The 57671-nt window shown below is 56.5% G+C and carries 50 protein-coding genes (2 of these 50 running past the window's edge); 16 read left to right on the forward strand and 34 right to left on the reverse strand.

Annotation, left to right across the window (positions count from 1 at the left end; translation table 11 throughout):
- Nucleotides 1-46, reverse strand: partial view of an FAD-dependent oxidoreductase gene (locus QT231_RS06480; protein WP_308336097.1) — the beginning only. Its footprint begins 1094 nt before the window's first position; only the first 46 of its 1140 coding nucleotides appear in the window; the start codon lies at nucleotides 44-46; the stop codon falls past the left edge of the window.
- A 32-nt stretch (nucleotides 47-78) separates the two neighbouring features.
- Nucleotides 79-1476: a GGDEF domain-containing protein gene (locus QT231_RS06485; protein ID WP_308336098.1), complete on the reverse strand. Its 1398-nt coding sequence runs from the start codon at nucleotides 1474-1476 to the stop codon at nucleotides 79-81.
- Between the two features lie 99 nt (nucleotides 1477-1575).
- On the opposite strand from QT231_RS06485, the gene QT231_RS06490 reads away from it, so the two are divergent.
- On the forward strand, nucleotides 1576-2034 hold the full coding sequence (locus QT231_RS06490) for a transcriptional regulator (RefSeq protein WP_308336099.1): 459 nt from the start codon (nucleotides 1576-1578) through the stop codon (nucleotides 2032-2034).
- Nucleotides 2035-2072: 38 nt separating this feature from the next.
- Here the strand turns inward: QT231_RS06490 and QT231_RS06495 are convergent, their stop codons facing one another.
- The 7 genes from QT231_RS06495 to QT231_RS06525 form a co-directional block, all read right to left on the reverse strand.
- Nucleotides 2073-4250, reverse strand: a complete 2178-nt coding sequence (locus QT231_RS06495) for an FAD-dependent oxidoreductase (protein ID WP_308336100.1) — start codon at nucleotides 4248-4250, stop codon at nucleotides 2073-2075.
- A gap of 66 nt (nucleotides 4251-4316) precedes the next feature.
- The gene (locus tag QT231_RS06500; RefSeq protein ID WP_308336101.1) at nucleotides 4317-4931 is read right to left on the reverse strand and encodes a TIGR04282 family arsenosugar biosynthesis glycosyltransferase; all 615 of its coding nucleotides are present in this window, start codon (nucleotides 4929-4931) and stop codon (nucleotides 4317-4319) included.
- Complete coding sequence (locus tag QT231_RS06505; RefSeq protein WP_308336102.1) at nucleotides 4921-5631, reverse strand: TIGR04283 family arsenosugar biosynthesis glycosyltransferase; 711 nt, start codon at nucleotides 5629-5631, stop codon at nucleotides 4921-4923. The genes QT231_RS06500 and QT231_RS06505 overlap by 11 nt, the downstream gene beginning before the upstream one ends.
- Complete coding sequence (locus tag QT231_RS06510; RefSeq protein ID WP_308336103.1) at nucleotides 5618-6280, reverse strand: ATP-binding cassette domain-containing protein; 663 nt, start codon at nucleotides 6278-6280, stop codon at nucleotides 5618-5620. Before QT231_RS06510 ends, QT231_RS06505 begins: the two co-directional genes overlap by 14 nt.
- Nucleotides 6277-7959, reverse strand: a complete 1683-nt coding sequence (locus QT231_RS06515) for an ABC transporter permease subunit (RefSeq protein ID WP_308336104.1) — start codon at nucleotides 7957-7959, stop codon at nucleotides 6277-6279. Before QT231_RS06515 ends, QT231_RS06510 begins: the two co-directional genes overlap by 4 nt.
- A 3-nt stretch (nucleotides 7960-7962) precedes the next feature.
- Nucleotides 7963-9180: an ABC transporter substrate-binding protein gene (locus QT231_RS06520; RefSeq protein WP_308336105.1), complete on the reverse strand. Its 1218-nt coding sequence runs from the start codon at nucleotides 9178-9180 to the stop codon at nucleotides 7963-7965.
- A gap of 31 nt (nucleotides 9181-9211) precedes the next feature.
- Nucleotides 9212-10255 carry an aminoglycoside phosphotransferase family protein gene (locus QT231_RS06525; protein WP_308336106.1) on the reverse strand — a complete coding sequence of 348 codons (1044 nt, stop codon included), beginning with the start codon at nucleotides 10253-10255 and terminating at the stop codon, nucleotides 9212-9214.
- 333 nt (nucleotides 10256-10588) lie between these two features.
- Between QT231_RS06525 and QT231_RS06530 the strand changes: the two genes are divergently transcribed.
- Entirely contained in the window at nucleotides 10589-11188 is a 600-nt protein-coding gene (locus QT231_RS06530) for a pyridoxamine 5'-phosphate oxidase family protein (protein ID WP_308336107.1), read from the forward strand.
- A gap of 41 nt (nucleotides 11189-11229) precedes the next feature.
- Nucleotides 11230-11745 carry a GNAT family N-acetyltransferase gene (locus tag QT231_RS24305; RefSeq protein WP_374694381.1) on the forward strand — a complete coding sequence of 172 codons (516 nt, stop codon included), beginning with the start codon at nucleotides 11230-11232 and terminating at the stop codon, nucleotides 11743-11745.
- A gap of 110 nt (nucleotides 11746-11855) precedes the next feature.
- Here the strand turns inward: QT231_RS24305 and QT231_RS06535 are convergent, their stop codons facing one another.
- From QT231_RS06535 to QT231_RS06585, 11 genes are all read right to left on the reverse strand, one after another.
- Nucleotides 11856-12248, reverse strand: coding sequence for a VOC family protein (locus tag QT231_RS06535; protein ID WP_308336108.1), 393 nt, complete (start codon nucleotides 12246-12248; stop codon nucleotides 11856-11858).
- A gap of 114 nt (nucleotides 12249-12362) precedes the next feature.
- Nucleotides 12363-12632 carry a type II toxin-antitoxin system YafQ family toxin gene (locus QT231_RS06540; protein WP_308336109.1) on the reverse strand — a complete coding sequence of 90 codons (270 nt, stop codon included), beginning with the start codon at nucleotides 12630-12632 and terminating at the stop codon, nucleotides 12363-12365.
- Complete coding sequence (locus tag QT231_RS06545; protein WP_308336110.1) at nucleotides 12625-12903, reverse strand: type II toxin-antitoxin system RelB/DinJ family antitoxin; 279 nt, start codon at nucleotides 12901-12903, stop codon at nucleotides 12625-12627. Before QT231_RS06545 ends, QT231_RS06540 begins: the two co-directional genes overlap by 8 nt.
- Nucleotides 12904-13114: 211 nt before the next feature.
- Nucleotides 13115-15961: a valine--tRNA ligase gene (locus QT231_RS06550; protein WP_308336111.1), complete on the reverse strand. Its 2847-nt coding sequence runs from the start codon at nucleotides 15959-15961 to the stop codon at nucleotides 13115-13117.
- Between the two features lie 121 nt (nucleotides 15962-16082).
- A complete protein-coding gene (locus QT231_RS06555; protein WP_308336112.1) occupies nucleotides 16083-17285 on the reverse strand; it encodes an MFS transporter in 1203 nt (400 codons plus the stop codon).
- A gap of 100 nt (nucleotides 17286-17385) precedes the next feature.
- The gene (locus QT231_RS06560) at nucleotides 17386-18846 is read right to left on the reverse strand and encodes a Fic family protein (RefSeq protein ID WP_308336113.1); all 1461 of its coding nucleotides are present in this window, start codon (nucleotides 18844-18846) and stop codon (nucleotides 17386-17388) included.
- Nucleotides 18847-18898: 52 nt separating this feature from the next.
- A complete protein-coding gene (locus QT231_RS06565; protein ID WP_308336114.1) occupies nucleotides 18899-21262 on the reverse strand; it encodes a DUF262 domain-containing protein in 2364 nt (787 codons plus the stop codon).
- Nucleotides 21262-23043 (reverse strand): DUF262 domain-containing protein, encoded by a 1782-nt coding sequence (locus QT231_RS06570; protein ID WP_308336115.1) that lies wholly within the window; start codon nucleotides 23041-23043, stop codon nucleotides 21262-21264. Before QT231_RS06570 ends, QT231_RS06565 begins: the two co-directional genes overlap by 1 nt.
- A gap of 294 nt (nucleotides 23044-23337) precedes the next feature.
- Complete coding sequence (locus QT231_RS06575) at nucleotides 23338-23769, reverse strand: DNA polymerase III subunit chi (protein WP_064235953.1); 432 nt, start codon at nucleotides 23767-23769, stop codon at nucleotides 23338-23340.
- Nucleotides 23770-23857: 88 nt separating this feature from the next.
- Nucleotides 23858-24955, reverse strand: coding sequence for a branched-chain amino acid aminotransferase (locus tag QT231_RS06580; protein ID WP_308336116.1), 1098 nt, complete (start codon nucleotides 24953-24955; stop codon nucleotides 23858-23860).
- Between the two features lie 166 nt (nucleotides 24956-25121).
- Nucleotides 25122-26642 (reverse strand): leucyl aminopeptidase, encoded by a 1521-nt coding sequence (locus tag QT231_RS06585; protein ID WP_308336117.1) that lies wholly within the window; start codon nucleotides 26640-26642, stop codon nucleotides 25122-25124.
- Nucleotides 26643-26788: 146 nt separating this feature from the next.
- Between QT231_RS06585 and lptF the strand changes: the two genes are divergently transcribed.
- From lptF to QT231_RS06615, 6 genes are all read left to right on the forward strand, one after another.
- Nucleotides 26789-27868: an LPS export ABC transporter permease LptF gene (gene lptF / locus QT231_RS06590; RefSeq protein ID WP_308336118.1), complete on the forward strand. Its 1080-nt coding sequence runs from the start codon at nucleotides 26789-26791 to the stop codon at nucleotides 27866-27868.
- A complete protein-coding gene (lptG, locus tag QT231_RS06595; protein WP_308336119.1) occupies nucleotides 27868-28932 on the forward strand; it encodes an LPS export ABC transporter permease LptG in 1065 nt (354 codons plus the stop codon). The genes lptF and lptG overlap by 1 nt, the downstream gene beginning before the upstream one ends.
- 68 nt (nucleotides 28933-29000) lie before the next feature.
- Nucleotides 29001-29477, forward strand: coding sequence for an RDD family protein (locus QT231_RS06600; protein ID WP_215119389.1), 477 nt, complete (start codon nucleotides 29001-29003; stop codon nucleotides 29475-29477).
- 168 nt (nucleotides 29478-29645) lie between these two features.
- Nucleotides 29646-29852 carry a (2Fe-2S)-binding protein gene (locus QT231_RS06605; RefSeq protein WP_040479399.1) on the forward strand — a complete coding sequence of 69 codons (207 nt, stop codon included), beginning with the start codon at nucleotides 29646-29648 and terminating at the stop codon, nucleotides 29850-29852.
- 191 nt (nucleotides 29853-30043) lie between these two features.
- Nucleotides 30044-30526 carry a bacterioferritin gene (bfr, locus tag QT231_RS06610; protein WP_009288515.1) on the forward strand — a complete coding sequence of 161 codons (483 nt, stop codon included), beginning with the start codon at nucleotides 30044-30046 and terminating at the stop codon, nucleotides 30524-30526.
- 273 nt (nucleotides 30527-30799) lie between these two features.
- Nucleotides 30800-32971, forward strand: a complete 2172-nt coding sequence (locus QT231_RS06615) for an esterase-like activity of phytase family protein (RefSeq protein ID WP_308336120.1) — start codon at nucleotides 30800-30802, stop codon at nucleotides 32969-32971.
- Between the two features lie 99 nt (nucleotides 32972-33070).
- Here the strand turns inward: QT231_RS06615 and QT231_RS06620 are convergent, their stop codons facing one another.
- The 13 genes from QT231_RS06620 to QT231_RS06680 form a co-directional block, all read right to left on the reverse strand.
- Nucleotides 33071-34834, reverse strand: a complete 1764-nt coding sequence (locus QT231_RS06620; RefSeq protein ID WP_308336121.1) for an ABC transporter permease subunit — start codon at nucleotides 34832-34834, stop codon at nucleotides 33071-33073.
- 13 nt (nucleotides 34835-34847) lie between these two features.
- Nucleotides 34848-36362, reverse strand: coding sequence for an ABC transporter substrate-binding protein (locus QT231_RS06625; protein ID WP_308336122.1), 1515 nt, complete (start codon nucleotides 36360-36362; stop codon nucleotides 34848-34850).
- Nucleotides 36363-36489: 127 nt separating this feature from the next.
- A complete protein-coding gene (locus QT231_RS06630; RefSeq protein ID WP_308336123.1) occupies nucleotides 36490-37407 on the reverse strand; it encodes a dipeptide/oligopeptide/nickel ABC transporter ATP-binding protein in 918 nt (305 codons plus the stop codon).
- Nucleotides 37408-38247, reverse strand: coding sequence for an ABC transporter ATP-binding protein (locus tag QT231_RS06635; protein ID WP_308336124.1), 840 nt, complete (start codon nucleotides 38245-38247; stop codon nucleotides 37408-37410).
- Nucleotides 38248-38451: 204 nt separating this feature from the next.
- Nucleotides 38452-39921, reverse strand: coding sequence for a carbon starvation protein A (locus tag QT231_RS06640; RefSeq protein WP_308336125.1), 1470 nt, complete (start codon nucleotides 39919-39921; stop codon nucleotides 38452-38454).
- 189 nt (nucleotides 39922-40110) lie between these two features.
- Nucleotides 40111-40647 carry a superoxide dismutase [Cu-Zn] SodC gene (gene sodC / locus QT231_RS06645; RefSeq protein WP_308336126.1) on the reverse strand — a complete coding sequence of 179 codons (537 nt, stop codon included), beginning with the start codon at nucleotides 40645-40647 and terminating at the stop codon, nucleotides 40111-40113.
- A gap of 80 nt (nucleotides 40648-40727) precedes the next feature.
- Nucleotides 40728-41900: a M20 family metallopeptidase gene (locus QT231_RS06650; protein WP_308336127.1), complete on the reverse strand. Its 1173-nt coding sequence runs from the start codon at nucleotides 41898-41900 to the stop codon at nucleotides 40728-40730.
- On the reverse strand, nucleotides 41885-43306 hold the full coding sequence (locus tag QT231_RS06655; protein WP_308336128.1) for a M20 family metallopeptidase: 1422 nt from the start codon (nucleotides 43304-43306) through the stop codon (nucleotides 41885-41887). The genes QT231_RS06650 and QT231_RS06655 overlap by 16 nt, the downstream gene beginning before the upstream one ends.
- A gap of 38 nt (nucleotides 43307-43344) precedes the next feature.
- Entirely contained in the window at nucleotides 43345-44349 is a 1005-nt protein-coding gene (locus tag QT231_RS06660) for an oligopeptide/dipeptide ABC transporter ATP-binding protein (RefSeq protein WP_308336129.1), read from the reverse strand.
- Nucleotides 44346-45356, reverse strand: a complete 1011-nt coding sequence (locus QT231_RS06665; RefSeq protein ID WP_308336130.1) for an ABC transporter ATP-binding protein — start codon at nucleotides 45354-45356, stop codon at nucleotides 44346-44348. Before QT231_RS06665 ends, QT231_RS06660 begins: the two co-directional genes overlap by 4 nt.
- Nucleotides 45349-46257 carry an ABC transporter permease gene (locus QT231_RS06670; RefSeq protein WP_308336131.1) on the reverse strand — a complete coding sequence of 303 codons (909 nt, stop codon included), beginning with the start codon at nucleotides 46255-46257 and terminating at the stop codon, nucleotides 45349-45351. The genes QT231_RS06665 and QT231_RS06670 overlap by 8 nt, the downstream gene beginning before the upstream one ends.
- Nucleotides 46258-46268: 11 nt before the next feature.
- Nucleotides 46269-47186 (reverse strand): ABC transporter permease, encoded by a 918-nt coding sequence (locus QT231_RS06675; protein WP_308336132.1) that lies wholly within the window; start codon nucleotides 47184-47186, stop codon nucleotides 46269-46271.
- 72 nt (nucleotides 47187-47258) lie between these two features.
- Nucleotides 47259-48776: an ABC transporter substrate-binding protein gene (locus QT231_RS06680; protein WP_308336133.1), complete on the reverse strand. Its 1518-nt coding sequence runs from the start codon at nucleotides 48774-48776 to the stop codon at nucleotides 47259-47261.
- A 194-nt stretch (nucleotides 48777-48970) separates the two neighbouring features.
- Between QT231_RS06680 and QT231_RS06685 the strand changes: the two genes are divergently transcribed.
- The 4 genes from QT231_RS06685 to QT231_RS06700 all read left to right on the forward strand — a co-directional run bounded on the left by QT231_RS06685 (nucleotide 48971) and on the right by QT231_RS06700 (nucleotide 51923).
- Complete coding sequence (locus QT231_RS06685) at nucleotides 48971-49933, forward strand: LysR family transcriptional regulator (RefSeq protein ID WP_308336134.1); 963 nt, start codon at nucleotides 48971-48973, stop codon at nucleotides 49931-49933.
- 99 nt (nucleotides 49934-50032) lie between these two features.
- On the forward strand, nucleotides 50033-50806 hold the full coding sequence (locus QT231_RS06690) for a pseudouridine synthase (RefSeq protein ID WP_308336135.1): 774 nt from the start codon (nucleotides 50033-50035) through the stop codon (nucleotides 50804-50806).
- 11 nt (nucleotides 50807-50817) lie between these two features.
- Nucleotides 50818-51708, forward strand: a complete 891-nt coding sequence (gene tcdA / locus QT231_RS06695) for a tRNA cyclic N6-threonylcarbamoyladenosine(37) synthase TcdA (protein ID WP_308336136.1) — start codon at nucleotides 50818-50820, stop codon at nucleotides 51706-51708.
- Nucleotides 51705-51923, forward strand: coding sequence for a DUF1653 domain-containing protein (locus QT231_RS06700; RefSeq protein WP_308336137.1), 219 nt, complete (start codon nucleotides 51705-51707; stop codon nucleotides 51921-51923). Before tcdA ends, QT231_RS06700 begins: the two co-directional genes overlap by 4 nt.
- A 32-nt stretch (nucleotides 51924-51955) precedes the next feature.
- Here the strand turns inward: QT231_RS06700 and QT231_RS06705 are convergent, their stop codons facing one another.
- Nucleotides 51956-52837: a LysR family transcriptional regulator gene (locus QT231_RS06705; protein ID WP_308336138.1), complete on the reverse strand. Its 882-nt coding sequence runs from the start codon at nucleotides 52835-52837 to the stop codon at nucleotides 51956-51958.
- 96 nt (nucleotides 52838-52933) lie between these two features.
- Between QT231_RS06705 and QT231_RS06710 the strand changes: the two genes are divergently transcribed.
- The 3 genes from QT231_RS06710 to QT231_RS06720 form a co-directional block, all read left to right on the forward strand.
- On the forward strand, nucleotides 52934-54466 hold the full coding sequence (locus QT231_RS06710; protein ID WP_308336139.1) for a carboxylesterase family protein: 1533 nt from the start codon (nucleotides 52934-52936) through the stop codon (nucleotides 54464-54466).
- 18 nt (nucleotides 54467-54484) lie between these two features.
- Complete coding sequence (locus QT231_RS06715; RefSeq protein ID WP_308336140.1) at nucleotides 54485-55660, forward strand: quercetin 2,3-dioxygenase; 1176 nt, start codon at nucleotides 54485-54487, stop codon at nucleotides 55658-55660.
- A gap of 98 nt (nucleotides 55661-55758) precedes the next feature.
- Nucleotides 55759-57671 carry the 5' portion of a RecQ family ATP-dependent DNA helicase gene (locus QT231_RS06720; RefSeq protein ID WP_308336141.1) on the forward strand. 94 nt of this gene lie beyond the right edge of the window, so 1913 of the gene's 2007 nt are visible here — the first part of the coding sequence; it begins with the start codon at nucleotides 55759-55761; its stop codon lies off the right edge, out of view.

Genomic DNA, 57671 nt, shown 5'->3' on the forward strand with positions numbered 1-57671 from the left:
CGTGGGCATGGCCCGCACCAATCAGTAATAATTGCTGCATGGGCATCGCCTATAGGGGAGCAAGTTGCTATTGGATATTTAGCAGATAAAGACTTGGTTTTTACCCGCCATTTTGGCCAGATACATGCCTTGATCCGCCCTTTCAAATAGCTGGCGAGGCTGGTCGCCGGGCTGTAATAGGGTGAGTCCGATACTAACCGTTAAATGACCGGCGATGGGGAAGGTGTGTTGCTCCACGCTGCGGCAGAGCCGGTTAGCCAGCTTCAAGCTGGCGTCTTGGCCAAGCTCCTTGGATATGATGACGAACTCTTCGCCTCCCCAGCGACCAAGGTGGTCATCAGCTCTCAGCGTCTCCTGCACTAACTGCGCTATATCACACAAGATATCATCCCCGACGGCATGGCCATAGGTGTCGTTAATATTTTTAAAATCATCAATATCAAACATCAACATGGCGAAACTGACGGAGGAGAGGATTAAATCCTCGATCACCAGCTCTGTATAGTAGCGGTTCCAGCATTTTGTTAAGGGATCGGTATGGGCCAGACCCTCAAGGCGTTGATTTGTTTTGGTTAACTGGCGATTTAGGTGAACGACCTCATGGGCCGTTATGGCCACTGCTATATCGTCAGCCAGTTCTATGATCATGGAAGCTTCCAGAGGCATCCAATAGCTTAAGGCGTCTTTAAACTTTGTATCAGCCACTAGCGCAGGGAGAAGCGGCTGCTGGCGAAACAGTAGCAACCAGCCTAGGGAGGCATTCGCGACACTAAGAGGGGCAGCCAAGCCGCCTTGGCAACTGCCATCCAGCTCGGCAATTTCGTCATGGGCGTTCTGCTGGTTCAACTGCTGTAATTGATGAAATAGCCGGGGCTTGGAGGGGCATTCGCCAAAGCAGTGGAGATCGCCCTGATAAGCCAGCGCTATGCCTTTGGCCTGAAAAATATCGCACCAGCTGGCGCCATGATGCTGCAAAATATCGTCGATGGAAGTGAGTCGTTTAATATCCCGGGAGAGCAGTCTGCGGCGAGACTTTAAACTTGATTGGCGAGCGGCCATGCGCTCTGCTTTTAACAGGCGTAAACGTTGGGATGCGATGTCGACGAGTAGCTGGATCCACTCGCTAGGCCCAGCGTGAACCGCAGGTGGATGACCAATGTACCCCCACACCTCATGTTCGCCCTTTAGCTCATAAAGTTGCAGGTCTGAAGCAGCTAGGTCGTCGTAACAGCGAATGGTGAGCAGTTCGTGATGGGAGGCCAGCGTACTTTCCAGCGGGTAACAGTATGCCAACCTGAGATCGTCTGTGCTTAAGCGGCGATAGAGTGCCACTGGTTGACCCTGAGTAAGCGCGTGGAGCGTTTTAGCCAGCAGTTCAAAAAGCTCCAGAGGCGTAGCCGAGCCGCATAGTAGCGCCAGCTTTTGACACAGGTTGTCGAGATTTTGCACCGATGGAGATAGTGTGCCACTCATCATGAATGACTCCTCAAGCGCCGCGCTTCAGCGTTTAGCATAGCCACTCGCCCGGAACTGCTAAGCGAAAACTCGAAATTGAATTAATGATTCAATCAAAAGGTGAACCGTTATTCAACTATTATTGAACAATCGCTTCACATTGGCGGCATGAATGAAAAAATCATGTTCGCCGAGCGTTTGAAAGCGGCACTAGAAGCAGCCGGGTACGAAGCGCGGCCTTCAGTGCTTGAGCGGGAATTTAACCTTCGCTATTGGGGAAAGCCAATTACGTTTCAGGCCGTAAGGCGTTGGCTGCGCGGTGACTCAATCCCCAGTCAGGATAAGCTCCAGGTGTTGTCCCGCTGGTTGTTAGTCGATCCGCACCACCTCCGCTATGGCGGTAGCAACGCTTATAATGTCAGTGAACCTCCCGCCAACTGGGACATGTCATCGACCAATGAAGAGCGCCAGTTGCTGTCGCTCTACCGTGGGCTGCCTGCTGCTCAGCGAAAAGTGGTGCGCGATATCCTGGAGACCTTCGCCAAGGCACATCCGCCGGTGAATGGCCGGAACGACTAACTGGGCTCTCGCCAGCTAGCTATATTTCATGAGGTTGGCTAGGCGTCACTCTTTTTTTCACTGTGTTTTTTCGCTGCGTTGTCACCGCGCCGCCAATTGAAGTAGCGCTTCAATAGTGCCAGCACCCGCTCGGGTTTATGAGCATTCTTCCACACTCCTGCCGTAGCTTTGGCTGCCTCGCCCAGCGTGGGGTAGGGGTGAATGGTGCCCAGCAGCTTGTTGAGGCCCAGGCCGTGCTTCATGGCGATGGTAAATTCGCCTAGCCACTCACCAGCGTTTTCGGCCACGATGGTGGCTCCCAGGATTTTGTCTTTGCCAGGTACGGTAAGCACCTTAATAAAGCCCTGGGTCGCGCCTTCGGCAATGGCGCGGTCACTTTCGCTCATGGCGTAGCGGGTGATCTCAAAGGCAACACCTTGTGCCTTGGCCTCTTTTTCGTTTAACCCAACCCTCGCCACTTCCGGCTGCGTATAGGTGACCGCAGGCATATAGCGATAATCCACCGCAAAGCTTTTCAGTTCGCCAAACAGCGCATTGACCGCCGCGTGCCACGCCTGGTGCGCGGCGGCGTGAGTAAGCTGATAAGGCCCGGCTAAATCACCACAGGCCCAGATATTAGGTAGGCGAGTTTGCAGCCGCTCGTTAAGTTCAAGGGTGCCCGCTTGGGTGGTCGTGATGCCCAGCGCTTCTAGCCCTAAGCCCTCAACATTGGCCTGGCGCCCCACGCTCACCAGCAAATAGTCAAAGGGGAGCAGCTTGCGCTCGCCATGATGCTCCACCGCTAGCTGATAGCCGCGATCCTCGTTAAGAACTTCCATCGCTTTGGCGTCGGTCATCACCATCACACCTTCGTCAACCAGGGTGCTTTCAGCCAGCTCACCGACCTCTGGATCTTCGCGGCCCAGAAGTTGGGAAAGCCCTTCCACCAGCGTAACCTGACTGCCCAAACGGGCGAAGCTCTGGCTTAGCTCGCAGCCAATCGCACCGCCGCCAAGCACTACCAAGCGTCTGGGTAGTTCTGTCAGTGACCATAGGTTTTCAGAGGTGAGCACGGGAGCATGTTCAATACCTGCTAGCGATGGCACTTTGGGGCGGGCGCCGGTGGCCAGTACGATATGGCGAGCGGTCAGGGTTTTATCGCCCACCTGGACTTCCCATGGCGAAGTGAGCTTGGCGTGCTCCTGGTACACCTCAACGCCCAGGCCACGATAGCGCTCCACGCTGTCGTGGGGTTCGATATCGCTAATCGCCTGATGCACATGGCCCATCACCTTGGCAAAGTCGATCTCTGGCTCGCTGGAGGTCACTCCGAAGCGGTGGGCGCTACGTATCTCATGGGCGGCACGGGCAGCGCGAATGAGTGCTTTGGAAGGGACGCAGCCGGTGTTTAAACAGTCGCCACCCATTTTATGTTTTTCCACCAACGCTACCTTGGCTTTTACCGCGCTGGCGATATAGCTGGTGACCAGGCCGGCTGAACCACCACCGATCACCACAATGTCGTAGTCAAAGCGCGCTGGCCGCGTAAAGCCTTTATAAGCCTTGCGCTGCTGCACCAGCAGTACAATGCGCCGAGCGATCCAGGGGAAGACGGCAAGCAGTAAAAACGACGCGATAAGCGTGGGTGAAAGGATGCCGCCCAGGCTCTCTAAATCACCTAGCTGCCCACCCGCATTTACATAGATAGTGGTGCCGGGCAGCATGGCGACTTGGCTTACCCAGTAAAAGGTGACAGTCTTGATCCGCGTCAGGCCCATCACCAGGTTGATCATAAAAAACGGAAACACCGGCACTAAACGCAGGGTGAAAAGATACAGGGCACCGTCGCGCTCGACACCGCGATTCACAGCGGCAAATTGGCGCGGAAAGCGCTTCTCAATGGGTTTTTGAAATAAAAAACGCGAGAGTAGGAAGGCCAGGGTGGCGCCCAATGTGCTGGCAAAGGAGATAATCAGCAGCCCCCAGCCGAGCCCAAACAGGGCGCCACCCAGCAGGGTTAACAGCGTGGCGCCAGGGAGTGAAAGGGCCGTCATCACGACATAAACGGCAAAGAAGATGCCCGCCACCTGCCAAGGGTGTTGGTTAAACGCTGCCTGAAAGTCGTTCTGGTACGCCTTGAGGGTGTCCAGGGTGAACCATTGGTGGGCCCCGCTCAGGAAAAACACGCCAATGGCAATGATCAGTAGCGCGGCAATCAGTAAACGTTGTCGGGTCACAATAAAAGCTCCAGCGCTAATAAGATCGGTATCGGTGATTACTAAGTGAACAGAGCGTCCGTTTCCTTACATTGACATGGAGACACCTTTCCAGCGCTGCCAGTCTTCGGGGCGATCCACATCCCAAATTGTTTCGGGATAGGCGGCGCTCAGTCCCAGCAGTTTAATGCGCTGCCGAGTAGTGCTCAGCACGCCTTGGGTACCCCATGGAATATCTTCAAACAGGGCGGGGTAGTCTTGCTGGGTGCCCACAAAGCCGTAGCCGCCATCTTCGGCGGGTAACAGCACCACATCAAAGCTGGCCAGCTGTTGCGCGCAGGTAGTAATCAGTGTGCTGGTAATGCTCGGGCAGTCGCTGCCCATCAGCATGGCAGGCCCTGGCGTGCTGTTCAGGGCATAGCGAACCCGCGCGCCTAAATCACCCTCTGGCTGGGCGCGCAGCGTCACACCAAACGCTTCGCGAAGCTCGATAAATAGTGGGTGTGCGTGATCAAGCGCCGTCCATAGCGTGACGTTTTCGGCAGGTAGCGCTTTGCAGGCGCTGGCGACGCAGTGGCGTACCAGCTCCGCGTGGGCATTGGCAGCCCCTTCAAAACCTAGCAGGGGGGCCAGACGCGTTTTAGCCTGCCCCGCCAGCGGCGCTTTGGCGAGCAGGTGCAGGTGGGGTGTTTCAGCGGGCATCGCGATACTCCTTGGCGAGTTGGGTTGCGCTCACGCCGCGCCAGTAGCGATAGCGCAGTCGCCACATAAGGCGGATGGTTTTCCAAGCGCCGAACTCATCCCAGCGCCTTCCTGAGCTTACCACTTGTGCCCGCAAGCAGGCTGGGGAAGAGCGCTTTTTGAGTCGTTTAGAGAGCTCAATATCTTCCATTAGCGGTTGTTCGGGAAAGCCGCCGACGGCCTTGAAGCTGGCGGCGCGTACAAATATGCCCTGGTCGCCGGTGGCGATGCCGGTTAACCGCGAGCGCTGATTCATCATCCAACTCACCACGGGCAGCCAGCGGCTGCGGCCTGAAAGCTTAATATCAAAGCGCCCCCAGGCGTGGTGGATGAGCGCTTGGGGTATCTGCTCAACGCTACCCTCGGGCAACTGGGTATCCGCATGCAGGAAAAGCAGCATGGGCGCACTGGCATGCTGTGCGCCCAGGTTCATTTGTAGTGCTCGCCCTGGTGGGCTACTGAGCACACGGTCAGCCAGCGGTGTGGCGATGCGAACGCTGTCATCGCCACTACCGCCATCGACCACAATCACTTCGAACTGTGTCGAAAGGTGCTGGGCGCGCAGAGATTGCAGTGGCACCAGGGCTGCTTCAATACCGGCGGCCTCGTTAAGCATGGGAATAATGATGCTTAGCTGAGGCGCTGGGTCAGCCGAGCTCAATGATTGATCCTCCCGCCGCCTTGGCATCCGCGTGGTCGTGGGTGACCAGCAGTGCAGGCAGGCCTGCTTCACGCAGTTGGCTAAATACCAGCGAACGCATTTCCTGGCGCAGCGCCGTATCCAGCTTGGAAAACGGCTCGTCCAGTAGCACCGCTCTCGGCTTGGAGAGCAGCAGACGCATCAACGCCACCCGCGCCTGTTGACCGCCGGAAAGGGTAGCCGGGTCGCGGGCTTCAAAGCCTGTCAGCCCCACTTGTTCAAGCGCTTGGGTGACCTGCTGGCGTTTATCGTGAACCTGGCGAGGTAGCCCAAAGCGCAAGTTGCCGCCCACGCTGAGGTGCGGAAACAGCAGCGGATCCTGAAATAACAGCCCTATGCCACGTTTTTCAGCAGGCAGAGTGTCCAGGCGCTGTTCATCAAGGAAGAGTTGGCCCTGGGCTTTGAAGGCGGGCGACAGAAAGCCCGCCAAGTAAGCCAGCAGGGTTGATTTACCTGAACCCGAAGGGCCCATTACGGTTAATACTTCCCCCGGCTGGATAACGCTTTCGATGGCTAGCAGCGTCTCGCCATGTAGCGAAATAGTCAGTTGCTTGATGTGAAGTTGCTTAGTGTGCAACTGATGGGTGTGAAAATTAGCATTCGCTGTCATACCACTCCTCGCATATTGCGCCGCTTAGCCCACACTAATCGCGGTACCAATAGCGCCAAGCTAAAGCCGATAAAGGGCAGTAGCGCCTGTAGTAACCCCAGTACGGCAATTAGGCGTCGGTTGCCGCCGGAGGCCATGGCAACGGCCTCGGTGGTAATGGTGGGAACGCGCCCGCCACCCAGCAACAGCGTGGGCAAATATTGGCCAATACTCACCGCTAAACTGACCGCGCAGGCGGTGAGCAGAGGGGCCAGCAGCAGCGGCAGACGGATCCGCCAAAAAGCCCGCCAGGGGCCCACCCCAAGAGAGTGAGCAACCTGCACCCAGCGTGGATCCAGGCGCCGATAGGCTTCGGACAGCGACAGGTATAGATAAGGCGCCACAAACAGCAAGTGGGCCGCCACAACTAACGCCAACTGGGGGCGAACGCTAATACTCTCCGCAGCGACCACTAAGCCAAACAGAAAAGCGACTTGAGGCACGATAAGTGGAAGGTACAGCAGCCACTGGGAGCGGCTGACTGGTAAATGGTGGCGCACTGCGTTCTCGAGGGTTGCCACCACCAGCACGGCGGCAATCAGGGTCGCGGCTAGCCCCACGCTGAGTGTATTCAGCAGTGGTGTGGTCACGCTAGGCAAAATGCGCTGCCAGTGATCGAGGGTAAACGTGCCGGGGAGGGCGTCTGGGAAGCGCCAGAAACCGGCCACGGAAAAGATCACCAGCCCGCCAATCGCGCTAATGGCCATCAGTGTTGAGGTTGCCAGCAACACACGGCCGCTAATGGCAACCACCATCGAACCGGAGCTTCTTGCCCCATTGACCAACCAGCCTTGGCTGAGCCGCTTGACGCACTGCTCGCCAAGCCACCAGGTCACTAACGCAGCCAAGGTGACCCCAAGCTGGAGCACCGCTCCGGCAGAGGCCATATAGCGGCGATCCAGATCTGGGTCATTGAACCAGCTAAGAATCGATACACTAAGGGTAGGTGGCAGCGTTGGGCCAAGAATCATGGCCATATCGACCACCGAGGTCGCGTAGGCAATGACCGCATAAACCGGTAGCCGAATGAGCGGATAGAGCACCGGGAAGACGCTTTTCAGCCAGGCGATAGTTGCCGAGTAGCCTAATGAACGTGCCAGGGTGACGCGCTTTTCCGGGCCCAGTTGGGGCAGCGCTGCAAGGCACATCAACAGTAAAAAGGGCACTTCTTTAAGCACCAGCCCCGCCATTAGTGCCAGGCCCATGGGGTCGTTGACGATAAGCAAATCTGGCGGGCGCTCCCAACCGGTCAATCCAGGGGAGATCCAGCGGGCGAATAGCCCCGAAGGGGCGATCAGAAAGGCTAAGCCAAAGGCCACCGCTGCGTGAGGGATAGCCAGCAGCGGTGAGACCAGCCGGCGAATGCCGCGGTCTAGCCAGGTGCCACGGCTGGCGGCCAGAAACAGCACCACGATAGACAGCGACGCCAGTGTGGTGATTAGCCCGCTCGCATAGCTCAGCAGTATGGAGCGGTAGAGCCCTGGGCGCTGCCAAAGCGCCTGCCAGGCGTCAAAGTGAAACGTCTCGCCACCAAGCACCGGTAAGTAGCCAAACGCAGGCAGGATGACCATCAGCAAACCCGCTGCTAACGGCATCACTAATACGCTGGTTAACACCCACGGGGCGAGGCGAAGCAGCATTGACTAGTTCACGTAGCGGTTTTGCCACGCCTCGGCGAGTGCGTCGACCCAGCTTGGGTGTGGCTGGCCAAGCACTTCGCCAAGCTCGCTGGGCGGCAGTGTGGCGATACCTAGATCAATGCCATCGAACAGGGCGCGCTCCTCTGCGGAGAGCTGCTCCATGGAAAGAACGGTGTTACTTCCCCATATCTCGGGGTCTTGTTTTTCCGCCTGGGCTTCGGGTGACATTAAGTAGTTGGCCACCACCATGGCGCCCGCCTTGTGTTCCGCGTTATAGGGAATCGCCATAAAACTCATATTGCCGATCATGCCGCTGTCGTGAACGTAGCTGCGTACCGTGTCGGGAAGTTCATAGTTGGCGATAGCGCCAGATGCCTCTGTGGTGCTGAACGACAGCGCAATGCTGATTTCGCTGTCGCCCATCAGGCTGCGTAGATCAGCACTGTTGGAGGGGAAGGCCCGGCCAGCGCGCCACAGATGGGGGTGCAGCTCATCCAGGAACGCCCAAAGCGGCGCAGTGGCTTGGTCAAAATCTTCTGCCTGCATCGGCTGATAGAAAATGCGGGTGTCGTCGCTTAGCTCCAGCATTGCCTGGGTAATAAAGGCGTTGCCTAAAAAGTTAGGCACCTGCGGGTAGGTAAATTCGCCGGGGTTCTGCGCCGCCCACTCCAGTAGCTCTGGCATGTTGTTGGGGTGTTCATCTACCAGCGCCGTATCGTAGTAAAACACCACCTGGGAGCTGCTCCAGGGCGACTCGAGCCCGTCGACCGGGATCGTCCAGTCGTAGCGCACGGCGGGGGTGTTCTCCGGGTCGGTGAGCGGGTAATTGGGCAGTGAATCTGCCCAGGGCCCAAACAGCAGGTCGTTTTCTTTCATCGCGGCGAAGTTCTCGCCGTTAATCCAGATCATATCCACGCTGCCCGCGTCGTCGTTGCCCGCCTGCTTTTCCGCCAGTACACGTGATACAGCTTCAGAGGTATCGCCGAGTTTGACGTGAACCAGTTCGATGCCATAACGCTCATCGACCTGTTGTGCTACCCACTCAATGTAGGCGTTGGTGCGTTCCTCCCCGGCCCAAGCATTCCAATAAACCGTTTGGCCTTCCGCTTCTTCCAGTACGCTTTGCCAGTCATCAGGATCAGGGTTGGCTGTGGCCGTTAAAGAGAAAGCCAGCATTCCCAGGGTCATTATGGCGCTTAGGGAGTTGCGTTTATTCGGCATCGCACACCTCATCATCAAAGACATACAAACGTTATAGGGTGGCTTGCAAGCACTGAAGCTCGCTATGAACGTGATCAATAATCGGCAGCGAAAGATAGTGCTCAACACGGTCTCGCACGTGGTCAATTACGTTGGGATCGGTGAGCTCTGCCGACCAGTCTTCACCGCGCTGCTGGCCATCTTTGGCATTCAAGTGCTGGGCGCGCCACTTGGCACACCAGGTTAACGACCAGAGCCAGGTGGCGCGACGGCAGGCAACCAGGGTGTCGGTATCGGGTGACTCACCCATGGCCGTTTGCCAGCGGCGATAGAAATTGATCACGTCGCTCAGCGTTAGCACCGCCTGGCTGCTGACGTCCCAGGTGGTGGAGGTATAGAGCGAGGTGTGGGCGAGATCGATGCCTGGCAGGCCGTAACGGCACTTCTCTAAATCCACTAGCACCGCGCGGCCATCATCACGGATTAAGAAGTTGCCAGGGTGAGTGTCAAAGCTAATCAATGTCGGCGTTGCATCGCTTAAGCGGGGTGGAAGTAGATCCAGCTCCTGCTTAATGCGCTGGGTGACCTTGCTCGAAAGCTGCGCATCGGCTAACCAGTTCGCCTGCTGGCGGACTTCTTCTATCATCGCCTGCCATGGGTCTTTGGGGGCAAGCAGTGGTGCCTGCTCCGCGATACCAGGCAGCGGCTGGCTATGCAGGCTGGCCAGGGCGTCCGCGATGGCGGAAAGATCTTCTGGCAGGTGCGCCAAGCGGCCGCGGATAGCTTCGACCAGTAGCCCGCCCCGTGGCAGTGCCTCGTTCGGCGGTAGAGTGCCATACAGCTTCGGCGTATGCCCGCCAGGGCTAGAGCGTTGATAGCAGGCGGTCTGGTAAGCCAGGTTCTCTTCAGGCGGCAGGTTCATCTGGCTCTGCTTAGGCAGCCGCGCCACCCAGTCATCGCCCTCAATGCGGTGAATCCACACATGATCGTGAGCCAGCCCGGTATCCGCCATCGGCGTAAGCTCACGGTATGTAATTCCGGCCCGCTTTAATTCACTTGCCAGCGCCTGTAAACGCGCTTCAGTCGGTATCGGCATAGAGCAGTCCGTGTCGTTGCTGAATCAGCGATGCCACTTAGTGGCTGTTGTTGTACCAACCTTACACGGTTTGTAAGAAAATGTGGTTAAGTCGCGGTGGAAGGCCGCAGAAATATCGTGCACTAACGTTGCATAATTGTCATGAGGTATAGCTAATAAGCTAATTACCTTCGAGGTATTTTCTGCTAGCGTTGTGGTTAAGAAAATTTTGTGTAGTTAGAGCGGGCATTTTCGAGACTGCTTACCGTTAACAGCCATCGTCATTAATGCGCTAGCAATAGCTGGTGCCTGTTTCATTATTATTGATACGGCAGTTTTTGTATCGAGGGGATCATGATTCGCACCATCGAAGAGTTGCATCTGTTATATCCAGAACCAAAAGAGCGAGCGCTGAAGAAACAGTTGTCGTGTCTTGACCGACACTGTAAGCGATTTATCGAGCTTTCTCCCTTTGTTGTTATCGCCACAGGAAACGCATCAGGCTTTGATGCATCGCCACGTGGCGGAGAGCCAGGCTTCGTCAAGGTGGTTAATGACCTTACGCTGATGATTCCAGACTCCCCAGGTAATAACCGATTGGATTCGCTAAAGAATATCGTTGAAAGTGGTCGGGTTGGATTGCTGTTTTTAATTCCTGGGGTCGATGAGACGCTGCGAGTAAACGGTGCTGCACACGTCTCGGTAGATGCGGAGAAGTTACAGCTTTTTGCATCGGAGAAACGAGTGCCAAAGGTGGTTATTGAGGTGGCCGTGGAGGAGGCTTACCTTCACTGCGCTAAAGCCTTTATGCGCTCCAAACTTTGGGCCGATGAGAGCCGTCGCGGGCGATCCATATTGCCGACGATGGGGCAGATGATTCAAGAACAGATAGGTAGCAGCGGCTCTCCAGAGTCACAGGAAGAGATGGTTGCACGGTATGCGCAGGATCTTTAGTGCTTCTGTGCCCCTCAACATCATGCAGGAAAAACACGAGCGTGAGTGACGTTAAGATCCGAGAAGTACCCCCGCAGGATTGGCCGCTTTATAAGTCAGTTCGGCTGAGCTCTCTTGAGGATTCACCTGACTCTTTTGGCTCAACTTACGAGCAGGAAGTATTGCTCTCAGACGCTGAGTGGCAAGCGCGCTTGGATCTGGAGTTTCGGGGGTTGGATGCTCGGCCCTTAATCGCTGAACTGGCGGGCCATGCGGTTGGGCTCGCTTGGGGGGTAATACATGAGCCGGATAGTAAGACTGCCCATATCTACCAAATGTGGGTGTCACCTTCACAGAGAGGGAAAGGCATAGCAACATCTTTGCTGAATGAAATCACGGCTTGGGCTCTCAATAAAGGCTGTGAGCGCATAGCGCTTGCGGTAACAACAAGCAATGAAGCTGCAGTGAGTTTGTATAACTCATCTGGATATCTTCCAGCGGGGTCGCTTGAAGCGCTGAGAAATGGATCCGTGTTTCTGGTTCAGCCAATGGTTAAGCGGTTGGGTAATACGAAATAACTCGCAGTCTGAGCGAACCGACATAGTAAACGACAGCTTCAAATTCAAAAATATCGTATTTACAAGGGTATTTCTGTTCGCCGATGCTCTCAAAGGCACTAGCCATGATGTTACTCCAATGCGGAATTGTGGAATACGGCTTCAATGTTATAGCCGTCTGGATCCAATACAAACGCGGCGAAGTAACGCTTGTGATAGTGAGGGCGAAGCCCCGGTGCACCGTTTGCTTTAGCGCCAGCTGCTAGAGCTGCTTTATAAAATGCCACTACCTGCGCTTCGTTTGCAGCGCGAAAGGCAAGATGGCTTCTGGGGTTGAAGGGAGTACCTTGGGTAATCCAGAAGTCGCCACCTGGGTCATCATCTTGGTTTGCATTGCTAGCGCCAAATCCAACGGCGTCTGGAAAATCGAGGCGTACGACATACCCTAGTGTCGATAGGGCCGCTTCGTAAAACTGCTTGCTTATCGAAAGGTTGGCGACGTTTATACCAGTATGATCAATCACTGTTGATCTCCCTTTAGCTGGCTGCTAACGGATAAATTGGCTAATAGAAGTGATGTGAATGATAGCGGGTTTTGGGACGTGTGACTTTACAAGCCAAATGAACCAGAGCGGGGGCTAGAAAAGATCGCTATGAGATCCGATTCTTGCGAGCTGAAGATTTTCATTTGCTACTCTGTAGATGAGTACGAGATCTGGTTTGATATGGCAATCTCGGAACCCATGCCAGTTTCCCGTTAGCGCGTGGTCAACATGCTTAGGATGTAATGACTCGCCGCGCTGAAGCTGGGAAATAATGTTTCCGACTTCCAGAATGTCAGCAATGGGCATTTTGGTGACTTTTTTGAAGTCTTTCTTGAACTGCGTTGAATATTCAAGGCTATACATTGCTTACATTGGCTTCGGTTAATTCATCCATCATGGTGTTAACCGAAGCGGCTTTGTGCCCTTTACCCTGGATGAGCTCTTCAATAGCGGCTGCGGTTGTTTCATTGGGCTGGCGAACTTTCAGCTCGAAGGGTATGCCGCCATGGTTGATGACTGCACGTGCAAATAGTTTGAGCGCTTGAGAAGGGCTAAGACCAACCTCATCGCAGATAGTAGTGAAGGCAACTTTTGTATCATGATCAATGCGCGTGCTGAGCATTTCGCTTTTCATTTTTACGCTCCGTTTGTGTTGCTATGTATTACATGGTAGCACATCGTTTGACATTTAAGCAGCCAAAAAGCTTCTCGAGGTTTCCACTACTCGCCATAGGCGAATGCTCTATGAACCCAATCCCGGCCCACTTAATACTCGTCAGCGCCTCTAACCCAAAACGGCACCTCGCAGGTGCCGTTTTGGGTTGAACTATTTTAACTAATCAGCCTTACAAAGCTTCGATCTTCGCCTTTTGCTCTTCCAACAGCTTTTTGGCAGCCTGGAATTCGGCCAGCTTGGTTCGCTCTTTATCCACCACAGCAACAGGGGCCTTGGCGATAAAGCCGTCGTTGCCGAGCTTCTTCTCGATGCCGCCGATCAGCTTGTCCTGCTTCTCGATCTCTTTGCTGAGGCGGGCGATTTCGGCGTCTTTGTCGATCAGATCCGCCATCGGTACCAGCACTTCCATATCGCCTACCAACTGTGTTGCCGCAAGCGGGGCATCATCCGGGTTTTCAAGCCAGGTAACGCTTTCCAGCTTGGCGAGTTTGGAAAGGAAGCGGCGGTTGCTCTCCAGGCGCTCGGTGTCTTCGGGCTTGCCTTTGGTGAGTAGCACGTCCAGCGGTTTGCCGGGGGCGATGTTCATCTCGGCGCGGATGTTACGCACGGCGATGATGACGCCTTTCAGCCACTCGATATCCAGGCTGGCCTGATCATCGATTTTGCTCTCGTCGACTTCCGGCCAGGCTTGCAGCATGATCGACGCATCGTCACCCATATACACCCCTGCCAGCGGCGATACGCGCTGCCAGATCTCTTCGGTGATATAGGGCATCATCGGGTGAGCAAGGCGCAGAATGGCCTCGAGTACGCGTACCAGCGTGCGACGCGTCCCCCGTTTCGCCTCTGCTGTGGCACTTTCATCCCATAAAACAGGCTTGGAAAGCTCCAGATACCAGTCGCAGTACTCATTCCAAACGAATTCATACAACGCCTGGGAGGCGTGGTCGAAGCGGTACTCGTCTAGTGCTTTGGTGACCTGGGCTTCGGTTTTTTGCAGCTGGGAAATAATCCACCGGTCGGCCAGTGAAAGCTCAACCTCTTCACCGCTGGTGCCGCAGTCTTCGCCTTCTGCGTTCATCAGTACGTAGCGTGAGGCGTTCCACAGCTTGTTGCAGAAGTTGCGGTAGCCATCCAGGCGGCTCATATCAAACTTGATATCGCGCCCAGTGGTGGCTTGCGAAAGGAAGGTAAAGCGCAGCGCATCGGTGCCGTGGGCTTCAATGCCGTCTTTAAACTCGTCCTTGGTGGCTTTGGCAATCGCCTTGGCCTGTTTCGGCTGCATCATGTTGCCGGTGCGCTTTTCGAGCAGCTCATCCAGCGTGATGCCGTCAATCAGGTCGATGGGATCCAGCACGTTGCCCTTGGATTTGGACATCTTCTGCCCCTGGCCGTCGCGCACCAGGCCGTGTACGTAAACCGTCTTGAACGGTACTTGCTTGGTGAACTTCAGCGTCATCATGATCATCCGGGCAACCCAGAAGAAAATGATATCAAAACCGGTCACCAGCACGCTGGAAGGGTGGAAGGTCTCCAGCTCCGGCGTTTGTTCCGGCCAGCCGAGAGTGCCGAACGTCCACAGGCCCGAGCTAAACCAGGTATCCAGTACATCTTCGTCCTGAGTAAGCACCACCTCGGGATCGATTGCATGCTTCTCCCGGGCTTCTTCTTCGCTGCGGGCGACGTAGACGTTGCCTTCGGGGTCATACCACGCTGGGATGCGATGACCCCACCACAGCTGGCGGGAGATACACCAATCCTGCAGGTCGCGCATCCAGGCAAAGTACATGTTCTCGTAGTTCTTGGGCACGAACTGAATGTCGCCGTTCTCCACCGCTTCAATGGCGGGCTTGGCGAGAGACTCCACGGCCACAAACCACTGGTCGGTGAGCAGCGGCTCGATCACATCACCGGAACGATCCCCCAGCGGCAGGGTGTTGTTAACGGCTTCGACCTGCTCCAGCAGGCCCAGGGCATCCATATCGGCGACGATCTGCTTGCGCGCTTCAAAGCGGTCAAGCCCGGCGTATTTGGCGGGCAGGGTGGCGTCTTCATCCGGTTGGGGCTGACCTTTTAGATCAAAGATCTCGGCTTGCTCAAGGATGGTTGCGTCCTTGGAGAAGACGTTGATCAGCAGATGATTCTGGCGCTTGCCGACCTCGTAATCGTTGAAGTCATGGGCGGGGGTGATCTTGACGCAGCCTGAGCCTTTCTCCATATCGGCGTGTTCGTCGGCGACCACCGGAATACGACGGCCGACCAGCGGCAGCTTGATAAATTTACCGACCAGGGAGGTATAGCGCTCGTCGTCTGGATTGACCGCCACGCCGGTATCGCCCAGCAGGGTTTCCGGGCGAGTGGTGGCTACGACAAGATAATCCTTGCCGTCGGCAGTTTTAACGCCATCGGCCAGCGGGTAGCGGAAGTGCCAGAAGCTGCCCTGTTGCTCCTTGTTTTCCACTTCCAGGTCGGAAATGGCGGTATGCAGGGTGGGATCCCAGTTGACCAGACGCTTGCCGCGGTAGATCAGCTTCTCTTCATGTAGGCGCACAAATACTTCTTGCACTGCTTTATAGAAGCCATCGTCCATGGTGAAGCGCTCGCGGCTCCAGTCGACGCTGGCGCCCATGCGGCGCAACTGGCGGGTGATATGGCCGCCGGATTCGTGCTTCCACTCCCAGACTTTATCGATAAACGCCTCACGGCCGAGATCGTGACGAGTCTTGCCTTCTTCGGCGGCGATCTTGCGCTCCACCAGCATTTGCGTGGCGATACCGGCGTGGTCGGTGCCTACCTGCCACAGGGTGTTGTTACCCTGCATCCGCTTCCAGCGCGTCAGGGTATCCATAATGGTGTCCTGGAACGCATGGCCCATATGCAGGCTGCCGGTCACATTGGGCGGTGGAATCATGATCGAAAAAGGCGCGCCCTGGCCGGAAGGTGCAAAACGGTTGTCGGCTTCCCAGCGCTCGTACCAGCGGGTTTCGATCTGTTCGGGTTGGTAGGTCTTTTCCATGGAGAGTTGGCTCACGGCTGGCAAGAAATGTGCACATTAAGTACATAGGTGCATAAATGAATAAGTGCATAGCTAATGGGTGCGAGTATAACGCGAGAGGGTGGGGAGCGTCAGGTGCTACTCACCCTCGATTATCGACCGTTATGGTATGCGCAGAGAATCCGCGCATGGCGATTAGTCCGAGAATGGGCCCCGGCAATAGCCACCAAATCACCGCCAGCGACTGGCTCGACCACAGTGCGGTGACCAGCGCGATTGAGGGGATGGTCAACCCAAAGCCAATCGCGTTCATCATCGCCAGCGCTGCCCCGAGGCGCTCTGGCGGGGCCGTGGCGCTGGCCAGCGCCGAAAACTGCGCAGAATCGGCAATCACGCTAACGCCCCATACGCCCAGAAGCGCCAGCAGCAGCCAGGGCGATGCGCTGCCCAAAAGGGGATAAACCAAACACAGCGCGCCAGAGGTTGCCAAGGCGACGCAGGCGACTCGGCCGCTGCCAACATGGCGACTCCACCTGCCGGCGAGTACGCAGCCCGGTAAGCCCAGCGCAATGACCGCAAAGCTGAGCCACGGCTGCGCAGTATTGGAAGCGCCCAAGCGCTCCAGCTCCCGGGCGACCAGAAACGGTACCAGCGCCCATAGGGCGTAAAGCTCCCAACAGTGACCGAAGTAGCCCAGCGCGGCGGCGCGAAAGCGCGGCTGTTTGAACGCCGCTAACCCTGCCCAAGGTCGTCCGCTTTTGGCGGTGGCTGGCAGGTGCGGGCCAACGCCCAGTTTATAAATCATCAACGCTGCAAGCAGCGCCAACAGCGACGCCAGCAGCAGCGGCCACTGCCAGGGGAGGTTCAACGTTAAACCGCGCAGCAGGTGCGGCGAGGCAATACCCAGCGTCAACATGCCCACCAGCCAGCCCAGCGCGGCGCCTGCATGGCTGGGTGTCCAGCTCACCACCAGTTTCATACCCAGCGGATAAATCCCCGCCAGACAGAGCCCGGTGGCAAAGCGCGCCATAGCAGCGAGCGTTACGCTCTCGGCCACGCCGATAAAAGCGGCATTGATCAGCGCGCCGAGAACAGCCGATACCGCAAACAAGTGGCTGGCGTGAATGCGATCCGCAAGGCCGGAGGTGGCAATCGCCAGGGTGCCGGTAATAAACCCGGCCTGAACGGCGATGGTGAGCAGACCCAAATCGCTTTCACTGAGGCTAACGGCCTCCTGTAGTGCCAAGCCAACGCCATTTACGCTAAACCATAGTGAAGTGCCGAATAGTTGGGCTATGACAATAATGGCCAGCGGGGTGCGGGCTAAAAAAGCGTGGGACAGCATTGGCGCTCTCGTCCTTTAAGTTATTTTTTGTTAAACGGCGCTTGTTCAACCGCTTATTGGACAACTTCAGAGTTCGGCTAGGTTTCGGCAAAGATGCGTATCAAGTCTGCGTTTTGTTATTTTTTACCCACTGCTTGCCGGCAGTTGTTAAGCGGTACTTCTGCAGGCGGCTATTGGGCTTATCCGGAATCGTCTGCTCAATCAGGCCAGCGTTCAGTGCTGGCCGCAAGTAGGCGTTGCGGAAATGAGGTGGATGTTTGAGGCCCAAAATATCCTGTAGCTCGGCTCTTGTCATTTCGCCCTCTAAGGAGTCAAGCAGGCGGACTATTTCCAGGCTGACTTCCCCGGTGACTTGGTCGGTGACTTGGTCGGTGACTTGGTCGGTGACTTGGTCGGTGTCTGGTGGGGTAGCGCCCGCCCACTCCGCCTCCGGCCGCCAGATTACCGCGCTGAATTGATTGCCCGACGGATCATCCATTAGGTCAATTTGGGGCCAGGCTTCCAGTGCACGAGGAATGCCGCTGCCCATGCCACGGTAGGGTAGGATATGGCTGGCGTGCTCGGTGAGGGTAGGATTGCGACGGATTGTCTTTCCTTGGCTAATATCCTCAGCGCTCAGGCTATCCGGTAGGTGACCCGGGCTGACGATCTCCACACGATCAGCAAAAACCATCAGGCGGACGGAGGCGCTGGTGAAATAGTCTCGGTGGATTAAGGCATTGACCAACAGCTCTTCCAGCGCCGTTTCGGGAATCTCCAACTCGCCCAGGGTGTTGAAGTTCCGCCCGTGTTGCACATGGTGCAGATTGCGCTTGATAAAGGCGAAAGCGCTCCGGAACTGCTCCAGCAGGGTGCCCTTGATGTCCTCGCTGTCCAGATAGCGGGTATCGTGCAGGGCTGTGCCGGGGAAGGCCACAGCTTTCACCTCGAAGGCCGGGCGCCAGCGCTGGGGGTTGCGACCAAACAGCATCAGCCCCGTCAGGTTCAACTCGTGGCCATCGCCAAGGGCCAGGTTCTGCAGCAACTGCTCTGGTGTTAGGCCGGAGAACTCGCTGCTCTCTCCATAGCGACGATTAAAGTAGGCAGTAAAAGCCTTGTCATCAATATTATCTACCGAGGTACCCGCCACCGGCACCACGTCGGCGTAAACCAGCCCTGAGCGCTGGAACATGCGCTGCAATTCTTCGCGAGAGGTCACATGCCGCTTGTCCGAACCCTGCTTGACCCAAATGCGTCCTTGATTATCAAGATACGGCTTGGCTAACCCATCGGGCACTTCCATTACTATCACAATGCCCTGGTCTGTCTGCACATTCTCGGTTAACGGATGTACTGGAGGACGCACATGCTGGGAAGCAGCGTTGCCAAGTAGTTGGTTCAACCGCCGAACAGCTTCGCCATCCAGTCCCGCTATCGTGCCGTCATCGTTAACGCCCAGAAACAGCCAACCGCCGCCACTGTTGGCAAAGGCGGACAGTTCAGCGGCAAGGCTATCCGCGTTGGTGGCATCGCGTTTGAACTGGTGGCGGCTGTCTTCGCCGCGTGCGATGATATCTAACAAATCTAGAAGCCTCATTTTCACTATTCGGGCTCGGTTTGACGCTTACATTATCCTAATGCGCATTAACCCCTTCATCCAAATTCCGGAGAAAATCCTCCGCTGAATCCCGATCCACAGCCCTCCGATAACCCTCTTCGGCCTGCTCAAACCCCTGCCTCGCAAGCAGCTCAGCAACGGTGGTATCTTCTGGAGCTGTAATGTTGACAACGAACTCGTTACCGTCATTGCCAATTTCGACGCTGAGAGCCACTCCGAGTCGATCACAAGACAGTCTGATATAGGGCTCAGAATAGGTGTCAGTCACCGATTCATAATCTGCGGTTAGAGAGGAAAGTTTGCGCTGTCCGCTTTTGAGTTTCTTGTAGAGGCAATAGGTGAACAGCTCCGCGTGCGCACCATTCATCTGTGAGCGCTTAAGTAAATAGATATGACCGTATTCGACTCGAAGTAATCGTCGTTGGCAATAATCTAGAACCGACGGGCAGTTAATAACCGCCTCGCGCCAGGAATCAATATTCTCGACGCCTTCAATAATTTCGTCGAGTTGCTTGGCCATATCTGATTCCGTTGTGAGCGAGCTGAAGAGAGTCTTTAATAGATCTCGCGAAGACTTTGCATATCGTCCAGCACCACTGAGCAATCGTTTCCAGCTGGCTTCCTCTGTCGTGGCATTCACCAGGAAGGAGCGGTTTCTTCCGCTGGGAAGCAGGTAATCCCCAAAAGAGAGCAGCGCCCTTTGCCAGCGATATTCGCCTGGATCTGAAAGTCCGCGGGCCGAAAACATGGCTTCCGCCAGACTTAAGTGTCTTATAAATTCGCTCTGAAAGTTGACATGCTCAGATATGTCCCAGCTTTCTGGTATCGAATCAGAACACCTAGTAGTGATTTCCGTGAAATCTAACAGGAAGCCGATTTGCCCAAGGAAGTAGCCATGAGATTCAGCTTTGTCGATTAATGGCCGCCAGCCGTTATGTGCCTGTATCAGCTGTGCCTTTTGTTTTTCCTCTTCAAGCTGCAGCTCGCTGAAGCCGGTCACGGCTTTTTCAGCTTGCGCCACATAGGTGAGGATGCCATCGGTGTGCTCAAGCAGGCTCAGGACGCCCTGCACACTGCGCCTAAAATCATCGGCGCGGTTGTAGGATGTGTTCACCGCCAAGTTCCAGATAACTCGCATCCATTCTTGAAAGGCAAAGGCATTAATGCCATGAGTTCGATGCAACATAAGGAACTGAGAATAGGCCACGAACTGAATCATTTCGACGTATGATAGGTTAGCGCCGTCAGACGTAATCTTGCTGAAAAAGGCTTTTTCATTGAAATACCGAGCATCCGGTAGCAACTGACACAACTCGCCGTCTTTGCCACACCATGAATCGAGTAGGCAAATCAGGGTGCTTGTGAAGGCTTCATCCAGCCAGCCGTGCGAATGAAAATCGGTGTATGAGGGGAGATTGACCCCCTGGCGAAGTTTACGGACATCCCCTAGGTATTGCGACGACTCTGGGTTTCGGCTAATCAGCGCTACGGCCCGGAATACATTCATAAAGGCATCGTCGTACAGATTGCTTCCTAAACTGCGATGTTTCCAAAATAAGTCTGCCCAGTTTGTATCCATACGTCGGGCAATATACTCCGCTGCATCGAACGAGTGCCCGCCAAGCGTGAATATCTCTCCCTCAAGTTGGCTTTCTAGCTCCTGTTCATAGCGCGCCTTGAAAAGCTCGAATGCGGTAAGAGGCTTACCGCGTGCGTTCATCTTAATGTACAGGTCATCGGAAAGACCGAAGTTGTGTAAATCAAGTAGCTGGAAGGTGATTGCGGGTTGTCCTGCATCCAGCAGCCGAGCAAATAGATCCTCTGATGCGGCAAACCGCGCATGAATAGCGTTCAGCATGTGAAGTACAGCTTGGATAGTTGGGTCGAGTCGCCAACTGCGGAAGTACCAGGGTTGATCGGCAATCAGCCCGGCCACGTCAGGCACTTCCCCCGGCATAGTAGTAGGACGGTAGCAAACGAGCTCGTCGAAAAATTCATTACTGCTTGGTCTGACGGTGTAGGCGAAACGCGAGCGTCCTTCGGCCAAAAAGACTTTCTCAAAGTCAGCCCATGCATCATCCAGCCACGCCAGATACCAGTGAAGAAGGTATAGCGTAGTTAGACGCTGCTGGCCATCAAGTGGCTGGAAACGGGTCTGTCCATCGCCCTCGACGCTACCGTAGATGAAATCTAGGTTTAGGGGGAGACTAGGATCGTCGGCGGGTTTTTCAAGAGCTACTTTTAGCGTTCCGAGAAATGTATCTCGAACTTCTACTTCCGATGGTCTGCCCTGCGCAAAATCGCGCTGAATCATAGGTATCCGTATGCGTTCGTGCCGATCCAGCAACTGCTTATAGTTAATCTGGCTACCAATACTCATTAGCGTGACTCCATGATGACGCAGAAGAAACCCGCCAGCACTTCGGTGATCGAAGAAACGTAACCCTCCCGGTCACTTTCGCCCCAGAACATGAGATTATCCACTAATGGGCTGTAACACTTCAGAAATACATTCCGGGTACACAGAGGCACAAAAATTCCCGCCTGATCCAGTTCCAGTAGGCGCTTTCGTTTTACGGCAAAGACCGCGTTCTTGTAGCTTCGGTTGGTGCTTTCATCAAGCAGGGTCAGGTTTGAGATGCCGTGCTCGGTCGAACCGGCATTCGCCTCATTAAAATAATCAAGCGTTCGGTTGTAGAGCGGATCGAAGATTTCATTAGTGGCTTCTGCCTGTGAGTGTTGCAAGAAACTATGGATAGCTTGTTGCAATGGCTGTTCAGCATCCTGTGACTTCAGGTAGCCTATAGCATTCTTAAGCCATCTAATCCGGTCGTGGTGGCGTTCCGGCCGATCATCGGTGACGGATCTAATGTGTTCGATATCCCAGCGCTCGCACTTAAAACTGTCAAATTGAAAGCGCAGGTTTGATCGCTGATTCTGAAGAAGAGTGGCTAGATTGAATAGCAGCAGAACCGCCCTGATATTTCCTTGACTGGAAAGATAGGAGAGTTTCTCTAACTGGTTGGCGACACACTCTTTTATCATTTCGCATTCGGTGGGATCGGGCATTTCCTCGCCTATCGTGCGCTTAAAGATCTCCTGGCGAAGACGCCGCTCGAATGCACTCTTGGTGCAATCTAGTGAGAGCGTCCTGATGTCGCTGATAGGCATCTCCTGACTGACTAGAAAACCCACCATGTGATAGAGCCCACGATCTTCGTACCACTCTTCTAGCAGCAGAAAACGCTGCTTGATCTTGCGCCATTCTTCCTCAGGGGTTGTGTTGGGGGCCTTGAGCTTGCGGTTAAATGTGTAGAATACCCCGTATGCATCGTGTTCCGCGCTTGGCAGGAGCCCCTCCTCCCGAGCCACGAGCTCAAACAGGAATCCGATACGGTTCTGATCCCCTCCTGACTGGTTGCTGAGGAAATACCAGAACGCGTCGGATTGCAGAGCTTTTTCCACTTGATCCCATTCGTAGGCGATCCGCAGCTGGGTGCTGGTCGCCTCCGTATCATTCGGGCCGGTACGGCGCAAAAAAAGGGCCCTGATTAGTTCATCGTTGGTCAGTGGTATCTTGCCCACATTGAGCCGAGCAAAAGCCTCAACCGGATTGTCTGAAGCCTCTAGTTGGAACCAGATGACCTTAGTCTGATTGAGGAGAGCAGACTTGATTGTTTCCACCTCGCTGTCCCGCTTAGCGAACCAGGTCTCTATCGTCTGAATCGCATGGTAAAGGTGATAAAAATCCACGTTCTGGTTCGCAGTCTCTTCGATTGGATCATCCAGAAATGCGTCTAGATTAGGTCGCGTTTCATAATCGAGGCTGAAGAGCATTTGTCGGAACCGTTCAGCCAGACGTTCATTGAAATGGCGCAGTATCAGAAGCAACGTAGTGAGGCGTTGCTGTCCGTCGACCACCTCAAAATCTCCGGTCTCTGGGTGCGCCTTAATAACTAGTGGCTGCAGGCAATAGAACTCCTCCGGCTGCGGGTTTCGGCGCTGTGTGAACTCCTGAATATCGTCAAGCAGTTGCTGAACCTGCAGAGGCGACCAACGGAAGCCTCTCTGGTAAGCAGGGATAAAAAAGCGGAGGGCGTTGCCTGCCTCATCGACGCGTAGCTCATTGATAGCTCGGAGAGCTATCTGTTGATCCGTCATGTTTTTGTCTCCAATAGCAACTGCGGCCTTACCAATTATGTGCGATCAGTCATGTGCTCTTGCACCATCAAATGATCGAAAGTGTCAGATATGCTTTTGATATTAAATATACTTTACAGGCAATTTAAGTAAAGTAAATAAGGCTTAGTCTTTGTACGGGCCCTAGTTCATTCCTCCGCGCAGCTCGTCGCAGAAAGCTCATAGAGAGGAGTAAAATTCGGATTTCTTGATGGCTATATGCCTTACTTGCTCAACCTATTTTGAGTTTTTGATCACACCTTTACATCGACAGCCTCACCCCAACTTATGAGGCACGACTTCATGCCCCATTTCTTTATAGCGCTGCCAACAGGCGCGTTTGGCGACCAGCACCTGTTGGTGCTGATTGATGATCTCGGCAATTCTCGCGTAGTTTTCTACGCCGTCAGGGATCTCAGGGTGCAGATTTAGCAGCGCGGTCTCTTCCGTGGGCATCGGCAACTGCTGCCAGCCTAGCGTGATCGGCACGCTGGCGGCCATCTCGCTATCTTCCAGGGCGTGGGGTAGGTAGGCGTCCGGGCGGAAATTCCACAGCGCGTCATCCGCCTGTTCGGCGAGGGCTTTATCCTCGCAGTGCAGGTGCAGGCGGTAGCCTTTACGCCAGATGGTCTCGGCGAGTTTGCAGGCAAACTGCAAGCGTGCCTCTAACGTGGTGTCGGGCAAAATGTAGAAATCTATGCGCGCCATGGCGGTTCCAGGTAAGTCGGTTCCAGAAACAACACCGCCGCATAAGCTGCGGCGGCGATGAGGTTTTAAGCGCTGGCGTTAAACCGGCTTAAACCAGCTGGGTGAGCCAGCCGTACTTATCTTCGCTGCGGCCGTACTGCAGGTCGAGCAGCTTGGTGCGAATGCGCATGGCAATCTCATTATTGCCACCGGCAGCTAGCTTGATACGCTCGTTCTCGGTGACCAGCTCGCCCACCGGGGTGATGACCGCAGCGGTACCGCAGGCAAATACCTCGGTGATCTCGCCTGACGCCGCGCCTTCACGCCACTCATCAATGCTGATAGCGCGTTCTTCCGGCGTTAGACCTTCATCTTTGGCCAGCGTGAGCACCGAGTTGCGCGTTACGCCCTCCAAAATGGTGTCGGTCAGACGCGGAGTCACTAGGCGGCCATCTTTGAAGACGAAGAACAGGTTCATACCGCCGAGCTCTTCGACCCATTTGTTTTCAGCCGCATCAAGGAACGCGACCTGGCCACACTGGTGGGCTTCGGCCTCTTTCTGCGCGGCTAACGAAGCCGCGTAGTTACCGCCGCACTTGGCGAAGCCGGTGCCGCCAGGGGCGGCGCGCTTGTAGTTTGAAGAGAGCCAGATGGAAACCGGCGCGATACCACCTTTAAAATACGCCGCGGCGGGGGAGGCGATCACGTAGTAGTCGACCTCGTGGGCGGGGCGAACGCCTAAGAAGGCTTCTGAAGCGATCATAAACGGGCGCAGATAGAGGCTGCACTCGTCAGAAGCGCTAGCCGGTGTAGGCACCCAGGCTTGGTCTTGCGCTAGCAGCGCTTTTAGCGAGCCAATAAAGTCTTCGTCGGACAGCTCGGGTAGCGCTAGGCGACGGGCACTGCGGCGGAAACGCTCGGCGTTTTTCTCCGGGCGGAACGTCCAGATCGAGCCGTCGGCGTGGCGGTAGGCTTTGATGCCCTCAAAAATCTCCTGGCCGTAATGTAGCACTGAGGCGGCGGGATCCAGCGTCAGCGGGCCGTAGGGGCGCACTTGGTGGCCGTGCCAGTCGGCGTCAACAGTCCAGCGTACATGGGCCATGTGATCGGTAAAGTGTTTGCCAAAGCCGGGGTTTTTGAGAATGTTGTCACGGATCTCATCGGCTATCGGCTGGTTGGATGGCAAAATCTCAAAGTTAGTGGGCACGGCATGTTCTCTCTACTTGATCCAAGCCCGGAAGGGCAAATATAGGCGTCGTAATATAAGCGTTAAAGTGGGCGCAGCGTGTGCCTTGAGATAAGGCACACGCTAATGTGTTTAGGTGTAACGGTTGCGTCAAATAAAGGCAACCGTTGATTGCCTGATTGTGTTGTTAGACGTCGCTATTTTCTACCTGGGCGTCTGCTTCACGGTCAAGCAGGTATTGGGTTAACAGCCCAACGGGCCGACCCGTGGCGCCTTTCTGCTTGCCTGAGTGCCAGGCGGTACCGGCGATATCCAGGTGTGCCCAGGGGAAGTGGTCGGCAAAGCGTGACAAGAAACACGCGGCAGTAATGGTACCCGCCGGGCGGCCGCCAATATTAGCCAGATCAGCAAAGTTGGACTCCAACTGCTCCTGGTACTCGTCCCATAGCGGCAGGTGCCAAGCGCGATCCCAAGCGGCTTCGCCCGCATCCAGCAGATCCAGCGCTAGGTCATCGTCGTTGGAGAGCAGGCCGGTGGCGTGGTGGCCCAGGCCAATAATGACCGCACCAGTGAGGGTGGCAATGTCGACCACGCTTGCCGGGGTAAAGCGCTCGGCGTAGGTCAACGCATCGCACAGCACTAAACGGCCTTCCGCGTCGGTATTAAGCACTTCGACGGTCAACCCTTTAAGGGTTTTGATGATATCGCCGGGCTTGGTGGCATGGCCGTCGGGCATGTTTTCCGCAGCGGCAACAATAAACACCAAATTGAGCTTGGGTTTGATCGCCAGCACGGCTTTGACGGTGCCGAAAACACTGGCAGCGCCGCACATGTCGAACTTCATTTCGTCCATGCCTTCGCCGGGCTTTAGCGAAATGCCGCCGGTATCAAAGGTGATGCCTTTGCCTACCAATACATGGGGGGCTTCGTCGGCATTTTCAGCACCCTGGTATTTCATCACGATCAGGCGTGTCGGCTCTTTGCTGCCACGACCTACAGAGAGCAGCGAGCCTGCACCCAGGGCTTCCAGCGCTTCTTCATCAAGAATATCGACCTCGAGCGCGCCTTGTGAGTCACGGCCCAACTGCTCTGCCTGTTCGGCCAGGTAGCTGGGCGTGCATACGTTACCGGGTAGGTTGCCCAGGGTACGGGTGTAGTTGATGCCCTGGCCAATGGCGTTGCCCACTAATGCACCCTGCTTCACTTGCGAAACGGCGTCGGCATCGCTAATGATTAACGTCAGCTTGGCAAGGCTGGGGGCGGGTGCAGGGGTCGATTTGAACTGATCGAAGCGATAAATAGCCCGTTCAGCGGCTTCCATCACCTTGCGCGCTTTCCAGGCGGCGTCGCGTTCTGTGAGCGGAACATCGCCAAATACCACGCTGGCTTCGTCGATGGGCAGTTTCACCAGCGCGGCCATGGCCGCATCCAGCGCCTTGATAAAGGCCGCTTCCTGGCATTTTTCGCGCTCACCCAAACCAATAAGTAAAATGCGTTCGGCACCCAGGCCCGGCGCAAAGGGTACCATCTGTACGTTGCCCAGCGCGGCGTCAAAGTCGCCGCGTTCCAGCAACTGGCCGATCAGGCGCTCGCTGGCGTCGTCCAGTTTGGCGACAGTGGGCAGTAGGTCGCCCGCTTTAAAAACCGGCACCAAGAGGCAGGGTGTTTCAGCTTTGGCTGGGTTTGCGGTCTGAACGGAAAATTCCATGACGTCTCCAACAAGACAAGCATCGAGGGATTCGGGATAATGCCCCGTTGCTTTTGATTTTGAAAAGGGACTGTGAATAGTTTGATTAGTGTACCCAAGCCATACGCTTATTGCATGGCATCCTGCACGACTAGCCGGAGAGCGCGTTGATTTTATTTCGATATCTAACTCGCGAAGTGTTACTCACCATGTCGGCGGTCGCTGGCATTCTGCTGCTGGTGATCATGGGCAGTCGCTTTATCCGCTATTTTTCGGATGCAGCAGAAGGTGATATCCCCGTCACCATGTTAGGCAGCCTGATGATGTTTCACCTGCCTGGCTTTATGGAACTGATCCTGCCGCTGTCGTTTTTTCTAGGCATCCTGCTTGCTTACGGGCAGCTGTATATGAACAGCGAGATCACCGTGATGGTCGCCTGTGGCATGAGCCCCACGCGACTGCTGAGAGTGACGCTGTTGCCCGCCAGCGTTGTGGCGGTGCTGGTCGGCATCTGCAGCCTGTGGTTGACGCCTTTTGGGGCGCTGCAAACCGAGACCGCGCTGGAAGAACAGCGTAGTCGCCTGGATGTTTCGGTACTGGCCCCAGGGCGCTTTCAAGAGTTCGGCGGTGGCCGTACAGCGTATATAGGCAGCTTCTCACGCGACGGCACTGAAATGCAGGATGTGCTGGTGCATGAGCAGAACCAGCCCGGCGATGAAGGCACCCATGACTACGTTACCCGAGCGGCATCGGGCTATCAGGAAACCCGGCTCGAAACCGGTAGCCGCTTTTTGGTGTTGAGTGACGGTGAACGTTACGGGGTGACGCCAGGCGAGAAGAGCGCCGAGCGGCTCACGTTTGAGCGCTACACGTTGCGCCTAGGACTGAATCGCGACCGGCGGGAGCTTGATTCACTGGAGTATGCCACCACGCCTGCGCTCTGGAATAATCCAAGCCCCAGGGCGCAAGCTCAGTGGCAGTGGCGCGTGGGCCTTCCCTTAATGGTATTTGTACTGGCCTTATTGGCGCAGCCACTCTCTCGGGTTAATCCTCGCCAGGGGCGCTTCGGCAAACTGCTACCTGCGGTATTTTTATACGTTGCCTATCTCAGCCTACTGCTGGCGGTTGTCGATGCCATTGGTAATGGCACTTGGGCTACCACGCTGGGCGTGTGGCCAGTCCATGGGTTGTTTTTAGGGCTGGGCCTATTATTGCTATGGCGCTCGCAACGCAAGGGGATGCGCTAATGCTGCTTGACCGTCTTGACCGTTATATCGCCCGCAACGTGCTGGCGGCCATTGTTGTCGTTCAATGTGTGCTGCTGGGGTTGGACATTACCATCGCCTATATCGATGATTTAGGTGATGTACAGGCGGGCTATACCGCCTTTGATGCGCTGCTTTACCTACTCATGCGCACGCCTTGGCGCTTTTATCAATACGCCCCGGTGGCGGTGTTGATCGGCGCGCTAATTGGCTTGGGCAGTATGGCCTCGAGTAACGAGCTCACCGTTATGCGCGCCGCTGGCCGCTCCCTGGCGCGCATTGTCTGGGGGGTGATGAAGCCAGTGCTGTTGGTTGTGGTGGTTGTGCTGTTAGTGGCTGAATACGTTAGCCCGCGTACCGAGCAGTATGCCGAGGCGTGGCGGTTGGAAAAGCGTCAGGGTGAAGGCGCCATGCTGACTAGCCGCAGTGGCTGGCAGATCGAAGGTGACAGCGTCTACCGCTTCGGGGCGATTCGTGCCGATGACGTTGTGCTCGATTTAACCCGCTACCGTTTCGATGACCGCCAGCTAGTCGAAGCCACTTATGCCCAGCGGGCACGCTGGGAGGGCGATGCCTGGCGGTTGGAAAACGTCGCTACCACGCGCATTTTCGCTGACCATACCGAGTCTGACCAGGCCGCAAGCATGGGCTGGGAAACCTCCTTTACGCCCACCCAGCTAGAGCGGCTGCTGCGCGATATTGAGAGCCAGGCGCCCAGCGAGCTTTGGGCCTATGCCCAGTTTCTCGAAGCGCAGGGCCTGCAGAATGACCAGGCGCTGCTCTATTTCTGGCAGAAGATCTTGATGCCGCTCACCATGGGCTCGCTGGTGCTGATTGCCGCCTCCTTTGTGTTTGGCCCGCTGCGTACAGTGGCTGCCGGCACGCGGGTGTTTTACGGCGTTGTGACTGGGCTGAGCTTTAAGTACGTTCAGGATCTACTGGCACCCGCCTCGACGATTTTTGGCTTCTCGCCCGTCTGGGCGGTGCTGGTGCCGACACTGGCGTGCGCCGGGGTCGGGATCTATTTTCTACGTCGCAATGGTTAATGCCGCATCGGCAGCGCTGCTACTTATCGCTTAAAAACCGCTAAAAACCAGCCAGGAGCTGAGCAAGAATGAGGCAAACACGACGCTTTACTCAGTTGGACAGCGTTTGGCCAGCAGGCCTTGGCCGCCGCTTGGGCGCCATGCTGTATGACGGTTTTTTGGTGACCGCGATTTGGATCGCCGTGACGGTCGTCCATATGCTGTTTTTTCGCTATGTGCTGGGTCAGCAGCCCGAAGAAATTGGCACAACGGCCAGTGACATCTGGAGCCTGCGCCTCATGCTGGTGTTTTTTGTCACGCTGTTTTTTGTTTTTTCCTGGTCGCGTGGGGGTATGACCTTGGGCATGCAGGCGTGGCGGCTGCGGGTGCAAGCGGCAGATGGCTATTCGCTGAACTTGAAGCAGTGCCTGATTCGCTGCGCGGTGGCGTGGCTCTCGTTGCTGGCATTTGGTTTGGGCTACTTATGGGTGCTTTTCGATAAACAGCGACGTAGCTGGCCGGATATTGCTTCCAACACACAGACAGTGGTTTTGCCGAAAAAATAATTTTTCCGTCCACTCGGCATTTTTTTGGAAAAAGTATCGCTTCGACAATACTTTATCGCGCTCTCTATATTCACTAAGACGAATGGATAGCAAAAAGCAGCAATTTCTACTTGATAAGATGTATGCGAATCATTTACATTCATCTCATGATTTCTATGAGGTGTCGCCATGTACGTTTGCGTGTGCAAGGGAGTAACCGACCATCAAATTCGCCAGCACGTTAACGACGGTGCACGCAGCTGGCGAGAAGTACGCGAGGCAACCGGCTGCGCAACGCAGTGTGGTAAGTGCGCGTGCTACGCTAAAACGATTACCCGCGATGCCGTTCAGGAAGCGCGCCAGGAAGCCAATATGGGACTCGCTTACGCCGTGTGACGCGAATCACTATTGTTAGGGTTATCTTTAGCAAATAACTGATTTGCTTGAACTTTTCATTATCTTATCTATACTCCCAGAAACGCTGGGGGTATAGCTATTTGCGTCTATACTCTTCTCCAAACGTAACTGCTTGATCGTATTGTCTAAACTAGATTAAACATCAGCATTACAGTAGAAAAGGTGACGTTATGAAAGGTGATACGAAAGTTATTGAGCATCTCAATAAGGCGCTCGGCAACGAATTGGTTGCGATCAATCAGTATTTTTTGCACGCCAAAATGTACAAAGATTGGGGCCTGAAAGCCCTCGCCAAGTGGGAATACGATGAGTCCATCGAAGAGATGCAGCACGCTGACAAGATCATCGAGCGCATCCTATTCCTGGAAGGCATCCCCAATCTGCAAGACCTGGGTAAGCTGCACATCGGTGAAAATGTTAAAGAGATGCTCGAAAGCGATCTGAAAATCGAGCACGATGGTCGCAACGACTACATTGAAGCGATCACCTATTGCGAGAGCGTTAAAGACTACGTTACCCGCGATATGCTGCGTGACCTGCTTGCTGACGAAGAAGATCACATCGATCACATCGAAACCGAGCTGGGTTTGATCGACAAGGTGGGCATCCAGAATTACATGCAGCGCCAAATGCAGATGGCAGGCGACGAGTAAGTCACTGGTTGTTGCTCGTCTAGCAAAAGCTAGCAACCCAAACTAGCTATAAAGTAGCCAGTCAGTACTCACTGACTGGCTTTGTTTATTCTAAGACATCCCAATCATCAAGATGCTTTCGGCTTCCCCGCTCTACCACCACTTCCTGTAAAGACCTGCGTTCGAATGTCATAAGCCTGACACGGTCATGCTGTTTGATAGTCCAGTTGATGCTGCAAGTTTAATGACTTAACCAGATGTTTCTTCGTCTCAGGCAAGGACTCAACCTTCATCATGACATTCACACGTACACCCTCACTGTTGGCGCTCGCTATTACGCTGGCCGCTTCGCATTCGGTCAGCGCGGCGGATAAGCACTTCAACCGCATCGCCAGCTTCGCTATCCCCAGTAACATGGCGGAGGGCGAAGATCGTAGTCGCGAAACCTCGGCGGAAATTATCGCTGCCTCAGGCGACGGTATGACGCTGGTTTACTCGGACAGCCCGCTGGGCGTGATCGGACGAATTGATATTAGCGACCCCGCTAATCCGCAGCCGCTGGGCAGTATTGATGTCGGCGGCGAGCCCACGGCGGTAACGGTGCTCGACAACATCGTCTATGCCGGGGTGAATACCTCGGTCTCTTACCGCGAGCCTTCCGGGCAACTGCTCACCATCGATATCGATAGCGGTGAAATACTCGCCTCCTGTCCCTTGAACGGTCAGCCCGACAGTGTGGCTGCCGCAGCAGCGCCAGAGGGGCGTTTCGTCGCCGTCGCCATTGAGAACGAGCGCGATGAGGATGCTGGCGACGGTCGAGTGCCGCAGATGCCTGGCGGCTCTGTTGCCCTGGTGGAGATCAACGATGCAGGGGAAGTTAACTGCAACAGCCTGCTTTACGCCGACGTGGCGGGGCTTGCCGAGATCGCTCCCGAGGATCCCGAGCCGGAGTTTGTCGATATCAATGCCTTAGGTGAGGTTGCAGTCACCTTGCAAGAGAATAACTACCTGGCGGTGATCGACTATGCTGGCAAAGTGGTGTCGCACTTCAGCGCCGGGGCGGTGGATCTGGACGGGATTGATGCCAGCGACGACGGTGCGCTGATCTTTAATCAGCAGCAGACTCAGCGCTTGCGCGAGCCGGATGCGCTGCAGTGGATTGACAGCGATCACTTTGCCATTGCCAATGAGGGCGATATGGATGGCGGCTCCCGGGGCTGGAGTATCTTCCATAAAAGCGGCCGCTTAGTGTATGAGTCCGGGGCGGATTTCGAGCATGCGGTGATTGAGGTGGGCCACTACCCCGATAAGCGTTCGGATGCCAAGGGCAGTGAACCAGAGGGGATGGAGTTTGCTGTTTTTGACGGCACGCCCTACGTATTCCTGCTCGCCGAGCGAAGTTCGCTGGTGGGTGTTTACGATGTCAGCAACCCTGCTGAACCGCAGCTCAGCCAACTACTCCCCTCGGGGCTTTCACCGGAAAGCGCGGTGGCAATTCCCAGCCGCGGCTTGCTGGCTACCGCCAATGAGACCGATCTGGGCGAAGAGGGCGGCCCGCGCTCCCATGTCATGATCTACCAGCACCAGAATGCGCCTGCGGTCTACCCAACGCTCACCTCGATGGGCAGCGACGAGCTGATCGGCTGGGGCGCTCTCTCTGGCATGGTCGCCGCAGATGGCGTGCTCTATGCAGTCAACGACAGCTTCTACAGCACCCAGCCGCGCATTTTTACCATCGACCCTTCCACGTCACCCGCGCGAATTACCGTGGCGTTGGATGTAACCCGTGATGGTGAGCCTGCTCTAGGGCTGGATATGGAAGGCATCACCACCGATGGAGAGGGTGGTTTCTGGGTCGCTTCCGAAGGAAATGACAAAGGGCTTGCCAATACTCTCTATCATGTTGGCGCTGACGGGGAGATTGACCAGGGTATTGCGCTACCCGAGGTACTTGCCCAGCAGGCACTGAAGTGGGGTTTGGAGGGCGTTACCCGGCTCGATAATCAGCTCTGGCTGGCAGTGCAGCGCCCCTGGAAGGATGACCCCGAAGGCATGGCCAAGTTGCTGCGCTACGATATCGATAGCGGCGAGTGGGGCGCTGTGCACTACCCGCTGGATCGAGTTGATAGCGGCTGGGTAGGCCTTTCAGAGATTACCGCGTACCAAGGCGACCTCTATCTGATTGAGCGCGACAACCGCATCGGCGCAGAGGCCCAGGTCAAGCAGGTGACCCGGGTTGCTCTTGAGGGATTGGAACTGGCCCCGCCGGGTGGTGAGCTGCCGGTGGTCGAGAAGCACATCGTGCGCGATCTGATTCCCGACCTGGCCAGCTACAATGGCTTTGTGGTGGACAAGATTGAAGGGATGGCGATCAATGAGCAGGGCCATGCTTGGCTGGTCAGCGATAACGATGGTGTCGACGACAGCAGTGGAGAGACCTACTTCTGGTCAATACCGCTGGAGTAGCGGCGTAGCGGCGTAGCGGTTCAGGTACAACGGGCAGCTCAGTGGCTGCCCGTTTTGCATGGTCGGTGAGAAACAGCGTTGGGCGGGAACTTTGTTCACCTAACGAGTTGGTCGGCGCGAGCCCGCCATACTGGAAAGCGACACCGCCAATACCGACAGCAAAATCAGCGCTAGCGCCGGGATCAGCACCGCCCAGGGGGCGCGCTCAATGTAGGGCATGCCCTCGGCAAGTATTAGCCCCCATTCTGGCGAAGGTGGGCGCGGCCCAAGGCCCAGAAACCCCAGCGCAGCAAGGGCCAATGCAACCCCTGGTAAGCGCAGCATGGCGTGACGAAACACCGGGCCAAGCACGGCGGGCAAAATGTAGCGGCTCATTAAGCGGAAATGGCCCACGCCCAGGATCGGTGTGATGCGCACATGGGGCTGGGCTTTTGTTTCCGCGACCAGGGCGGCCGTGTGGGCCGCCAGCGGCGCCCAGGCCACGGTAGTCACCGCAATGATCGCCCCGCTGGCGCTTGGCCCCATCAAACCCGCCACAATAAGCCCTGCAATGGCAGGCGGTGTAGCCTTGGTGATTTCAATCGGGCCGGTGGCTAGTCTGGGGGCTAAGCCAATCAGTAACCCCAATACCAGCGAAAAGAACACCACTAAGATGGCCATCCCCATGGTGGATAGTGCCCCGTGAGCGACCCGGGCCAGGATATCGCGGCCGGTGCCGTCGGCACCTAGTGGCAACGCCAGGCTGGGCGGCTGTAAACGCATAAAGGAGGAGCTAAACGGGTCGCGGCCAATCCCTGCCACAACTAGCAGTACCAGCAGCACAATAGCGATGGTGGGCACCACCCAAGCCCAGCGCTGAACGCTTTGCTCGTGTTGTGCTACTGGCAGCGCCCCGAGTCGAAACGCCCGGCCTAACAGCATTGCGCGGCCGATGTTGGCCAAGCTGCCCAATACAATAGCGATAATCAGCAGGATCAGAATGCCGGTTTGTAGGGCAGGCATATCCTGGGCCGATGCCGCGCCAAGGGTCGCTCGGCCAAGGCCGGGGATCGAAAACACCTGCTCGACGGCAATGGCGCCGCCGGTCAGGGCGACCATTACCATGCCGACTTGCGGCATTAGGCTGGGCAGCGTGCGGCGCAGGGCTGCCAGGGTAATCCGGCTGCGGGAGAAACCCGCTACGTTCCAGGTGGCGACCCAGCGCTCGGTGAAGGTGGCCGAAAGACCGTCGCTAAACAAACGCCCCAGCAGGCCGCCCGCGGGGAGGCCTAGCGCAAAGGCGGGTAGCACCACGTAGCTGAAACCTCGCCAACCGTATGGCGGCAACCAGTTTAGCCAGGCGGCAAATACCACCAGCAGGATTGAGGCGAGCAGAAACTCGGGCAACGCCGTGAGCGTTGCGCCAATCGCCCCGGATGAACGGCTGACCTGGCCATTTAACCCACGGCGAACCACCGGCACACAGATCAACGTAGCGGTGATCACGGCCACTAGCATGCCGAACCCCATGAGCGTGAGAGATACCTGGGCGCTTTTTAGCATACCCGGCAGCACAGGCGCGCCTGAAATCCAGGAGTTGCCTGCATCGCCCTGTAGCAGCCCCATCAGCCAGCTTTGCAGCTTCTCGAAGGGGCCAAGATCCAAGCCCAGCTGGGCGCGAATAGCGGCTAGCGCCTCGGGTGTCGCTTCCTGCTCGGCAGAGCGAGCCCGCAAAATGCTCAGCGCTGGATCCCGGCCGGATAACCACGGCAGTAGCCCGACCAGCACTACTACGCTGGCTAACGTTATCAGGCGTGACAGCAGCGGAATAAAGGGTTCGATGCGCAAGCTGCGCCATAGGCTCAACGATGCTGCGGTTGTCATGCGCGGCTCACCCCTAGGAGTCACTGTCGGCGTCAATGGACGTCTTCTCAGTGATCAGCATACGCTCACGGGGATCACGCTCGGCGTTGGTAACGCGGGCTGATTCACCCTGAATGACACGCTCGTGGAGCATGGGAATGGCAGCATCGGTGCGCAAAATAGCCGCTTCCGCATCGATGATTGCCTGACGGCGTTCGGCGCCAGTGGGCAGTACCGCCGCGGTGGCCAGTGCTTCATCCACTGCCGGGTCGCATAGCTGGGCGATATTGAAAGAGCCTGCGCAGGCAAAGTCACTGAACATATAGGCGACCGGGTCGCCGGAGTCGAGCACGGTGGCGCGGGAGAGAATAAAAGCATCAAACTCACCGGCCAAGGCGTCCGCTTCGATATGGGCGTACTCGCGCACTTCCTGGTTAACGCTAAAGCCTGCCTGGGTCAGCTGTTGTTCGAGTAGGACGGCGACTTCGGGCAGCTCGGCGCGATCAGTAAAGGTTGCCAGGGTAATCTCAATGCCGGTGGGGTCGCTGGGCGCGGTGCGATCTTCAATCGGAGCGCGATAGTCGCTTGCCCACGCTAGTGCGGGGCCGAGTAGCCCTTCGGCGATATCGGCGCGGCCTTCGTACACGGTATTGACGATAGCCGGGCGGTTTACCGCTTCACGGGCGGCAGCGCGCAGGCCGGGGTCGCTCATGGGGCCTGATTCAGTGTTCAGGTAAAGCGTATTGGTGCGTGGCATGGGCACCTCAAAGACCAAGTCCGGGTCGAGCAGCGCTACCTGGGAGACCGGAATGGCTTCCACCACATCGGCCGTGCCGGTTCTTAGGGACGCCGCCCGGGCCGTGCCGTCGGGCACATAGTCGGCGTCAATGCCCGCCACCGCGGCCGGCTCGCCCCAGTAGTCATCAAAGCGGTCTAGCCGGGCGCTGGTGGTGCCGTTGATCTCTTTTAACACGAAGGGGCCGGTGCCGGCTTCGATGGGGTTAACCCGGCCATCTTCGCCGTAGGCGCTGGCCGCTAGAATCGCTAACTGCGGGCTTGAAAGGCGGTTGGGAATCAGCGGGTCATCTTGTTCCGTGCGCACGATCACCGCGTTATCGCCATCGGCTTCGATGGTCATGTTCACGCCGTCTAAAATACGCGGTTTGGGTGCGGCCTGGGTGGCGGCAGTCAGCGAGTTCACCACATCGCTGGCGGTTAGTGGCGTGCCGTCGTGAAACTCAACGCCATCGCGAATCACAAACCGCCAGGTTTTCGGATCCAGTTGCTCCCACTCGGTGGCCAGAAACGGCTGGGGATCGCTGCTGGCATCCAGGCGAATCAGCGTTTCCGCCGTGCTCCAACGGGATAGCTTAAAGGCATCGTCGGAAAGCGGCGTTAAGCCAGAGCGCGGTGGTTGTAGCATTGCCACGCTAATACGCTCACCTGATTCGGTGGAAGTGGTGTCGCGCTGTTCATCAAAGCAACCGGCAAGGAGTAAGGGCGCGGCAAGGGCAACGGGCAGAGACAGGCGAAGCGAGTGGCGTAACATGGTAATAACTCCTCAGAATAAACGGCTAGTAATACCTAGCAAAATGAACAACGGCACAGCCTTGCGGTGTGCAAATGGTTAAGCACTGCATAAAGCAGAAGGGGTGGATCAGAACGACGTGGAGGATTTACACCAGCGCTTCAACCTCCGCGGCATTGCAGTTTGGGAGTGCACATCTGGGCAGTTGCGTGACGGCGTTGATTAACGCACAGGTTGCCGAGTGGCGGGGGTTGCGCCATAGCGCCGCGGTTGGGCGGTCTTCGACGATGTTGCCGTCATCCATTACCAGCGTGCGCTGACACAGTTGGGCGACCACCGATAAATCGTGGGACACCATCAGCAGCCCGGTGCCACTCTCATCGCAGAGGTTTTTCAGCACCTTGATGACCTGGGCACGAACCGGTAGATCCAGGCCGCTAAGTGGCTCATCGGCCAACAAAAAGCGTGGGCGGGTGGCGATGGCGCGGGCAATGGCGACCCGCTGTGCCTGGCCGCCGGAAAGCTCGTGGGGCTGGCGATCCAAAAACGGGGCATCCAGACCGACTTGTTCCAGAGCTTCGCGCGCTCGCTCGCCAGGGTCGCAATCGACGTGTAGTCGAATCAGCGGCTCACTGACCAAAGCGCGCACGCTCATACGTGGATCGAGCGACGAGGCAGGGTCTTGGGGAATGTATTGAACCGCCCGACGATACCAGCGTAGTTGGGCAGTGGAGCCGGGGCGCACGAGCTTGTGCTGGCAGGTAATCGACCCGCTATCGGGCGCTTCAATCGCCAGCAGGGAGCGCAGCAAGGTGGTTTTGCCCGAACCGGAGACGCCCACGAGCCCTACCCGCTCGCCTGGATAAAGGCTCAGGTCGATGTCGTGCATAATCCGTTTGCGCTCGCCTGCGCGCCAAAACACCTCGCGGGGGAGCGATACGCTTTTGTTAAGCCCGTGTGCGCAGAGAAACGCTTCACTGCTATTAAAAGCGGAGCGCTCGTTAAGTGCTGACGCACTCATTGTGGGTGAAATTGTGGGTGAATAAGTTGGCAACGGGCTTGGCATCTAGGCGCTCTTTAAAAGATCGTTTGATATAAAAAAATCGTCGGATGCCCGACGGTTTAGCGCTGACGGCTGAACGTTATGCGCCGCGGCGACCAGTTCCTGGGTAAAGGGGTGCTGCGGGGCGGTAATCAAGGTGTCTAAATCGCCGCTTTCAATCACCACGCCCCGCTCAATAATTACTGCTCGCTGGCAGAGCTGTGAGGCTGCGTGAAGATCGTGGGTAATAAACAGCATCGCGGTGCCCGAGTGGCCGGTATGCTCGCGTAATGCGCTCAGCACTTGGGCTTGAGTGACCACATCCAGCGCCGTGGTGGGCTCGTCGGCCACCATTAATGCGGTTTTACACGCCATGGCCAGGGCAATGCAGACGCGCTGGCGCTGTCCACCGGAAAGCTCCGCTGGAGTGCGCTTGATTAACCGCTGGGGGTCAGGAAGATCCATTGACGCCAACAGCGCCACCGCCGCCTGGGTGGCAGCTTTGCGCGATAGGCCGTGATGGCGGATAAATGGCTCGCGCAACTGGGAGCCGATAGAGACAAGCGGGTTCAGCGCGGAGAGCGAATCCTGAAACACCATCGACACACGAGTTTCTTTAAGCCGCCGGGCGGCGGGTATTGCCATGGCCTCTTGACCTTGAATGCGGATGCTACCTGATACTTGGGCATTGGGTGGTAAAAGTCCCAGCACCGCTTTTGCAGTGAACGATTTACCCGACCCAGACGCGCCTAACAGGCAGACTCGCTCACCGGGCATAACATCAAACGAGAGCCCATCGACGATTTGCTGCTGGCCAATTTGAATGCCCAGGCCACGCACGGATAAGACAGGTTCACTGTACATTGACAACATCTCTGGCGAGGTCGGTTAGTTATAAACGATAGTTATGATATAACGTTTGATTGTTGGGCGGCAATACGGATATCAATAAGGCATATAGTGGCAGGGAAAACGACAGATTGAGACGTAATAAACAGATATAAAAAAAGCGCTGAAAAATCAGCGCTTTTTTGCGGTCATGCGACACTGCCGCCTGTTTATGTCGGGTTATTTTGCGGCGGTGGCAGCGTAAGTCTCGTTCGTGCCGAAATTGTCGGCTGGCTCGTCTACCGCAAAGGTCGCTCGGCTTAAGCGGCGGACACGCTTCATGAACAGCGCGATGCAAATCAGCGTACCTAGTGCGGCGACCACGTAGCTTAACTGCAGCGGCAGACCAAAACCGATCGGCGCGTAGGCTAAGTAGGTAAACGTTGCCATGGTCATAAAGGTGGCTGGGATCGAGGTGATCCAGTGAGGCTTACGCGACAGCACCAGGTACATGGTGCCTACCCACAGCGCGATGACGGCGGTGGTTTGGTTCGCCCAGGAGAAGTAGCGCCACAGCAGTGTGAAGTCCATATGGGTTAAGGCGTAGGAGACCACAAACAGCGGTAGGGCGACCATAATGCGCTTTACCATCGGCTTCTGATCGATCTTGATGTAGTCGGCGATGATCATCCGCGCGCTACGGAAAGCGGTATCGCCCGAGGTGATCGGCAGCACGATAACGCCGAGTACCGCCAGGGTGCCGCCAATCGCGCCAAGCATGGTGGTAGACACTTCGCTTACCACCGCAGCAGGGCCACCGGCGGCCAGCACGTCGGAGAGCGACTGGTCGCCGTAAAACAGGCTCATGGCTGCAGCTGCCCAGATCATCGCGATGATGCCTTCGGTGATCATCATGCCGTAGAAGATTTTACGGCCATTGGTTTCGTTTTGCGTGGTGCGCGAAATAATCGGTGTTTGGGTGGCGTGGAAGCCGGAAAGCGCACCACAGGAGATGGTTAAAAACAGTAGCGGGAAAATCGGCGCAGCGTCGGGGTGCATGTTTTGAAACGAAAGCTCGGGAATCGGCGCGCCCGTGATAACTAGGCCAATACCGATACCGGCAGCGCTGAACAGCAGTAGGGCGCCGAAATAGGGATAGATACGGCCGATCACCTTATCAATCGGCAGCAGCGTGGCGATCAGGTAGTAAATAAAGATGGCGACAATGATCAGCGTGAGCGACAGCGAGGTCATATTGGCCAGCAGCGCCGCAGGCGAGGTCACGAATACCGTGCCGACCAGCAGAAGCAGCAGAATCGCGAAGCCATTGACCACATGCTTCATCGCTTTGCCGAGAAACTTGCCCGCTAGCTGCGGCAAGTGAGCGCCGTGGTTACGAATCGAGATCATGCCGGTCAGGTAGTCGTGCACGGCACCGGCAAAGATGCAGCCAATCACAATCCACACAAAGGCGACCGGGCCATACAGCGCGCCGAGTATCGGGCCAAAAATGGGGCCCACACCGGCAATGTTCAATAGTTGAATAAGCGAGTTGCGCGTGGTGTTCATCGGCACGTAGTCGATGTTGTCGCGCATGCTGAAGGCGGGCGTTTGGCGTTTTCGGTTAGTCACAAACACGCGCTCAACGAACTTCCCATAGGTAAAGTAGCCCGCTATTAGCAGCAGGATCGATACAATAAAGGTGATCATCTAAGGTACCTAGAGCAGTAAGGGGGATGGGCGAGCATGCCAATTAGCACACAAGCAGGCACTTCTTTAGCAGCGCTGAATTTACAGATAAGTGCTATAAAATCACAGTTAGACTTTAGTGGGCAGTAAGCAACAAAACGGGCAGCCCAGAGGCTGCCCGTTTGATCTGCTCGAAGTGAACACTGATTATTAGGACTCCACGACACCACAGGCCATGCGAGTACCACCACCGCCCAGGTGTGGCTCATCTGAGTAGGTGTCACCGCCTTCGTGAATCATCAGGCTGCGGCCGGGCATATCTTCCATGCTCAAACGCGGCGCCAAGACGGGGAGATTGGCTTCGCCATCTTCATTAACCGTTAGCACCGGTAGATCGCCTAAGTGCCCTTCTCCATAGGGGCCTTGGTGGGTGCCGGTTTCCTCGGGATCATAGTGGCCGCCCGCCGAGAGAGCAGCGGTCATTTCGCCACTGTCGTTCTCGGCAGGGTCACAGCTGGCGTTCTGGTGGACGTGAAAGCCATAAACGCCGGGCTCAAGATCCGTCAACGAAGGAGTTAGCAATAAGCCGTGATCCGTATGCTCAAGGGATACGGTGCCAATCGACTCTTCAACCCCCTCTGCGCTGACTTTATGCATCTCTACATCAAGCGTTTCGTTGGCTTGTGCGGCTGCACTGACAAGAAGCAGCGAGGCGGCAATACCGGTAAGTGACGTTGAATAGCGCATAGTGATGTTCTCCCGAATCCATGGAAATAGTGTATAGCGTTGCCCATTTAAGGTAGCTGTCTAAGGAGGACTTCGCCAACCTATTGCTCAGAAGCAGCTGACATATTGTGTAAATTCAATAGCGTAGCAGCCAGTGCTTGCGTGCGCGGCACCAGGGTATCAAGTAAGCAGTACTCCTCATCAGTGTGCATTTTAGCGCCGACTGGGCCAAGGCCACACAGGGTGGGAATGCCCAAGCTGGCCGTCCAGCCGGCATCAGAGCAGCCGCCGGTAAATTCGCCGTCAACAGCAAATCCAATGGCCTGAGCCTGGGCCTGATAAAGCTCAAACAGCGTGCTGCTCATACGCGCTTCGAGGGGATAAAACTCTGAGGTTTGTTCGATGGTTACAGCGGTGCCGGTCATTTCGGGTTCAGCGATAATCGTCTCAATGGCTTGATAAAGCTGGTCACGCTGGGCTGTGGTAACAAAACGAATATCCAACTGCGCGGAAGCCGACGGCGCGACGGTGTTGCGGGATACTCCACCGGTGATGGTGCCTACGTTGGTGGTGATACCTGCCTCGTAATCGGTCAAGGCATGCAGTTTGATGATTTTGTGGGCGAGTGCTTCGATGGCGCTGGCGCCATCGGCGTGGCTAACGCCAGAGTGGGCGGCTTTGCCGGTGACTTCGATCAAAAAACCGGCGCCGCCTTTTCGCCCTGTCACCACATTACCACTGACTCGCCCTGGCTCGACGTTCAAGACAGCACATGCCCCTTGAGCGGCGGCTTCAATAAACGCCCGTCCATCCGGTGAGCCTATCTCCTCATCGGCAGTAAACAGGGCGCGAACGGGGAGTGGGCAGCTGGGTAGTCGGCTTAACGCGCGTAGCACAAAGCAGTTCATTACCAGGCCGCTTTTCATATCGGCAACGCCAGGGCCAAAGCCGATGTTGTCTTTTTGGCTATAGCCGCGACTCGCCACTGTACCGGTAGGAAAAACCGTATCCCGATGGCCCATAATTAGCGCATGGCCTTGGTCAGCTCCCCCCAGTTGAGCCTCTAAAATATCGCCTGAGTCAGGACGCTGGTGGCGTATTACCGTGATGCCATCCTGTTCGAGCCACTGGGTGATCAGGTCGGCGACCGCATCGTTACCCGCTTTGTCATCGCTGTTGGAGTCGATATTAACCAGGGCCTCCAAGCAGTCAATCATCGCCTGCTGCTGCCCCCCTAGCCAATCACACGCTTGTTGTATTAGTGGCTCTTGCATGACGCTCGCTCCTTATGAATCTCCGCACCTTGAGCACTCAAATCCCAGAATAGCCCCGCCATCAATATAAGCGCTTCTGAGGCAATACTACCTAACAGGTGTTCATCGGGGGCGTGTTGCGAACAGGAGGGGTAAGAGTGGGGAACCCATAGTGTGGGCAAGCCAAGCATCTCGGCAAATACATCGTTGGGCAACGAGCCACCTAAGTTAGGCAGTAGCGTGGGCGTTTTATTGGTCGACAACTGCATCGAGGTTAGCGCCCAGCTCACCCACGGATCTTCTGGATCAAGGCGTGTAGCAGCCATCTGCGACATACGTGCCGCGTTGACTTCGATATCGCTAAAGCCATGTTGATCCAGGTGGTGGCGTAAATGGGCTAGAAAGTTATCCTGGTCGCTGCCCACTACATAACGCAACTGGCAGTGGGCGTAGGCGTGGGGCGGAATCGCATTGGCGGGGGCATCAGGGTTCCCTGCCTTCATGGCGAGCACTTCTAGGGTGTTCCAGCCAAACAGCCGCTCAGCGGGGGATAACCCTGGCTCACCCCAGTCTGTATCAATCGTTGGTGCATTGTCTCCGACGCCGACCTTGAGTAAGGCAAGCGCTTGGCGCACGGCGTCTGGTATCGGTTCTGGGCGTAACCCTTCAATCTGGATCACACCGTCGGCGTCTACCAACGTAGCGATCGCATTGGTTAACCGCACGGCCGGGTTTTTTAATACCCCACCCCAGTTGCCCGAGTGGTGGGCACCTTCTCGGGCCTGCAATTTGAGATCAAAGTTGAACGAGCCCCGTGAGCCTAAAAATAGCGTTGGCGATTCGGCGTTCAGGCGGGGCCCGTCAGAGCCAATAAACACGTCGGCAGCCAAACGCTCGCGATAGCGGTGGCAGACCTCTTTTAGCCCCGGTGAGCCGGTTTCCTCGCCCATCTCCAGCACCAGCTTGACGTTATAGCCCAGGCGTCCGCCGCTCGCTTTCAGCACGCAGCCCAGCGCGGCTAAATTGATGGTGTGCTGGCCTTTGTTATCAGCGGTGCCGCGCCCATACCAGCGATCCCCCCACTGGGTGATCTGCCAGGGCGACAGCCCGTCTGCCCACTGATCATCGTAGCCGCGTATCACATCGCCATGGCCGTAGGTTAATACGCTGAAGGCGGCCTGTGGCTCAATTCTTTCCGCGATTAGAAAGGGCCCAAAACCTGTCACAGGATTATCGACGATTTCCCAGCTAAAACCGAGCTGCTCAATGTCTGGAATAATCTGTTCAGTCAGGTAACGGTGCAGTTCCTCCAGCCTATTGGATTCCTGGCTTTCACTGCGGATGGCGATGCGCGGGGCAAGCTGAGTATAAAACTCGCCACTCTCAAAATAGGCTTTGGCATTGTCTAAGGCGTGTTGGCGCGACATAAGCGTTCCTTTAAATGTTAGGCATTGATTAAGCGTGCTTAGGCAAAGTGGCAGGCGACACGGGCCTGGCTGCCCTGATGAGTAGCCTGAGCAGCACCCTGAGCAATAGCGCTAAGCGCTGGCGACTGCTGTGAACATTGCGGCTTTGCGACTGGGCAACGAGGATGAAAAGCACAGCCGGAAGGTGGCTGCGTAGGGTCGGGTTGGCCCGCCCCAAGGCCGATATCGGGCACGCCCAAGCCAGGTTCTGGGGTAAGCGCGGAAGCTAGCAGCGCTTGGGTATAAGGGTGGCGTGGAGCGTTAAATATTTGCTCGCGGGTGCCCTCTTCCACAATTCGCCCCAGATACATCACCGCGAGCCGATCCGCGAGATGTTCCACCACGGCGAGATCGTGACTAATAAACAGGTAGGTAAGGCCAAATTCATCTTTCAGATCGAGCAGAAGGTTGAGGATCTGGGCCTGAACCGATACATCCAGCGCTGAGGTGGGCTCATCACAAATCACCAAGTCTGGGCGCATAATCAGCGCCCGGGCAATCGCCACCCGCTGGCGCTGCCCTCCCGACATTTGCCCCGGGTATTGCTGGGCGGCGCGTTTGGGCAGTCCGACCATGTCTAGCATCTCCTCGACCTTTAAGGCCTGCTCCTTGGGAGTGCCAATGGCATGGATGCGCAGCGGCAGGCCAACGATCTGGGCAATCCGCTGGCGGGGGTTAAGCGATGAATAAGGGTCTTGGAAGATCGGCTGAATATGGCGGGCCAGCGCCTTTTGGTTAGCGTTAACAATCGCTTTGCCGTTGATCAACACGTCGCCACCGCTCGGTTTCGTCAGCCCCAGCAGCATTTTGGCCAAGGTACTTTTACCGCAGCCCGACTCGCCCACCAGCCCCATGACCTGGCCGCGGGGAACGCGCAGCGAGACATCGTTGACGGCTTTTAAGGTTTGGCTTTTATGCAGCATGCCGCCGCCCAGTTTGAATGTTTTAGCGAGCGCGCAGAGTTCCAGGGCAAGCGGGTCACGAGGATTTGCGGCACTGCTCATAGCGTTACCTCCTGAGCGTTTAGATTCGCAGGATTTGCGAGCTGATGGGCAAAGTGGCAGCGCGATAGGTGTCCCTCCGCGAGGGTTTGCAACGGTGGTGTGGAGTGACAACGCTCATCCGCTTGGTCGCAGCGGTTACAGAAGGCGCAGCCCGCGACCTTATCTATCAGGCTGGGTACCACCCCTGGGATGGCTTGCAAGCGGCTGCCCGGCAGCGTTTTGCCGGGGGTTGGTATGCAGCGCAGTAACCCCTGGGTATAAGGATGGCTCGGGGCGTGAAAGAGCGCTTGGGCAGAGGCGGTTTCAATCACTTCGCCGGCATACATCACGGCGACCCGATCGGCAATGCGGGCAACAACGCCCAAGTCGTGAGTGATGAAGATAATCGCGGTACCAAACTCCTGCTGTAAGTCGCGTAGTAGATGCAGAATTTGCGCCTGAATCGTCACGTCTAATGCGGTGGTGGGTTCATCGGCAATGATCAGATCGGGTTCACACATCAGCGCCATGGCGATCATCACCCGTTGGCGCAACCCGCCCGAGAGCTGGTGAGGATATTGGCGCATGCGCTCTTCGGCGGCACTGATGCCTACCCGTTTGAGTAAATAGAGCGCACGGTCGTGGGCCGCTCTACGCGATACCCGCTGGTGACGGCGCAGGGCTTCGCATAGCTGGTTGCCTAGGGTGTAGGCGGGGTTGAGCGCGGTCATGGGCTCCTGAAAAATCATCGCCATACGCGCGCCGCGCAAATTGCTCCGCTCGCGCTCCGAAACCGTAAGCAGATCAACGCCGTCAAAATTGAGACAGTCGGCGTTAACCTGAGCTTTGCGTGGTAGCAGACCCATTAATGCCAGCGAGGTCATGGATTTACCGCAGCCCGACTCACCGACAAGACAGAGCATTTCTCCGCGCTCAACGTGAAAGTCGATACCCCGCACGGCGTGAAGGGTGCCCTTGGCGACGGGTAAGTCGACCCGCAGCTGCTTAACGGTCAATAGATTACTCATTGCGGCCTCCCGGTGCGCTGAGATCGCGCAGTCCATCACCGAGCAAATTAATCGCCAGCACCAGAATAAACAGCGCGGCGCCGGGGATGGTAATCACCCAGGGCTGAAAGAACATATAGGCTTTACCTTCAGCGATCATCAGCCCCCAAGAGGGCGAGGGAGGCTGCACACCCATCCCCAGAAACGACAGCGTCGCTTCGAGCAAAATGGCGTTGGCGACTTCCAGGGTGGCCACCACAATGAGGGCGCCGGCGATATTGGGGAGCACTTCGCGCAGTAGAATGTAGTGCAGCGGGCAGCCCAGTGCCTGGGAGGCTTGGACATATTCGGCATCGCGCAACTGTTGAGTGGCTGAGCGGGCAACGACGGCGAAGCGATCCCAGAGTAGTAGCCCTAACAGTAGGGTGACGGTGATCATTGAGCCGCCAATCAACGAAGCCATGGCCAGGGCCACTAACACCACCGGCATAGCCAGGCGCGTGGTGAGCAGGTAACTCACCACCGCATCAACGCGACCGCCAAAGTAGCCCGCCAAGACCCCCAAGGTGGTGCCAATCAGGCCGGAAATGAGCGCGACCACGATGCCGATAAAGAGTGAGATGCGGGTGCCATAGATCAGTCGGCTCAGGTAGTCGCGACCGAGGCGGTCGGTGCCTAAGGGGTGCGTCCAGCTTCCGGTCTCATGCCAAATAGGCGGCACCATACGGTTCGCGGTGTTCTGGAGATAGGGATCATGGGGAGCCAGCCAGGGGGCCAGCAGCGCAACAATCCCTAACGAGGCAATGATTAAGAGGCCGATGGCTAAACTGCGGTTATTAAGCGTGCTGTGAAACAGGCGCGACTGCCAATTAGCAACCGAGTGCTGCTCTGAAGCCACCTGTGGGGAAAAGGTCTGTGCCATGGTGTTCTCCGTTAGCGTGCGCGCAGGCGTGGGTCGAGTACTGCGTTGAGAATGTCGGCAAGCAGCGTCAGCACGATATAGAACAGCGCAATGATTAAGACGATGGCCTGGACGACCGGATAGTCATTGCGGGAAATAGCGTTCCAGGCCAGTTGCCCCAGCCCGCGTAGCGAAAAGACGGTCTCGATAACCACCGAGCCGCCAAGCATAAAGCCCAGCTCCACAGCGGCCAGCGCGACCACGGGAATCACCGCATTGCGTAGGGCGTGTTTGAAGATCACCGTGCCGGTACGCAGCCCCTTGGCTCGGGCGGTGCGGATGTAATCTGCCTCTAGCACTTCGAGCATGCCGCTACGGGTGAGGCGCATCATGGCGGGGGTGGCGTAGTAGCCCAGTGCAATGGCGGGGAGCACAAAGCCTTGCCAGCTATCGCTGCCTGCCGCGGGAAACCACTGCAGCTTGACGGCAAACACAATGATCAACGTCAAGCCAAACCAGAAGTTGGGCATCGCCTGGCCGGTAACCGCAATCGCCATCGCCATACGGTCTAACCAGCTGCCCCGCTTGAGCGCCGCCATTACGCCTAGTGGGATAGAGACGCCTAGCGCGATGGCCAGCGACATAATCCCCAGGGTCGTTGTCACCGGAAGGCGCTCAACGACTAGATCCATGACATCGCTCTGGTAGTAGTAAGAGCGCCCAAAATCGAGCTGTACGGCTCCCCAAAGCCAACTGGTAAACTGCTGAATCACCGGGCGATCCAGGCCGTATTCAACGCGAATTTGCTCAACCTGTTCGGCGGTGGCTTCGGGGCCGCCAATGGAGAGTGCCAGGTCACCCGAGAGCTGCAGCAGACTAAAGCAGAGAACCGAAATAGTCAGCGCGACGCTAAGGGCTATTAGCGTGCGCTTGAAAACAAATGCCCACATAAAGCATCCCCTCGCTATGGAAGGCTAGCCGTGGGAAGTGCCACGGCTGCCGATAGTTCAAACGTCACGCCGTTACTTCCAGCTTGCCTCGTAAAAGCGCGGTAGTTCGTCGGGGTAGGCAGTGAACTCAAGATCAGCGGTGTGGGCGTAGTAGGTGGAATAGGAGAATAGCGGCGCCCAATACGCTTGCTCTGAAATGCGGGCGAACGCTTTTTGGTAGTGCTCTAAGCGCACATCAGCATCAACCGAGGTATCGGCGGTCTGTAGCCACTCCTGCACCTGGGTATCCTGCCAGAGATCGTCAATACCGCCTGTGAAGTAGACGCTGACGAAGGCCGAGACATCGTTAATAGAGAAAGAGCCCCAGGCTTTGAACGACATATCGGTTTGTCCGTTGCGCTGAAGCTCCAGCAACGCGGGGGAGGTCATAAAGCGCAGGTTGGCATTGATACCTACTGCACGTAGATCGCCAATCATGGCTTCGGCGTAATCCCGTTCACGGTAGGCATGAAGGTCGATATCAAAGCCATCGGCGTAACCTGCTTCAGCGAGCAGTTCGCGTGCTTTTTCCGGGTCATACTCATACTCAATGACGTTTTGTGTTTCACAGCCGAACTGAGTGGGAAAGCAGGGCGCATAGAGCGGTTGACTGCCGCCACGTACCAGGTCGTTCGCGAGGCCTTCCCGGTTCATGGCATGGTTAATAGCTTGGCGTACGCGAATATCATGCAACGGCGAATTTTCTCGGGTTGCCGAGTCCAGGCCGATATAGCCTACGCGCATGGTTTCACCGCCGAGCACGCTAAGCTGGGGCATACCGCCTAACGACTCCGCTTGATCCGACGGTACTCGCCAAATCCAATCCACTTGCCCCGACATCAATTGCGCCATACGAGAATCCGCATCGGCAATCGCCTTGAACTCAATATTGGCGATCTCCGGTCGGCCAATCGGGCTATCGGTAAAATAGTCATCAAAGCGCGTCAGGCTTACGCCATCACCAGGGCGGACATTGGTAATCCGATAAGGGCCGGTGCCCACTGGCTCACGGCTAAAGCCCTCGATACCCACTGCCTGGAAATACTCATCGGGATAAATCGGCATCGGGCCAGAAAGATACTCAAGGGCAGCGGGGAAAGGCTCCTTCAGATGAATGCGAACCTGGTACTCATCAAGCTTCTCAACGCTCTCTATCCAGTCCACATTCTGGCGTGTTACCACCCGTGACTCAGGTGATACCGCATAGTTGAAGGTGAAAACGACGTCGTCTGCGTCGAACGCTTCGCCGTTGTGAAAGGTGACGCCTTCACGAAGTACCAGATCCAAGGTCGAGTCATCGACCCACTCCCACTCTGTCGCCAAACGGGGTTCATACTCATTGGTTTCAGGGTTGCGATAGATCAGCGTGTCCCAGGCCAGATGGGCGAGAATAACGCCTTCACGCAGATTGTTATGGTAGGGGCTAACGTTCTCGGGTTCGCTGTCAGACGCATAGACCAACGTGTCGTTGGCCTTACCGGCTAATGCGGGTGTCGCAATGCTGAGTAAAGCAAGGGACGTAGCGCAGTAGAGAGTTCTAGATGATTGCATGCCATACCTCGTTTTTTTAATAGAGAAAGGTTATGAGCGTTTGGCGTACCAGCGGGGCTTTTATTGTTAAATGAGAGTGCTGTTCAATGAGCCACCTTGAATTAAAACTAAGCTATTGATTAGGTATGCCACCAGTGCAATGTTTAGAATTTATCATTGCCGTTTTGGCAATCCTTATGGCGAAGGGGGATACGATGAACCCACGGGTGCTGCAAGAAACGGCGCTACGCTATTTTTTAGAAGTGGTGCGCTGTGGCTCCATCAGCGAAGCCTCGGGGAAGCTTAATGTGGCGCCCTCGGCGATCAGTCGACAAATTGCACGGCTGGAGAGCGAATTAGATACGCTGCTGTTTGAGCGGCGTGCGAGAGGCATGGTGCCCAGTGCCGCGGGCGAGCTGCTGGCGGTGCATGCTCGACATATGCAGCTTGAAGCCGATCGGGTGGGCAGTGAAATGCTGGCATTGCGAGGTTTACAGCGGGGAAAGGTGCGTCTCGCCAGTTCAGAAGGCTTCGCGGTGGACTTCTTACCTGCAGCAATCGCGGCCTTTCGCGAGCGCTATAGCGGTATTCATTTCCATTTGACGGTGGGGCCGCCTGCGGAAGCGACGCGCCATGTGCGAGAGGGGGAAGCAGATATAGGCATAACCTTCAGCCTCAAGCCAGAAGCCGATATCAATGTCGCGCTTAGGCAGCCCGCACCGATCATGGCGCTGGTCGCTACTCACCATGAGTTAGCCACTAAGCAGTCTATTTCACTAGCGCAGTTACAGCGTTACCCGTTGGCGTTACCTTCACCAGAGACAACGCTGCGTCAGCTGTTTGATATTTGCTGTAGCCGCCAAAACCTGGCATTTGAATCTATTTTTAGCAGCGATTACACCGAATCGCTGATCAATTTCGCCATGCTGGGGGGAGGAGTGGCGCTTGCCGGTGAGATTTCCGTCCGTTACCGCATTCAGCAGCAGCGTGTGGTCGCTATTCCTATCCGCGACCAGGGCATGGACTCGCGTTTTATCGAAGTCCAAACCCTGGCTAAACGCACTTTACCGCGAGCGACCCAGGCGTTCTTGGCGTTTATCAAGGAGCATATTCCTACTGGGCAATTGCCGCTTTCTCCTACTCCGGCAATGCCAACTGCTGATCGCACACCTTCTTAGCGAACGCTGGGGAGAATAGCGTATTGTGCGGATGACATCTTGCTGCCCAGCCGCGACAATAGTGACCTGTTTTGTCGCCAGCTTTTACCTGGGAGCGCTATGACGCCACTCAATATCCTTTATCAGGATGAGCATTTAGTTGCAGTGCACAAGCCGTCAGGGCTATTGGTGCACCGCTCTGCGTTGGCGCGTGGCGAAACCGAGTTCCTGCTCCAGCGCCTACGCGACCAGATTGGCAAGCGGGTCTATCCTGTTCACCGGCTGGATCGGCCCACGTCCGGCGTTATGGTGTTTGCCCTCTCTTCAGCAGTAGCAGGCTTACTCAGCGACGCCTTTAGCGAGCGTCAGGTGGAGAAGCGCTACCTGGCGGTGGTGCGCGGTAAAGCGCCGGAGAGTGAACGTTTGGACTACCCCCTGCGGGAAGAGGATGGCACGCGACCCAAGGCGGAGATGCCTGCCATGCCCGCGATGACCGATATTCGCCGTCTGGATAGCGTCGAGCTACCGGTGCAGGTCGACCGCTACCCGGTGGCGCGTTATTCGCTGGTCGAAGCGCGGCCGTTGACCGGTAGACGCCACCAGATTCGTCGCCATCTGTCACGGCGGGGCTATCCGATTATTGGCGATGCCAAGCACGGTAAGAGTGTCCACAACCGCTTTTTTGCCGAACAGCTGGGGGCGCCACGATTACTGCTGGCGGCCACCTATTTGGCCTTTGACCATCCGATGTTCGACAAGCGGGTACAATTAAGCTGCGCCCTGGATGACACCATGATCGCGCTGTTTAATCACCTTGGCTGGGCGGGGCACCTGCCGCTGGATAGTCTGCGCACGCCACCCCACACCAAGCCTTCAGCCCTTCAAGTGCTATGAGTGAGTCTGCTATGTCCTCTATAGTGTCATCGAACGAGTTATCTACTGTCGCCGCAGACTCCGCTTCAAGTGGCTCAGCTTCTACAGACTATGACTTCCGCTTTGGCGGAATTCGTCGCCTTTATGGTCAGCGCGCTGCCGAGGCGTTTCGTCACGCTCACGTGGTAGTGGTTGGCGTTGGCGGAGTAGGCAGCTGGACAGTAGAGGCGCTGGCGCGCTCGGGCATTGGCAAGCTGACGCTGATTGATCTTGATGATGTGTGCGTTTCCAACATTAATCGCCAGCTCCATGCACTGGATGGCACTATTGGCCAGCCCAAGGTGGAGGTGCTTGCCGATCGCTGTCGCTTGATTGCACCGGAGATTGAAATTGTCGCTGACACTGCCTTCGTCACACCCACCAACCTGGCCGAGCGGATTCCCGATGACGCCGACCATGTGGTGGATGCCATCGATAGCGTGATTGCCAAGGCCGCGCTGATTGCCTGGTGCAAGCGGCGCAAAATCCCCATTACCGTGACCGGCGCGGCGGGTGGGCAGACCGACCCCACGCGCATTCAGGTGGCGGATCTCACCCGCACCGAGCACGACCCGCTGCTGTCCAAGGTACGCTCGCGGCTGCGCCGGGATTACGGCTTTTCCCGCAACCCCAAGCGGCGCTTCTCGGTAGAGTGCGTTTACTCCGACGAGCAGTTGATCTATCCCGGCGCCGACGGTGAAGTGTGTCTACAAAAGCCCGGCAGCGGGGACGCCACGAGATTGGACTGCGCCTCCGGCTTTGGCGCAGCGACCTTCTTGACCGGCACCTTTGGCTTCGTGGCCGCCTCAAAAGTGTTGGAACGCCTCGCCAAGAGAGCCAACCAGACTGCTGCCGCAAACGCCACTCAAGAGGAAACCGAATGACCGCTCCCGTTCCCGGTATTTACCGCCACTACAAAGGCAGCCTCTACGAAGTACTTGGCACCGCCCAACACAGCGAAAGCGAAGAGCCACTGGTGGTCTACCGCGCCCTCTACGGCGACTACGGCCTCTGGGTGCGCCCGCTTGAGATGTTTACTGAAACGGTGACCAGAGACGGCCTCATTCAGCCGCGCTTTGCGCTGGAAAAGGCGTTTTAGTCAGGCTCTGCGCCGCTAACGCTACCTTCGTCTCACGCGGCTTTTAACAACTGTGCCAGATACAGGGTGGCCGGGCCGGCGCCATGACGGTTCTGGTGAACCAGCTGAATCTGCAGGCTACGCTGGGCGCCTTCGGCAAGATTAAGCCGCACAAGCGCTCCTTTATCCAGTTCATGTTGAATCATGCACTCGGGTACCCAGCCATAGCCCAGCCCTTCTGTGATGGCCTCGATAACAGTGTCGTAGCGATTGAAGCGCCAGATCACCGCTGAGGTAAAGCTGTCGGGTACGCTTTCGGCTTTGCCCTCCTTGATGCCACTCTCGCACTTGATAACCTGGGAAAGCGCCAGATCTTTACGGGAAATGGGTCGCGCCTGTTGAGCCAGGGGGTGTGATGGGGTCGCAACGCAGATAAGCGTTATCTGACACAGTTCGTCGCCAAAACCGCCTGGCGGTAGCTGGCTCATCAGGTAAAGATCCGCCTGACGCTCATCAAACCGGGCCAATAGCGCGGGCGGTGTTAAAAACTCGATATCCAGCAGTGTATTGGGATAGTGCTTTTTAAAGCGCTGCAAAATGCCGAACAGTCGGCGCTGCGGCACGCAGTTTTCAATACACAGGCGAACCCGTATCTCGTGGCCTTTAGCCAGCGCGCGCGCACGGCCCTCAATCTGCAGCATGCCTTCCACCATGGCTTTGCCATCTTCCAGCAACAGCTCACCGATCGGTGTCAGCACCGCTTTCCGCCCGCGTATTTCGATCAGCGTGGCGCCCAGCTGTTCCTGCAGCTTGTTGACGGCGTAGCTGACGGTGGACTGGCTGCGTCCCAGGTGATCAGCAGCTTTATGAAAGCTGCCCTGTTCAATCACGGTTTTGAAGACGTTCCAGTGGTCCAGGGTTGTTTTAGGATTCATGTAGGTATATTCATCTAAAAATTGGATCATTAATAGCAAGAATTTGATTTTTTAATCCAAAAAGTATTGGTTATGCTGGTCTTTCGGAGGTGACCCATGAGTCCCGCAAAACTGATTTCCATTTTACTGGCTGCGTCCGCGGTGGACATGGCGTCGGCATCCACAACGCTTACGGCTGACAATGTCGAACTGACCGGCAGTGTTCAAAACGGCGTCGTGAGTTATTTAGGTATTCCCTACGCCCAGCCACCCAGCGGCGAATGGCGCTGGCGCGCGCCTCGCCCTTTGCCAATGGGCGAACCGGTTCGCAATCTGGGCCATTTTGGCCCCAGCTGTGCCCAGCCCTACATCGAGGCGATGGCCGACCAGAATGTCGACCCTGAAAAGACCAGTGAAGACTGTCTCTATCTGAATGTCTGGGCACCTGAAGATGCCAGCGACCAACCTTACCCGGTCATGGTCTGGCTGCACGGCGGTGGGTTCAGAATTGGCGGTACCGGCCTTGAGCTTTATAACGGCGAACAGCTGGCGCGGGAAGGCGTTGTCGTGGTGACACTTAATTACCGCTTGGGCCGCCTGGGCTTTTTTGCTCACCCAGCGCTGCAACAAGAGGATGAAGCGACAGGCAATTTTGGCTTGCTTGATCAGATTCAGGCGCTGCGGTTTGTGCGCAAGCATATCGGCACGCTGGGGGGCGACCCTGGGAATATTACCCTGTTCGGCGAGTCGGCGGGCGGTGCATCGGTGCTTTATCTCATGGCCGCGAAGCAGGCGAGGGGGCTGTTCGACAAGGCGATCGTGCAGTCAGGGGCGATCGACATGCCTGAGCTTAGCCGTGCGGAGATGGCCGAACTTGCTTCCGTCTTTGCCGACAATGCAGGCGTGGCCGAGGCCAGCGCCGAACAGCTGCGGGCGCTGCCGCTGGAGACGGTGTTGGCAACCCTTCCGCAAGGCAAAACCGACACCATGCCCTTTATTGACGGCCGGCTGATCGAGCAGAGCGTCTATCAGGCCTTTGAGCGCGGCGAGGTGGCGCCGGTGCCACTGCTCATCGGCAGCAACGATTATGAAGCTGGCTTCTTTCCACCGGGCTTTAGCTTGCGGGTTCCTGACATCATGGGGCCTGAGCTATGGCGGCAAGCCCAGGCGTATGCCGATGGTTACGCTCAGGCGAGCGGAGTGGAGGCAGAAAATGACGGGCACGACACCTATGCACAGGCGGCCCAGGTCGCGACCGACCTGTTCGTGACGTTGGGAACGCGGCGTGTCGCGCGCGCCCACGCCGCTCGGGGCAAACCGACTTACCGCTATGAATTCACCTACGTGCCCCCTGGTGAACGTAACGAGACGCTGGGGGCGATCCACACGGCTGATATCAACTACGTATTCGGCAATAACCTGGCGGACGATGCCGACACTCAGGCAATGGGCCGCGAACTGCGCAAACGCTGGGTGGCGTTCGCCAAGTCCGGCAAGCCAAACGATGATGACCAGCCAACGTGGCCGACCTATGGGCAAGACGATGAAACCCTGCTGCATTTTACGCCGCAAGGAACGCGAATGGGCGCTGAAAGCAACGCCGCGCGTTTGAACTTCCTTGAGTCGCTGGGCAGCCTGCAGATTAATTAAACCCTGAGAGATACGATTATGACGACCAATCAACCCTGGCCGGTATTCGAGGCCGACACCCAACTGCCGGCTTCTTTTTACGACAAGGTGACTCCTCACCCGGAAACGCCCGAGGCGCTTCTGGCAGAGGGGCGCACTATAACGGCGCATATCCAGCAGGTGGTTCCCGAGGCGAAGCTGCCAGGTAAAAAGATTCCTTATTATATTCCTGCTGACGGGGGCGAGCGCTATCTGGTAGCGGGAACGGTGGTCAACGTGATCTCCCGTGCAGCCGACTCGGGCGATATATTCGAGATGTTCACCGTGACCGGCGGCAAGGGGGCGGGCCAGCCCGTACACCAGCATAACGCGCACCATGTCGCGTTGTATCTGCTCGATGGCGAATCGGAGCTGTGGCTGGACGGCGAGCGTTACCAGATGAAAAAAGGTGACTTCGCGAGTATTCCTGAATGCGTCGATTATGGCTTCCGCTTTGGCGCCCACCGCAGCAAGATGCTGGTCTGGTGCTCGGGCCCCGGCATTCAGCACGTGCTCCAGGCGCTTGGCGAGCCTACCGCGTACTACATTCAGCCCAACAACGCCGACACACGCTGGCAACCTGAGCGCATGCGCGCCGCTGAGCAGGCGGGGGATATCGCCTTTGCGGCGGAAGCCTTCCCCGAGTACACCATCAAGCCCATTACCCAAGCCTCTCTGCCTGAGGAAACCGTGCCTTATACCCTGGCGGCCGATGAAGGCCAGAAGTTTGTCGGTGGGCCGGAATACTTTGCGCTGCTGGCCACCCAGCAAAATACCGGCGGAAAGTTCTTTGTGGTGATGAGCCAGGGCCCCCAGACGCCGATGATTCCCAGGCACTATCACAATCTGCACACGGAGAATTTCTTCTGCGTGGATGGGGCGCTGGACATGATCGTCAACCACTCCCAGGTGAGCCTGGCGCCGGGCGACTTTGCCTCGATACCGGCGGGCACTATTCATGCTTACCGGATGGCCAAGCCTTTCACCCGCTTTATGGGCTTTCTGACCCCAGGGCTTTTCCAGAACTTCTTTGAAACTCTGGGCGAAGCGGGTTACCAGGCCAACGTTTACCCTCACGAGCCGCACAAGCTGCGCTTTGACCGGGTTCTCAAGGAGCTTGAAAGTCTGGATCTGGTGATTGTTGAAGAGCAGATGCGCAAAATGGAAAGCGAGTAAGCCTAACGGATACGCAAGCATCAAAGGGCGTGTGTTGGTGAAAATACCTTGAACGCGGTAGTTTATCGGTTCAAGAAGCCATAACCATAGGAGCCTTCATGTCCTCACTGTCGCCGCAACAGACGCTTAAAGACGTTTTCGGTTTTGACGACTTTCGCGGCGGCCAGCAGGCGGTGGTGGAACGCGTATTGGATGGCCACTCGACGGCAGCCATTTTCGCCACCGGCGCGGGAAAGTCGCTCTGCTATCAGCTTCCGGCGCTGCATCTGCCCCATTTAACGCTCGTGGTGTCGCCGCTGCTGGCGCTGATGCAGGATCAGCTCGCGTTTCTAACTCGTCACGGTGTGGCAGCAGCGAGTATCGATTCCACCCAAGACCGCGACACCACCCGCGATGTGATGGAGCGCGCCAGAAGCGGCGAACTGAAAATCCTCATGGTGTCGGTGGAGCGGCTCAAGAACGAGCGTTTTCGCCATTTTCTACGTCAGGTTCAGCTGTCGCTGTTGGTTGTTGATGAAGCCCACTGCCTTTCAGAGTGGGGGCATAACTTCCGGCCCGATTATTTGAAGCTGCCGGACTACCAGCGCGAGTTTGCCATACCCCAGGTGCTGCTGCTCACCGCCACAGCGACCCCCGCTGTCATTGAAGATATGCGGGAAAAGTTTTCCATCGCGATGGAGAACGTCATCACCACCGGCTTTTACCGCGCCAATTTAGAGCTATTGGTAGCGCCTGCGATGGAAGACCGCCAGCAGCAGTTGGTCAACTGGCTGAAACCACAGATGCAGCCGGGTAGCGAAGCGCCGACGATTATCTATGTCACCCTTCAACACACCGCCGAGCACGTAGCAAACGCCTTGACGGCTCAAGGTATTGCCGCTCAGGCCTACCATGCGGGTCTGGATTCAGTCCGACGAGATGAGATTCAGCGCCAGTTCATGAATGGCGAGTCGCCCTGCATCGTGGCCACCATTGCCTTTGGAATGGGCATCGATAAGGGCAATATTCGCAATGTGGTGCACTATGACCTGCCCAAATCCATCGAGAACTATAGCCAGGAGATTGGCCGGGCGGGTCGCGACGGGCTGCCTTCCACCTGCCTGACCCTGGCCGGGCGGGATGGCCTGCGGGTGCTGGAAAACTTCGTTTACGGCGATACCCCGGAATACGCAGGCATCTATCGTCTGCTGGTAGAGATCTCTGCGGCAGGCAATGCGCCGGATCGCCAATGGGAGGTTCTGCTCAATACGCTCTCCCGGGATACCAATATCCGTCTGTTGCCGCTGAAAACGCTGCTGGTACGGCTGGAGATGCACGGCATTATCGCCCCGCGCTTTGCGTTTCTGGCCGAGTACCGGCTGCGCTACCATATTGAGCCGAATGAGCTGGTGAGCCGTTTTGAAGGCGAGCGGGCAACCTTCGTGCGTCTTATCGTCGACAATATTCCCATCGCCCGTACCTGGGGCACGGTGGATTTTGAACGCCTGCACCGCGCGGGGCAGGATCAGCAGATCGATGCTTCCCGCACCCGGGTGATTACCGCCCTGGAGTATTTTCAGGACAAGGGCTGGCTGACCCTGGAAGGCAAGCGCATGACCGATGTCTACGAAGTGCGCCAGTCGGATTTTGTTATTGAGACATTGGCGAGCCAGCTGTATGACGACTGTCTCATTCGCGAGCGTATCGAGATTGAAAGGCTTCAATCGATGCTGGCGCTATTCGAATCGCAAAGCTGCCTGACACGACGACTTGCCGAGCACTTTGGCGACAGAAGTTTTGATGCGCCATCCGGCACCGAGCAAGGCCGCTGCGGCCACTGCTCGGTATGTTACGGCCATCCCGTCAGGCTTCCGGATGCGCCGCCTGAGCCTGAGTTAACCGCTGTTGATTTTCAACGCTACGCCACACCGCTGATTGAGCGCCACACCTCACAGTTTGGCCAGCCGCCCAATGCTCAGCGGCTGGCGCACTTCCTGTGCGGCTTGACCATGCCGGTATTTACTCCGCTCAA

The organism is Halomonas sp. SpR1, from assembly GCF_031010175.1.
GTDB lineage: Bacteria > Pseudomonadota > Gammaproteobacteria > Pseudomonadales > Halomonadaceae > Vreelandella.

Bases quoted from the DNA above. Each gene is read 5' to 3' on its own strand.
- QT231_RS06660 (WP_308336129.1), bottom strand. From the start codon at position 44,349: ATGAGCAGTGCCGCAAATCCTCGTGACCCGCTTGCCCTGGAACTCTGC.
- QT231_RS06545 (WP_308336110.1), bottom strand. From the start codon at position 12,903: ATGAAAAGCGAAATGCTCAGCACGCGCATTGATCATGATACAAAAGTT.
- QT231_RS06625 (WP_308336122.1), bottom strand. From the start codon at position 36,362: ATGTTACGCCACTCGCTTCGCCTGTCTCTGCCCGTTGCCCTTGCCGCG.
- tcdA (WP_308336136.1), top strand. From the start codon at position 50,818: ATGTCCTCTATAGTGTCATCGAACGAGTTATCTACTGTCGCCGCAGAC.
- QT231_RS06485 (WP_308336098.1), bottom strand. From the start codon at position 1,476: ATGATGAGTGGCACACTATCTCCATCGGTGCAAAATCTCGACAACCTG.
- QT231_RS06510 (WP_308336103.1), bottom strand. From the start codon at position 6,280: ATGACAGCGAATGCTAATTTTCACACCCATCAGTTGCACACTAAGCAA.
- QT231_RS06665 (WP_308336130.1), bottom strand. From the start codon at position 45,356: ATGAGTAATCTATTGACCGTTAAGCAGCTGCGGGTCGACTTACCCGTC.
- QT231_RS06605 (WP_040479399.1), top strand. From the start codon at position 29,646: ATGTACGTTTGCGTGTGCAAGGGAGTAACCGACCATCAAATTCGCCAG.
- QT231_RS06585 (WP_308336117.1), bottom strand. From the start codon at position 26,642: ATGGAATTTTCCGTTCAGACCGCAAACCCAGCCAAAGCTGAAACACCC.
- QT231_RS06500 (WP_308336101.1), bottom strand. From the start codon at position 4,931: ATGCCCGCTGAAACACCCCACCTGCACCTGCTCGCCAAAGCGCCGCTG.
- QT231_RS06655 (WP_308336128.1), bottom strand. From the start codon at position 43,306: ATGTCGCGCCAACACGCCTTAGACAATGCCAAAGCCTATTTTGAGAGT.
- QT231_RS06680 (WP_308336133.1), bottom strand. From the start codon at position 48,776: ATGCAATCATCTAGAACTCTCTACTGCGCTACGTCCCTTGCTTTACTC.
- QT231_RS06600 (WP_215119389.1), top strand. From the start codon at position 29,001: ATGAGGCAAACACGACGCTTTACTCAGTTGGACAGCGTTTGGCCAGCA.
- lptG (WP_308336119.1), top strand. From the start codon at position 27,868: ATGCTGCTTGACCGTCTTGACCGTTATATCGCCCGCAACGTGCTGGCG.
- QT231_RS06540 (WP_308336109.1), bottom strand. From the start codon at position 12,632: ATGTATAGCCTTGAATATTCAACGCAGTTCAAGAAAGACTTCAAAAAA.
- QT231_RS06550 (WP_308336111.1), bottom strand. From the start codon at position 15,961: ATGGAAAAGACCTACCAACCCGAACAGATCGAAACCCGCTGGTACGAG.
- QT231_RS06690 (WP_308336135.1), top strand. From the start codon at position 50,033: ATGACGCCACTCAATATCCTTTATCAGGATGAGCATTTAGTTGCAGTG.
- QT231_RS06520 (WP_308336105.1), bottom strand. From the start codon at position 9,180: ATGCCGAATAAACGCAACTCCCTAAGCGCCATAATGACCCTGGGAATG.
- QT231_RS06710 (WP_308336139.1), top strand. From the start codon at position 52,934: ATGAGTCCCGCAAAACTGATTTCCATTTTACTGGCTGCGTCCGCGGTG.
- QT231_RS06525 (WP_308336106.1), bottom strand. From the start codon at position 10,255: ATGCCGATACCGACTGAAGCGCGTTTACAGGCGCTGGCAAGTGAATTA.
- bfr (WP_009288515.1), top strand. From the start codon at position 30,044: ATGAAAGGTGATACGAAAGTTATTGAGCATCTCAATAAGGCGCTCGGC.
- QT231_RS06685 (WP_308336134.1), top strand. From the start codon at position 48,971: ATGAACCCACGGGTGCTGCAAGAAACGGCGCTACGCTATTTTTTAGAA.
- QT231_RS06635 (WP_308336124.1), bottom strand. From the start codon at position 38,247: ATGTACAGTGAACCTGTCTTATCCGTGCGTGGCCTGGGCATTCAAATT.
- QT231_RS06630 (WP_308336123.1), bottom strand. From the start codon at position 37,407: ATGCCAAGCCCGTTGCCAACTTATTCACCCACAATTTCACCCACAATG.
- QT231_RS06555 (WP_308336112.1), bottom strand. From the start codon at position 17,285: ATGCTGTCCCACGCTTTTTTAGCCCGCACCCCGCTGGCCATTATTGTC.
- QT231_RS06615 (WP_308336120.1), top strand. From the start codon at position 30,800: ATGACATTCACACGTACACCCTCACTGTTGGCGCTCGCTATTACGCTG.
- QT231_RS06575 (WP_064235953.1), bottom strand. From the start codon at position 23,769: ATGGCGCGCATAGATTTCTACATTTTGCCCGACACCACGTTAGAGGCA.
- QT231_RS06675 (WP_308336132.1), bottom strand. From the start codon at position 47,186: ATGTGGGCATTTGTTTTCAAGCGCACGCTAATAGCCCTTAGCGTCGCG.
- QT231_RS06670 (WP_308336131.1), bottom strand. From the start codon at position 46,257: ATGGCACAGACCTTTTCCCCACAGGTGGCTTCAGAGCAGCACTCGGTT.
- QT231_RS06640 (WP_308336125.1), bottom strand. From the start codon at position 39,921: ATGATCACCTTTATTGTATCGATCCTGCTGCTAATAGCGGGCTACTTT.
- QT231_RS06515 (WP_308336104.1), bottom strand. From the start codon at position 7,959: ATGCTGCTTCGCCTCGCCCCGTGGGTGTTAACCAGCGTATTAGTGATG.
- QT231_RS06565 (WP_308336114.1), bottom strand. From the start codon at position 21,262: ATGAGTATTGGTAGCCAGATTAACTATAAGCAGTTGCTGGATCGGCAC.
- QT231_RS06570 (WP_308336115.1), bottom strand. From the start codon at position 23,043: ATGACGGATCAACAGATAGCTCTCCGAGCTATCAATGAGCTACGCGTC.
- QT231_RS06715 (WP_308336140.1), top strand. From the start codon at position 54,485: ATGACGACCAATCAACCCTGGCCGGTATTCGAGGCCGACACCCAACTG.
- sodC (WP_308336126.1), bottom strand. From the start codon at position 40,647: ATGCGCTATTCAACGTCACTTACCGGTATTGCCGCCTCGCTGCTTCTT.
- QT231_RS06650 (WP_308336127.1), bottom strand. From the start codon at position 41,900: ATGCAAGAGCCACTAATACAACAAGCGTGTGATTGGCTAGGGGGGCAG.
- QT231_RS06620 (WP_308336121.1), bottom strand. From the start codon at position 34,834: ATGACAACCGCAGCATCGTTGAGCCTATGGCGCAGCTTGCGCATCGAA.
- QT231_RS06700 (WP_308336137.1), top strand. From the start codon at position 51,705: ATGACCGCTCCCGTTCCCGGTATTTACCGCCACTACAAAGGCAGCCTC.
- QT231_RS06530 (WP_308336107.1), top strand. From the start codon at position 10,589: ATGATTCGCACCATCGAAGAGTTGCATCTGTTATATCCAGAACCAAAA.
- QT231_RS06705 (WP_308336138.1), bottom strand. From the start codon at position 52,837: ATGAATCCTAAAACAACCCTGGACCACTGGAACGTCTTCAAAACCGTG.